Origin of the sequence: Streptomyces sp. NPDC127190 (genome assembly GCF_042672505.1) — a bacterium.
In the GTDB taxonomy this organism is placed as follows: Bacteria; Actinomycetota; Actinomycetes; order Streptomycetales; family Streptomycetaceae; genus Streptomyces.
Genome location: NZ_JBHXVE010000023.1, coordinates 7,207 through 57,807, shown reverse-complemented (window position 1 = coordinate 57,807; position 50,601 = coordinate 7,207). Strand labels below are relative to the sequence as shown.

Below are 50,601 nucleotides of genomic sequence, written 5' to 3'. Positions count from 1 at the left end.
TGACAACTTCCCTGGGGTTTGGGTGTTCTCTCCTCTTTTCCAAAACCCCCCCCCGGGGGGCGCTCACGTCCCCCCGGCGGGGGGTGGTTTTCGGGGCGCGGGACGCTTTGTTAGGAGGTCAACTACGGGGTGTTGACAAGGAGTTCGCGGAGTTCCTACCTTCGGCTCATGCGAACCGATTCGACACAGCGCCGTCGGGCCGGCGCCGTCGTCACCGCCCTGGCCGTGGCCCTGAGCGCTGCCGCCTGCTCCTCCGGTTCCGGCGGCAGCAGCAGCCGGAGCGCCGACAGCGGGACGTACACCGTCTGGGACCCGTACCCGCAGTTCGACAAGGCCTCGGACTGGGCGAAGCTGCTCGACCAGTGCGGCAGCAAGGCCGGAGTCACGGTCAAGCGGACCGCCTTCGACACCGGCGACCTGGGCAACAAGACCCTGTTGGCGGCGCAGCAGGGGAACTCCCCGGACGTCCTGATCGTCGACAACCCGGTGGTGTCGACCCTCGCCGAGGCGGGCGTGCTCACCACGACCCACGACACCGGGCTGGACACCTCGAAGGCCGACCCCAACCTGCTCGGGGCCGGCCGGTCCGGCGGCAAGACCTACGGCACGCCCATCGGCGCCAACACCCTCGCCCTCTACTACAACAAGAAGGTGCTCCACCAGGCCGGGGTCGACATCGCCTCGGTGAAGGACTGGACGTCGCTGACGGCGGCACTGGAGAAGGTCAAGAAGGCGGGGAAGAAGGGCATCACCTTCTCCGCGATCGGCACCGAGGAGGGCAGCTTCCAGTTCCTGCCCTGGTTCTGGGGCTCGGGTGCCAAGCTGACCGCGCTCGACTCCGCCCAGGGCGTGCAGACGCTGTCCCTGTGGAAGGGCTGGCTGAAGAACGGATACGCGCCCAACTCGGTGCTCAACAACACCCAGACCACCAGCTGGCAGGAGTTCGCCACCGGCGACTACGCGTTCGCCGAGAACGGCACCTGGCAGCTCGCGGGCGCCAAGAAGGCCGGCCTCGACTACGGAGTCCTGCCCATCCCCGGCGCCCGCGGAGGCAGCGCCGCCGCGCCGACCGGTGGCGAGTTCGTGACCGTCCCGGTCCAGCAGGACACCGCCCGCTACGCCACCACGCGCACCCTGGTGTCCTGCCTGACCAGCGCCGACCACCTCTACACCACCGACACCACCCTGTCCTACGTGGCACCCACCAGAGCGGTCCAGGACAAGCAGGTGGCCGCGAACGCCGCTCTGAAGCCGTGGGTCGACGCGGTCAGGACGGCCAAGGGCCGCACCAGCGACGACCTGGGCACCAAGTACCCCACCATCTCCGAACAGCTGTGGAAGGCCGTCCAGGCCGCCCTCAGCGGCTCCGAGTCGCCCCAGGACGCGCTCACCCATGCGCAGCAGGCCGCGGCCAGGTGACGTGAGCCCGATGAAGCAGCCGACACACCCGCCCGACCACCGGCCCCGCCACGTTCCGAGCGGGTGGGCCGCGTGGGGCTTCCTCGCCCCGGTGGCCGTCTATCTCGCCGTCTTCTACGCCTATCCGCTCTACCGCAACCTCGATCTCAGCCTGCGCGACTACACCGTCCGCTCCTTCGTCCAGGGCGACGCGCCGTTCACGGGCCTGGCGAACTACCGCAAGGTCTTCGCGGACCCGACCTTCGCCCCGGCCCTGCTGCACACCGCGGTCTTCACCGCCGTATGCCTGGTCTTCCAGTACGCCTTCGGGCTCGCGCTCGCGGTCTTCTTCAACCAGAACTTCCGGCTCTCCGCCACCCTGCGCGCCCTGTTCCTGGTGCCGTGGCTGCTGCCGCTGATCGTCTCGGCGTCCACCTGGTCGTGGATGCTGAACAGCGAGTCGGGCGTCGTCAACGCCGCCCTGCAGGCCGTCGGCATCGCTCCGGTGAACTGGCTGACCTCGCCGTCCTGGTCCCTGACCTCGGTGATCATCGCGAACATCTGGATCGGCGTCCCGTTCAACCTGGTCGTCCTGCACAGCGGCTTGCAGTCCATACCGGCGAGCCTGTACGAGGCCGCCGCCCTGGACGGGGCGAACGCCTGGCAGCGCTTCTGGCGCGTCACCTTCCCGCTGCTGCGGCCGGTGTCGGCGATCACCCTGCTGCTGGGGCTGATCTACACGCTCAAGGTCTTCGACATCATCTGGATCATGTCCAAGGGCGGCCCGGCGGACTCGTCCACCACCTTCGCCACCTGGTCCTACCGGCTCGGCTACGGCAACCTGCTGCCCGCCTTCGGCCCCGGCGCGGCCGTCGGCAACCTGCTCGTGGTCGTCGCCCTGGCCTTCGGGCTGGTCTACCTCCGGGTACAGAGAAAGCAGGCGCTGTCGTGAGCCGAATCCGCACACGCTCGTGGGGGAGGACCACGATCGGCGTCCTGCTGACCGGGGCCATGCTCTTCCCGGTCTACTGGATGCTCAACGTCTCCCTCACCCGGGACCAGGACATGCGCAAGAGCCCGCCGGACCTGCTGCCGCTGCACGGCACCCTGGCCGGCTACCGCACCGTCCTGGACGAGCAGCTGCCCTACCTGGGCACCAGCCTCTTCATCGGCCTGGGCACCGTCGTACTCACCGTCGTCGTGTCCGCACCGGCCGGCTACGCCCTGGCCAAGCTGCGCCCGCGCGGAGCCGGCATCCTGAACTTCGTGCTGCTGGCCGCCCAGATGATCCCCGGCATCATCATGGCGATGGGCTTCTACGCCATCTACCTCCAGCTCGGCCTGCTCCAGTCCGTCCCGGGCCTGATCGTCGCCGACTCCACCCTCGCCGTCCCCTTCGGCGTCCTCATCTTCACCGCGTTCATGTCCGGCATCCCCCGCGAACTGCTCCAGGCCGCCACGACCGACGGCGCCGGGCCGCTGCGCACCTTCTGGTCCGTCGTCCTGCCGGTCAGCCGCAACGCCGTGGTCACCGTGTCCCTGTTCGCGTTCCTGTGGTCCTGGTCCGACTTCGTCTTCGCCAGCACCCTCGTGAACGGCGGTGCCCACGAGCCGATCACCCTCGGCATCTACCACTACATCGGCAACAACAACCAGCAGTGGAACGCCATCATGGCCACCGCCGTGGTCGCCTCGCTGCCGGCCGCGGTCATCCTCGTCCTCGCCCAGCGCTACGTCGCGGCCGGCGTGACCGCCGGCGCCGTCAAGGACTGACCGCTACGCCCGACTCCCGTGTGCCGGCCGGATCGTGCGCCGGCCGACACCCCCTGCCCAGAAACGAGTCACACCACATGACCGCCCTCCGGCCCGGCCCGGCCTTCTCCGTCCACGACATCCCGTTCAGCATGTACGGATCCTGGTTCGACATCTCCCCGGTGGTGGCGGAGAAGACGTACGCCGAGGACCTGCACCTCGTCTCGCACCAGAACGGCATGCACGCCGTCCTGCGCCTGGTCCCGCTGGACCCGGGCACGGGCGGCCGCGCCGAGACCCGTGTCGAGGCGACCCCGGGCCTGCTCGGCTGGACCGGCGGGAGCGGGCGCGTCGACCTCGCGTACGAGTCGCCGGACACCGTACGGCTGCGGGGGAGCGGCCTCGGCCTCGGCGTCTTCGCCGCCGCACGGACCCTGACCCCGTTCAGCGGAACGTACTTCTTCCACGACCGGGCCACGGACGCGCATGTGTTCACGTCGTACGAGACCGGACGCCGCTACCGGGTCACCGTGCTGTCCGGCACCCTCGCCGAGACGGTCGGAGCACAGGCCCTGGGCAGCGCCGACCGCGGTCTCGCCATTGCCGCCGCGGCGGACGGGGGCTGGGAGATCGCGATCGAGGAACTCGACACCGCCCGCCCGCCGTACACGTCCTCGGCGGCCTTCGACGAGGTCGTGGCCGCCGCGCGGCGGGCCTTCGCCGGCTTCGCCGACGCGGTGGCCCCCTGGCGCTCGTCCGCCACGCCGGCCGCGGAACTGGCCGCGTACGTTCTCTGGTCGGCGACCGTGGCGCCGACGGGTCTGGTCACCCGGCCCGCCGTGCTGATGTCCAAGCACTGGATGGACAAGGTCTGGAGCTGGGACCACTGCTTCAACGCCCTGGCCCTCGCCCCCGGTTCGCCGGAGCTGGCCCTGGACCAGTTCCACCTGCCCTTCGACCACCAGGACGCCGCCGGGGCCCTGCCGGACTCGGTCACTCACTCCGAGGTCCTCCACAACTTCGTCAAGCCGCCCATCCACGGCTGGGCCTTCGGCCGTCTGCGCCGTCGGCTTCCGACGGCGCTCAGTCAGGAGGAACTGACCGCCGTATACGACCGGTTGACGCGCTGGACCGACTTCTGGCTCACCGCGCGGCGGGCGCCCGGCGCCGGACTCGCCCACTACCAGCACGGCAACGACAGCGGTTGGGACAACGCCACCGTCTTCGACCCCGAGCGGGTGGTCGTCACCGCCGACCTGGCCGCCTTCCTCGCCCTCCAGCTCCGTGAACTCGCCGACCTGGCCGCCGAGTTGAGCAGGCCGGACGAGGCGGCCCGGTGGACACGCACCGCCGAGGAGATGCAGAGCGCACTGCTCGACCAGCTCTGGACCGGCGACCGGTTCGTCGCCCGGGGGGCCGACACCGGGGACACCTGGAGCAGCGCCAGCCTCCTCGACCTGATGCCCATCGTGCTGGGCGAACACCTGCCCGACGAGATCAGCAGCGCGCTGGCCGACCGCATCAAGGCCCACCTGACGCCGTACGGCCTGGCCACCGAACTCACCACCTCACCGCACTACCTCGCCGACGGCTACTGGCGCGGCCCGATCTGGGCCCCGGCCACCGTTCTGGTCGAGGACGGCCTGCGCCGCACCGGCCACCACCGGCTGGCCGACGACATCAGCGCCCGCTTCCGCGCCCTGTGCGAGACCCACGGCTTCGCCGAGAACTTCGACGCCCTCACCGGAACCGGCCTGCGTGACCGCGCCTACACCTGGACCGCCAGCAGCTACCTCCTGCTGGCCGAAGCCCACGCACATCGGGACAGCCGCTGACCGGCCGTCCTCCGTGAGCCCCGGGGGCCGTTCAGTCCCCGGTCCGCCCCCCACCCCGTTAGGAGCCGCACAATGAAGTCGCTCTCCCAACCGACCGGACGCGCAGCGCGCACCAGACGCCGAGCCCTCTCGTCCGCGGCCGTCCTCCTGGCCACCCTGGCCGCGACCCTGGTGCCGACCGCTTCGTCACAGGCCGCCGACACCACCGTCGCCGTCGACTTCTCCGTCGCGAGTGGCGCCCCCACCTACCATGCCTCGGGCACCCTCTACGGGATGACCGAGGACGGTTCGCTGCCCCAGGACCACTTCTACAAGGACATCAAGTGGAAGCTGGAGCGGGCCGGCGGCGCCCAGTTGGACAGCCCCGGAGGCTGGGTCGCCGGCAAGTACGACCGCCGGTGGAACTCCACCCTCGCCCAGTACAGGCGCACCAAGGCGCTCGGCGGCACCTTCGTCATCCTGCCGCACGACCTCTGGGGTGCCGACGGCACCACCAAACCCACCTTCCCCGGTGACAACGGCGACTGGTCCGGCTTCGACGCCTTCTACAACCGTCTTCTCGGCGACGTGAAGGCCGCGGGCATGACCGACATCGAATGGGACATCTGGAACGAGCCCGACTGCCCCGGGTTCTGGGATCCCGGCATGCCCCAGTACCTGGAGATGTGGAAGCGCGCCTACCAGAAGATCCGGGCCGCCATACCCGGCGCGGTGATCGTCGGCGCGAGCACCTGCGGCCACCCCACGGTGGACAACGGCTGGTGGACGACGTACCTCGACTACGTGAAGGCGAACAAGGTCGAGCCGGACATCTACAGCTGGCACGACCTCCCCGGCGACCCGGTCGCCCACAGCAACTCCCTCAGGTCCCTGCTGGCGGCACGGTCGATGACGACCAGCCGCCCCTTCCAGGTCAACGAGTACGGCGCCAGCAACGAGCAGAACCCCGGCCGCGGCGGCTGGTACATCTCCCGTCTGGAGCGCGCCGGAGCCGACGGACTGCGCGCCAACTGGGCCTGGGGTGCCAACCTGCACGACTTCGAGGCGAACCTGCTGACCAAGACCGGCAGCCAGTATCTGCCCCTGGGCGAGTGGTTCCTGTACCGGTACTACGGCTCCCAGACCGGAAACATCGTGAACCTCACGCCCGGTACGAACACCGACGGGCTGGCGACGAAGGACAACTCCGCGCGGAACGCGAAGATCCTGCTCGGGAGCAACGGCAACACGGGCAACGTCACCGTCGGCCTCAACCGGCTCGACACCACCTCGGTCGTGGAGAACGGCCGGGTCCGTGCGATAGTCCAGCGCATACCGAACAACGGCGGCGCCGCGGTGAGGGGTCCGGTGACGGTCTCGGACCAGACCCTGACCGTGAGCGGGAACTCCGCTTCGGTGACCGTGCCGTGGACGGACGCCGCCGACGGCTACACGGTCACGCTGCTGCCGCCGTCGAACACGACCGTCTCCACCGTCGCGGTGGCCGAGCACAGTGGTCAGTGCCTGGACGACACCAACCTCTCCGCCGCCGACGGCACGCAGTACCAGCAGTACCACTGCGAGGGCGGCTACCAGCAGATGCTGGACTTCAAGCCGGTCGCCGGACGGGCGAACACCTACACGATCGTGGACGAGCACAGCGGCAAGTGCCTGGACGTCTCGGGTGCCTCCACGGCCGACGGTGCCGCCGTCATCCAGTGGACCTGTAGCGGCACCACGAACCAGATGTTCACCCTGAACCCGGTGACCGCGCTGGGCAACAGCAAGGACTACCAGCTGGTCGCGGTGCACAGCGGCAAGTGCGTCGACGTCAGCGGGGTCTCGACCACCCCCGGCGCGGTGATCCACCAGTGGACCTGTGACCCGGCGAGCGCGCTGAACAACAAGAGGAACCAGATCTGGCGCCTCCAGGGCATGCGCTGACCCGTCCCCGGGCGGGGGCTCCCCGCGTGAGAGGGAGACCCGCCCGGGCCGACCGGTGACGCGGCGGACGACCTTCGGCCCGCTGCCGGCCCTTTCCCGGTGACAACGGAAGGGCCGCCGACGACGGCCTGCGCGGAAACCGGGGGTCGGGCACCGCACTGCACGACCACGAGGCCAACCTGCTCACCAAGAACGCCACCGGCCAGTACCTGCCGGGCCGCGAGTGGTTCATGTACCGCTACTAGGCTCCCAGACAGGCGACGCCAACCTCCACGAAGAAGAACCAGATCTGGCGCCTGTCCGGCACGAGCTGACACCGATGGCCGCGCGCGGTTGGCCGTAAATCCCCGGTCCGGCACGAGCCGGAGGACCCAGGAGAACACGGCCACCGCGCCGCGTTTCCGCCATACGCGCCACCGAAAACGAGCCGTACCTCTCCTTGAATTCCCCTGATCCGAGCAGCCGTTCGGAATCAGCCATACTTGTATGACGCATGTTCAGCTGCCGTGACTCCGCGTTCTCATGGGTAGAGATCGACGCGCCGTCTCCCGTATGGGCCGCACGGCCTATTGAGACAGCAGCCGGGACGGTGGACAGTATGCGAAGGGGAAGGGAGAGCTCCGGTGGCGGCACGAGACCTCGACACATGGGTACAGGAACTCTATCGGGCCATGTCGAGGAACTCCGGTCTGGGAGTGACCGAGGCCGCCGATCTGGCCCGGATACCGACCGCGCGGCTCGGTGAGACCCAGCAGCGGCTGATCGAACTGGGCCTGCTGGAGCCCGTGCCGGCCACGGCCGGCGCGGTGGGGGAGACCCGCCCGGCGCGGCATGTGACGTCGACACCGGAGGTGTCCCTCGCCCGGCTGATGCAGCGCAGCGAGGACATCTGGACCCGTCTCCAGCGCGAGATGCAGACGACGTACGCGGCGATGTCCGTGGTCGCCTCCGAGTTCACCCGCACCCAGGCGGCGAAGATGCAGGTCATCCACGCGGACGTGCTCACCGACCGCGGCCGGATCGACCAACTGCTCCGGGACGCCGCCGAGTCGGCGACGGAGGAGATCGTCAGCATGCACGCCGGTGTCTCCTCCTCGGTGGAGGCGCTGGCGGCGGCCCGGGAGCGCGACCGCAGGGCGCTGGAGCGGGGGGTGCGGATGCGCGCCGTCCATCTGGCGTCCACGGCGCGCAGTCCGCACGGGTACGCCCACCTCAAGGCCCTCGACAAGGCCGGGGTCGAGGTGCGGCTGCTCCATCACGTACCTTTTTGCTTTCTCATAGTCGATGATTTATTCGCTGTTACCCCGAGGTTTCAGCAACCGGGGAATTCGGCGGTCACCGTGCTGCGCGGGCGGGAGATCACCCGGATGCTGGGAGAGGTATTCGAATTCTGCTGGCTCAACGCCAGTTCATTCGCTTCCGTGAACGAACCCGTCGTCCAGGAGGCGGAAAACGAGGCCGACGGCGGACAGCAGCCGACGGCCCAGCAGCGGGTCGTACTGCAAATGATGTCGGAGGGTATGAAGGATGAAAGCGTTTCCCGAAAACTGGGAATCTCGGTCCGCACGGTGGGCCGCGCGGTCAATTCCCTCATGGCCCAGCTGAACGTCCAGACCCGGTATCAACTGGGCGTGCGCGCGGCCCGGATGGGCTGGATCACCGGCACGGCACGGGACGCCGAGACATAGGACTCCCCGCCTGGCGGCGCTGCGCCGTCGTCGCCGCCCTCATGCTGGCCGCGTTCGCCTTCAACACCACCGAGAACCTGCCGATCGGCCTGCTGCGGCTCATCTCCGTGGACCTGCGGGTGTCCCTCCCGGCCGTGGGTCTGCTGGTCACGGGGTACGGCGTGACGGTGGCGGTGATGTCCCTGCCCGTCGCCCAGATGACCCGTGCACTGCCCCGCCGCCATCTGCTCACCGGTCTGCTGGCGGTGTTCGCCCTGTCGAGCTGGGCACCCGTGGCGTGCGGTCGCTCGTACCCGGCACTGCTGGCGGCCCGGCTGGCGACCGCGCTCGCCCAGGCGCTGTTCTGGGCGGTCTCGGGACCCGTGGCCGTGGGTCTGTTCCCGCCCGCACGGCGCGGCCGGATCATCGGCCTGGTGTCGGTGGGCGGTTCACTCGCCCAGGTGCTCGGGGTGCCGGCCGGCACCTGGCTGGGCGGCAGATACGGCTGGACGACACCCTTCGTGGTGCTCGGCGGGGCAGGCTGTGTCGCCCTTGCCGTGATCGCGCTGCTGCTGCCGACCACACCTCCGGACCGGGGGCACGCCGTGCGCGGCAGCGAGCCGGACGCCCGGCGCTTCACGGCCGTCCTGCTCACCACCGCCCTGTCGGCCGCCGGGGTGTTCACCGGTTTCACCTACCTGACGGCCTTCCTGAGTGACGTCGCACGGTTTCCCGGCGGTGCGGTGAGCATGCTGCTGTCCGTGTACGGCGGCGCCGGGTTCGCCGCCGTCGTCCTGGCCGGGCCCCTTCTCGACCGCTTCCCGCGCGCCCTGCCCGTGCTGCTGGTGGCCGGTCAGACGGCGGGGCTGTGCGGGCTGTACGCGGCCGGCGGGCACGGGCGGGGCGTGACCGTGGGCGCGCTGGTGCTGCTCGGGGTGTCCATGGGGCCGTTCTTCATGGCGACCCAGAACCTGGTCTTCCGCGCGGCGCCCGGCCGCACCGAGCTGGGCCTGGCCGGTAACTCCGCCGCGTTCAACGTGGGCGTGGCGGTGGGGGCCTCGACGGGCGGGGTGCTGCTGCCCGCCGTGGGCGTGCGGGGTGCCTTCCTCGTGGGCGGGCTGCTCACGGCCCTGGCACTGGCGGTTCTGGCAGGCCCCGGCCGGCCGCCGCGTCCGGCCGGCGACCGGGCCGCCGCGGTCCCGGCCGAATGAGGGCACCCCACGGACGCGGGCAGGCGCTATACCCGCTCTCTCGTCCGGGACTCCAGCCTGGCGAGCAGCACCAGGCTCAGCAGGCCGATGAGGACGAGGGCGAGGACACCCGCGCGGAAGGCGGGCACATAGGAGTGGTCGCCGAGAGCCGAGCTGTAGGCGGCGCCGACCGCGGCCACGCCGAGGGCGCCCGCGAACTGGGAGGTCATCAGGATGCCGCCGGAGGCCGCCCCCACGTCCGCGGTGTCCACGCCCCGCAGGGCCAGGGAGAGCAGGGACGGCAGGACGAGGCCCTGCCCCATGCCGCACAGGACGAGGCCGGGCTCCAGCCAGAGCGCCCGGACGAGCGTGCCGCCGCCCATGGCGGCGCCGACCGGCAGATAGACCAGTCCCAGCAGGATGACCACGGTGCCGCCCAGCAGGGCCCTGCGGCCGAACCGGGGCACGAGCCTGCGGGCGGCCAGTGAGGCCAGGGCGAAGGCCGTGCCGAGCGGTACGAACGCCAGTCCCGCGGCCGGCGGGGACAGCCGCAGGCCGTTCTGGAGGTGGAAGGCGAGCACGAGGTAGAAGCCGGAGTTACCGGTGTAGAAGGCGAGCGCGGTGGGGACGCCGTTGGCGAAGCCGGGCAGTCTGAACAGCCGCAGCGGCAGCAGGGCCGAGCCGCTGTCGGCGGGGAACCGCGCCTCCCACCGCAGGAACAGGGCGAACACGGCGAGCGCGGCGGCGAGCACCGGCCCCACCCACAGCGGCCAGCCGTACTGGGCGCCGAAGACCAGCGGGCAGAGCAGCAGCGGCACCGCCAGCGAGATCAGCAGCACACCCACCGGATCGAATCCGGGGCGCCTGCCGGATTCCTCCCGGCCCGGCAGGGCGCGGGCGCCGATCAGCACCGCGGCGAGGCAGAACGGGATGTTGACGAGGAAGATCAGCCGCCAGCCGAGGCCGGCCACATCCGACGTGATCAGCACCCCGCCCAGCACCTGACCGGTGACGGAGCCGCAGCTCAGCGTCGCCCCGTAGAGTCCGAGCACCCGGGAGTGCTCGGCGGGCGGGAAGAGCACCTGGATCAGCGACAGCACCTGAGGGAGCATCAGCGCGGCGCTCAGACCCTGGAGCAGGCGGGCGGCGATCAGCTGGCCGGCCGAGCCCGCCACCGCGCACAGCACGGAGGTGGCGCCGAAGCCGGCCATGCCGTACAGGAACATCCGGCCGCGGCCCCACAGGTCGCCCAGGCGTCCGCCGGTGATCAGGCCGACCGCGAAGGCCACGATGTAACCGCTGATGACGAGCTGCACCTCGGCGAAGGTGGCGTGCAGCTGCTTCTCGATCGAGGGCGCGGCGATGTTCACGATGAACGTGTCGAGCATCGCCATGAACGGCGCCACCAGCAGCACCAGCAGCGCCACCGTGCGGTGCCGCCCCTGCCGGGTGTGGTCCGGCGTGGTGCGGGTGCTCGTCGTTCCGCGGACGTCGCTCATCGGACCTCCGCCCCGGCGAGCCTGTCGGTGACCTCGGCGGCGATGCGGGCCAGGCCCGCCCCGGACCAGATCGAGTGGTGGTCGCCGGGCACGGTGACGACCTCGGCCCCGTCGAGCACGCCGTCCCAGGTACGGCCCACCGGGGGTGACTCGGCGGCCTGCACGCACAGGGTCCGGCCCCGGTGGCCGGGGCGGGCGCGGTGCGTGTACAGGGCGTGGACGTGGGCGCGGAAGACGTCGTAGCGGCGGCGCAGCAGGGCCGGGGAGAGGTCGGCGAGCAGCGAGTCACCGGCGGTCGCCGCGGCGAGGAAGCGCTCCGGGGAGGACTCCTCGGGCAGGGCCGCGACCGTGGCGCGGACCGTGTCGGCGGGCACCCCGGCCTCGCTCAGCAGGTCGTGCACGAACCGGCGCAGCAGTTCCGGCTCGGCGGGCACCGGTGCGGGCACCGGGCAGGTGGAGTCGACGAGGACCAGCAGGGCCACGTCCGTCCCGGCCCGGTCGAGCCGGAGCGCCGTCTCGTGGGCCACCACTCCGCCGAACGACCAGCCGAGCAGGGCCAGTTGGCCCTCCGGGTGGCGTGCGTGCAGCAGTGCCGCGTACCGCTCGGCGAGTTCCGGGACGTCGGTGACGGGCGCGCTGTCGTTGTCGAAGCCGGGGGCCTCGAGGGCGAAGACGGGCCGGCCGGCGCCTAGGGCCCGCCCCAGCGGGACGTACGGGAACGGTGAACCGGAGACGGCGTGCACGCAGTACAGCGGCGGCAGCGCGCCGGTCTCGGCGAGGGTCAGCAGCAGGGCGTCGTCAGACATCACTGGCGCCTTCCTTCCGTGGGGCGCCGAGGAGCCGGGCCACCTCCGCGGTGACGTCCTCGACCGTGGGGTGGGCGTACAGGGTCCTGGTGCTCAGCTCGGCGCCCAGCTGCTTGTGGATCCGGCCGACCACCCGCATGGCCTGGAAGGAGGTGCCGCCCAGGTCGAAGAAGCCCTGGCCGGGGCGTATCTCGGCGCCGTCGAGCACCTCCGAGAAGATCCCGGCGACCCGGCTCTCCAGCTCGCTGCCCCACTGCCCGCCCTCGGCCCGGGCGGTGTCCGGCTCCGGGCCCGGCTCGGGCAGCCGGCGCCGGTCGACCTTGCCCGAGGAGGTGAGCGGCAGCTCGCCGAGCAGCACCCACGCCGAAGGGATCATGTAGGCGGGCACCGCCTCGACGAGCAGGCGGCGCAGCCGGGCGGTGTCCAGGGCCGCGGGCTCCGGGGTGCCCACATAGCCGACCAGCCGTTTCGCGCCGTCGGCGGAGGTGTGCAGGACGACGGCCGCGGTGGTCACGGCGGGATGGCGCAGCAGGGCCGACTCGATCTCGCCGGGCTCGATCCGCAGCCCGTTCAGCTTGACCTGGTGGTCGCGTCGCCCGTGGAACTCCAGGGCGTGTTCGGCGTTCCAGCTCACCAGGTCGCCGGTGCGGTACACCCGCTCGCCCGGTCCCCACACGTCCGGCACGAACCTCTCGTCGGTCAGCTCCGGTGCGCCGAGGTAGCCGCGGGCCAGCCCGGCGGGTCCGCCGACCAGCAGCTCGCCCGGGACGCCGCGGGGCACGAGGTTGCCCCAGCGGTCGACGACGTAGAGCAGGCGGTTGTGCTGGGGTCTGCCGATGGGCGGCACGGTCGTCCAGGTGCGCCCGGCGCAGACGTGGTGGGCGCAGGCGACGGCGGCCTCGGTCGGGCCGTACATGTTGACCATGGTCCGGCCCGGCAGGTTCCACTTGTTGACCAGTTCGGCGGCCAGCACGTCGCCGCCGGCCATGAGATGGCGCAGCCGGGGATACGGTTCCGGTTCGAGCAGGGCGAGCAGGGCGGGCATCAGGCCGGCGTAGGTGACCTCGCTCTCCCGCATCAGCGCCGCCAGCTCGCCGGGGGAGCGGGCGGTGTCGGCGGGGACCAGGACCAGCGTGGCGCCGACGGTGAGGGCGGTGAAGATCTCACCCTGTGCCATGTCGAAGGTGAGCGCGGAGAATTGCAGCAGCCGGTCCTCGGGGCCGAACGGGAAGACCTTGCGGTAGCCCTCCACGAAGCAGGTCAGCGCCGCGTGTTCGACGACCACGCCCTTGGGCTTGCCGGTCGAACCGGAGGTGTACAGCACATAGGCGGCGGAGTGTTCCGTGGCCCACTCCGGGAGCGGTCCGTCGGCGTCGGACTCGTCGTCGGCGGCCGGGCGGGGATCGTCCACGAGCAGCGTGACGCGGTCCGGGTCGGGCGGTGCGGCGTCGCGCAGCCGGTCGCGGGTGATCAGCACCCGGGCCCCGGCGTCGGCCAGCAGCAGGCCCAACCGGGCCCGCGGCTGAGCGGGGTCCAGGACCGCGAAGGCGCCCCCGGCCTTCAGCACCGCCAGCTCGGCGACCAGGGCGTCCAGGTCCTTCTCCAGCAGTACGGCCACCACGTCGCCGGCTCGCAGGCCCGCCCCGCGCAGCCGGCGCGCCAGCCGGTCCGCCCGGCGGTCCAGCTCGGCGTAGCCGATCTGCTCGTCCCCGCACACGGCGGCGACGGCATCGCCGCGCCGGGCCGCCGTCCTGGCGATCCGCACGTGCAACGGCTCGGCGGGCAGCGGGAGTTCGTCGCCCGTGCCGGCCCGCAGCAGTTCCTCCCGCTCGGCGCCGGTCAGCAGCGGTACGGCGGACCGCCGCAGCCCGGGGTCCTCGGCCACCGCCTCCAGCACGGCCGTCAGATGGCGGGCCAGCGCCTCGATCCGCCAGCCGTCGAAGAGCTCGGTCGAGTACTCCAGATCCAGGGTGATCCGGTCGCCGGCCTCGAAGAAGTTGACGGCGAGGTCGAACCTGGACTGCGGGATCCTCGGGGTGACGATCTCGATGTCCGCGTCCGGCAGCCCCGGCCCGGCCTGGGCGGCGGGGTCGGCCACCAGCTGGACGGAGACCTGGAACAGCGGGTTGCGGCCGGGCTCGCGCACCGGGCGCAGCCGCTCCACCACCCGCTCGAAGGGGACCCAGCCGAAGTCGTGCAGGTCGATGGTCTGGTCGAGCACCCGGTCCAGAAGTTCCCCGAAGCTGGGGTCGTCGGACAGGTCGGTCCGGAACACGACCATGTTGACGAAGTGCCCGACGACGCCCTCGGCTTCCGGGTCGCCCCGCTCGCCGAGCGGCACGCCCAGCGGGATGTCGTCCTCGCCGGTGTAGCGGCTGACCAGCACGTTGACGGCGGCGGCGAGGACGACGAACAGCGAGACGCGGCGGCTGCGGGCGAGCTGCCGCAGCCGGGAGACGAGTGCGGGCGGCAGCACCTGGCGGACGTGGTCGCCGCTGGTGGAGGGGGCGGAGCCGCGCAGCCGGTCGGCGGGCAGTTCGGGCACGGGCAGCGCGGCGAGCCGGTTCTCCCAGAAGTCGAGCCCCGCGGCGAGTTCGCCGGCCTCGTCGACCTCCTCGCGGCGCCGGCGCACCCAGGCGCTCCAGGACGGAGCCGGCTCCTCGGCGGCGGAGCCGTCACGGTAGAAGGCCAGCAGATCGGAGACGACGAGGCCCAGGGAGGTGCCGTCCACGACGATGTGGTGGAAGACCAGGGACAGCACATGGTCGTGCGGGCCGAGCCGCAGCAGCAGGAAGCGGTGCAGGGGGCCCGCGCGCAGCGAGAAGGGCCGGGCGGCCTCCGCCGCGAGCAAGTGGTCCAGCTCGCCGGCGCCGGCGTCCTTCTCCTCCCAGTGCGCGGGTGCGGGCGGGGCGAGGAGCTGGACGGGGCCGCCGTCGGTCTCCGGGAAGGAGACGCGCAGCGCCTCGTGCCGTGCGACGACCCGGTCGGCCGCGGCCCGCAGCCGGGCGGGGTCCAGCGGGCCGCGCACCCGCAGGGCCAACGGGACGTTGTAGACGGGCTGGTGGGGGTGGAGCCGGTCGAGGAACCAGAGCTGTTCCTGACCGTGGGTGAGCGGAAGCCGCTGCACCTGGGCATTACCGACGTCGTTCGGCGTCTTCATCGTCCCCTGTTCTCGCTCTCGCTCTCGTTCACGGTCTCGGTGCCGCTCCGGCTCAGGTCGACGGTGTCATGTCGCCCGCGAACATGAAATCCACCATCAGGCCGACCTGGGCGGCCAGCATCCGGCCGCCGTCGACGGTGGCGCAGCCCGCCGCGGCGGCCGCCGCGAGCAGCGCCGTCGGCCGGGGCGCGATGACCGCGTCGGCGACGACCTCGGCCCCGGTGAGCACGCCGGGCGCCACCGGCGGGCCGTCCTCGGGCCGCATGCCGACGGCGCTGGCGTTGACGACGAGGGCGTAACCGTCGCCCGGTGCCGTCACCGCGGTGACGCGGACGCCCGGGACGGCGGCCGCGACCCGGTCGGCGAGGGCGTCGGCCCGGGCCGCGGTCCGGTTGGTGATGTCCAGCTCCGCCACGCCGTGGTCGGCCAGGGCGAGGGCGATCCCGGAGGCCGCCCCGCCGGCCCCCACGAGGAGCACGCGGGCGTCCTTGACGGTGCCGCCCGCGTCCTGGATCGCTCGCACCATGGCCTCGCCGTCGAGCATGTCGCCGGTGAGGGAGCCGTCCTCCTCGCGCCGGATCACGTTGCAGGCGGCGGTGCGGGCCACCCGCTCGCCGGCCGTCGTCAGCAGGGGGACGACGGCGTGCTTGTGCGGCATGGTGACCACGGCGCCGCGGAACGTGTCGGTGACGCGCAGCGCGGCGGCGACCGTGGCGAGGTCGTCGGCGGCCACCCGCAGGGGCATCAGACGGGCCTCCAGGCCCCGCCGTTCCAGCTCCGCGTTGACCAGCTCCGGGGAGCGGGCCTGGACGACCGGGTCGCCCAGCAGCAGGGTCAGCGCGGTGCGCCCGGTGATCGGGGGGAAGCCGGCCGGCATCACGCACCCGCCAGGGCCGTGGCCGGCACGGTGTCCACCGCACCGGCCGGGAGCAGCCGGGTGAGGTTGCCGGAGAGGATCAGCTGCTGTTCGCGCCGTTTGACGCCCGCGAACACGGTGGGCCCGTGCACGATCTTCTCCACCAGCCGGGTCAGGCCGTTGGTCATGCGGTTCAGCGGCCAGTCCGTACCGAAGACGATCTTGTGGTTGATGCCCAGCCGGAACAGATGGTTCAGATGTGCCTCCCAGCCGTGCGGGAAGGCCGTGCCCGCGAAGCCGCCGATGTCCAGGTAGACGTTGCGGCGGTACGACGCGAGGTACCCGGTGACGTCCAGGTGCACCAGCCCGCCGTGGCCGAGGATGAAGTTGACGCCCGGGAAGGAGCGGGCCGCGCGGTCGATCTGGAGCGGGTGCGCCGGCTCGTAGGCGAAGCTGCCCGCGGTGGGGCCGGTGTGCACGAAGACCGGCAGGCCGCGCTCGGCACAGATCTCGTAGTACGGGAAGAGCCGTTCGTCGGACGGCGAGTAGCCGCACGGCGGATAGAGCTTGATGCCCTCGAACCCGTACTCGCTCACATGCCGTTCGAAGTCCCGCAGCCCCTCCTCTCCGCGCCGGGGGTCCACGCCGATGAACACCCAGAAGCGTCCGGGGTGCCGCTGCCGGATCTCGTGGTGGCGGGCGGCCATCTCGTCGAGGGACAGCCGCATCGGGTGCAGCAGCCCGAAGTCCGGCACCAGCAGGACCGTGCGGGCGACACCCGCACGGTCCATCTCCTGGACCAGCTCGTCCGCCATGTCGTCCCGGTGCTGGGCCTGAAGGGCCGTCAGCGCCCGTCCGGCGCGGGCCGGAATGCCCTCGGCGGTGTGCCGTCGCTCGATGTTGGCCGCGACGTCGGCCACGAAGCGTTCCGGGATGAAGTCCGCGGACGCCACATGGCAGTGCGCGTCGAAGATGACGGGCAGGTCGGTCGAACTGGTCACGGTTCTCCACTTCCGTTCGTTCGGACTCAGGCGTCGGTGGCGGCCGCCGTGGGGAAGCAGTAGGCCAGCAGGCCCCGGAGCGAGAACGCGCCGGCCTCCTCCGCGTGCTCGTAGTCGAACTCGATGTCCGTCTCGTCCTCCAGGTAGGCGATCAGCCCGGTGAAGCCCATCGAGTCCAGGACGCCCGCGGCGAACAGGTCGGTCTCCGCGTCGAGTTCGCCCTCGTACTCGCCCTCGTTCCACTCGACGACCCAGTCGAGCAGCTTCTGCTCCAGGGCCGCAAGGTCGACCGCCATCACTGTGCTCCCATCCGCCCGGCCGGCAGCCGGTCTCCTGTCAGGAGGCGCTCGATGGTGCCCCCCATGATCATCTTTCGCTGTGAACGCTTGATGCCCGCGAACACCGTGGAGCCTTCCCGGAACTCGCCGACCACCTGGGCCAGCGTCGCGGAGAGCCGGAAGGCCGGCCAGCTGGAACCGAACACGATCTTGTGGTTCAGGCCCAGCTTGAACACCCGGTTGAGGTGGTGCTGCCAGCCGTCCGGATCCAGTACCGACACGAAGCCGCTGACGTCCACGTACATGTTCGGCCGGTAGCCGCACAGGTACATGGCCTCCTCGACGTGCGTCACCGCTCCGTGCCCCATGATGAAGTTGACGCCCGGGAAGTCCCGGGAGGCCTGGTCCAGCAGCAGGGGCTGGCCGTAGGTGAAGTCCAGGGCCTGCCAGCCGGGCCCGGTGTGGCTGAGCACCGGCAGCCCGCGCGCCGCACAGATCTCGTAGTACGGGTACAGCCGCCGGTCGCTGGGCGAGTAGCCGGCCAGCGGATACAGCTTCATCCCCTGGAAGCCCAGTTCGTCCACGCAGCGCTCGAAGAGGGCCACCCCCTCGTCGCCGGCGCGCGGGTCGACACCCCACAGGACCCGGAACCGGCCGGGGTGCCGGCGCAGGATGCCGGCGTGCAGCTCGGCCAGCTCGACCGGGGTCAGCTTGGCGTCGGCGACATGGGTGAAGTCCGGGACGATCAGCACCGACTCGTCGACTCCGGCGGCGTCCATCTCCTTCACCAGCCGGTCGGCGTCATGGTCCTGGTACTGGGCGTGGACCCGCTCGTAGATCCGGTCGCGCTTGACCGGCTGGCCCATCGTGGAGAGCCGGTGGTAGGCGTTCTCCGCCTGCTCCTTGATGTACTCGGGCGGGATCGCGAGGTCGCTGCCCAGGTTGACATGGGCGTCGATGATACGGATCCGCTCCGGGCCGGCTGCGCTGGTCACGCGCGTTCCCCCTTGTTCTCGCGACGGGCCGACAACTCGGCGAAGTACTCCTCGACGGCTGCCCGGCGCAGCTTCATGTTCTTGGTCTGGAACCGCGGGTCGGAGTGCAGCGGGTGGTCGACGAAGACCAGGCTGCCCAGCCGGCGGTGCTGCTCGATGGTGCCGTTGACCTTCTCGATCGCGGCGCGGGCCGCGGCCTCGGTCTCGGCCGTGACCGGGCCGGCCAGGCTCACCACCGCGCCCAGCCGGCCGGAGGTGCCGGAGGAGACCACGACGAGTTCCGCGACCCCCTCGGCACCGGCGAACAGGGCCTCGATCTCCGCGGGGTTGACCTTGCGTCCGCTGCCGAGCGTGATGACGTCCTTGCGGCGGCCGCGCAGCGTGAGGAAGCCGTCCTCGTCCAGCGTGCCGAAGTCGCCGGTGAGGATGGATCCGTCGGGCAGGAAGGTCGGTTCGGCCGCGGGGTCCACCTGGAAGTAGCCGAGGCTGAGCGGGGCCGGCCGGGTGATGACCAGCTCCCCGTCCTCGGTGAAGGTGACGGCGCTCGGGTCGATCAGTTTGCCGACGGTGCCGGCGCGGCGGGCCTTCTCGGTGTTCCAGGCGATCATGCCGCACTCGGTCATGCCGTACGCCTCCAGCAGGCTCAGCCCGGCCGCCGCGTAGGCGTCCAGGGTCGAGGTGCGGATCGGCGCCATCCCGGTGATCATGAAGCGGATCCGGCCGCCGAGGAAGGCGTCCAGGGACTGGCCCTTGCCCGCCTTGCGGTGCAGCTGGAGCGTGGAGTCGTAGAACACCGGGGGCGCGATCAGGAAGGTCGGCCGCTCGCTCTGCAAGGCGGCGAAGACCCGTTGGAACGGCGCCAGGGCCACGTCGGCACCGGCCCACAGACAGCAGTAGACGGACAGGCGCTGCTGGTAGTTGGAGAGCGGCAGGAAGATCAGATGCCGGTCCTCGGCGCTGACGCCGAAGGCCTCCAGGAAGCGGTTGATCACATACTCGGTGCCGCTGCGGGAGATCCTGAGCCCCTTCAGGGATCCGGAGGTACCCGAGGAGAACACCAGGCTGTGCAGGTTCGGCAGGTCCTGGACGGGGGCGTCCAGCGGCAGCCGGCGCCCGGCGAGACGGTCGCCGGGGGAGAGCACCGGGCCGTCCGCCGACGGCTCCTGCCCGTCGTGCTCGGCGACCAGCGCGACCAGCCCGGCCTCGGCCAGGAACGCCTCGACGTCGTCGGGCGGCGGTGTGCCGTCGGGCAGCGCGTACAGATGCGCGCCGACTTCCAGCGTCGCCAGGTCCCAGACCAGCCATTCGAGGCTGTTGCGGGCATTGATGCCGATCAGCTGGCCGGACCTGACCCCGGCCGTCCGCAGGTCGTCGATCCGCTCCCGCACCAGCTCGGCCAGCCGTGCGTGGCTGATCTCCCGGCGGGTGCCGCTGATGGATATGTCCACCACCGTCGCCGTGTCGTTGCCCGTGTAGTGGTCGAGCAGACCCTGCAACCGCATCTCTTCGCTCACTGGTGCCTTCCTCTCGGTGGGCCTCACTCGGCCAGGTGCTTTCGGATCTCGTCGGCGAGCTGTTCGACCCTGGTCGCGACGAACCAGCTGATGCCTCCGGCGAGCAGGGCCTCGTAGCCCCCGGTGCCGGCGTCCCACTCGATGTCGATGTCGACGCGGCAGGCGGTCCCGCCCGACGGCACGACGGTGAAGCCGCGGCGCAGGGAGGTCCACATCCAGCAGTCGCCCGCGCTCAGGACCGGCCCGTCGGGGCCCGCCGCGTAGTGGTCCTCCCAGACCACGGGGTCCTCGCCGAGGGTGCCGGCGAACTCCGGTTCCACCGGCGGGCAGTCCTCCTGCTCGGGGTGGAGGCTGAACGGGTCCAGCGACCTGGGCCGCCGGCCGAGCAGTTCGCGCACCGCCGGTGCGGGGTAGGGCAGCTCCACGCTCAGCCGTTGCGGCGACATGGCGTCCACGCCCGTGGCGCCGCCGCCGGCCTGGTACGCCTCGACCTCCGCGAGCACCTCCTCCAGCACGTCCAGGCCCCGGTCGAGTTCGGCCTCGCCGATCACCATCGGCGGCTGCACCCGCAGCACGCTGTTGTTGTACAGCGAGTACGTCGAGGTCACCTGGTGCCTGATCAGCAGCCGGAGCACCAGGCCGCCGAGCGCCTCGTCGTGGAACTCCAGGCCGTGCATCATGCCGAGGCCCCGGTGGGCGCGCACCAGCTTGGGGAAACGGGCGGGAAGCTCCGTCAGCCGCCGCTGGATCTGCTCCGCACGGGCGTTCACCCGGGCCAGGAACTCCGGTTCCGAGGCGAGCTCGACGGCCGCGAGACCGACCGAGCAGGACAGCGGGTTGCCGCCCAGGCTGGAGCCGAAGGTGGACGGGGTGCGCTTCAGCGAGGTCCAGACCTCCGCGGTGCCCAGCACGGCCGAGATCGGCAGCAGGCCGCCGCCGAAGGCCTTGCCGATGCACACCAGGTCGGGGAGGACGCCGAACTGCTGGTGGGCGAAGAAGGTGCCGCAGCGCCCGAAGGCCGTCTGCATCTCGTCCAGGATCAGCAGCGCGCCGCGCTCGGTGCAGATGCGGCGCACCTCGCGCAGATAGTCCTCGGAGGGCACGATGACACCGCCCTCCGCCTGCACCGGCTCCAGCAGCACGGCGGCGGTGTTCTCGTCCACGGCCGCCTCCATCGCGGCGATGTCACCGAACGGCACCTGACGGAACTCGCTCATCAGCGGCCGGTAGACCGCCTCGTGCTCGGGCCGGCGGGAGGCGCTCAGGGTGGCGATCGTCTTGCCGTGGAAGCAGTCGACGGCGGTGACGAAGTACGGCCTGCCGGTGGCCGCGCGGGCCAGCTTCAGGGCGTTGTCGATGCTTTCGCCGCCGCCGTTGGCCAGGTAGGAGTAGCGCAGATGCCCGTCGGAGAGCCGCGCGAGGCGCTCCGAGAGACGGATCTGCACCTCCTCGAAGAGGATCTTCGTGCTGTTGAGGTTGGCGGTGTCCAGACGGTCCCGCAGGGCCTGCACCAGCCGTTCGTGCGAGTAGCCGAAGGACTGGTTGCCGTACTGGTCGAACAGGGCCAGGAAGGGCCGGCCGGTCTCGTCGTAGACATGGCATCCCTCCCCACGGCCCTGCACGCCGCAGCCCATGGTGAAGGCCATCTTGGCGTAGGTGGGGTGGTTGTACGCCGCTTTCGTCTCGGCCAGGGTCTGGCGTTGTGTACGCACGTCCGCTGCCTTCTCGTCAGTGGGAGCCGGAGGCCAGGACCGGGTCCTCCGTCTGTGCCGCGTGGGCTCGGCGCTGCTCGGCGTAGTCGCCGAAGAAGTACTCCAGCAACTGGCGTTCCTTGCCGTCGCTGTGGGCGATCCGTTCCGCGGCGCCGGCGAAGTCGAGGCCGCCGACCAGGCTGAGCGGTGCGCCGGCGAACCGCTCGTCGGGGTAGGGCTCGCACAGCGCGACGAAGCCGAGGGACTGGTAGAAGCCGCGCAGCGCGCCGGTGTCGTCCACGAAGAAGTCGCCGACCAGCCGGGTGGCGCCGCACCGGATGCCGTGCAGCAGGCCCGCGCGCATCAGGCCCATGCCGAGCATCCGGTGCCGGACGTCGGGCCGGGTCATCAGATGGCCCAGCTCCACCACCGTGTGCCCGTCCTTGAACTCGGTCAGGTCCGCCACGTCCTCGCAGGGCAGCCCCAGCTCCGAGTCGCGTACGACCTTGATGCAGCCGACCGCTTCGCCGTCCAGCCGGGCGAGGATGTAGTCGGCGTACGCGTCGAACCGGTCGAAGGTCCCGGCCATGTCGCCCGCGTCGTCGAGCCGGCCCTGGTCCTGGACGTACACCTGGTCCCGCAGCCGCATCACGGCTTCCTTGTCCGCGGTGCTCGTCGCGAGCGCGTAGGTGGTCTCGTCGGTCATCGCTCGGCCTTCCCTTCGCCGCGGACCAGCCAGCGGAAGAAGTCCCGGTAGCTGCGGTGGTGGTAGCGGGCCTGGGGGACTACGTCCCGGTGCATCTCGGACAGCTTGTGGAAGGGCAGGGTGGGCAGCAGGTGGTGCTCGACGTGGAAGTTGTTGGTGTTGGTCAGCCACGCCATGAAGCGGTTGGAGGTGATGGTGCGGGTGTTCTGGAACACGTCCGGGGTGTCGGTGTCGCAGCGGAAGTGCTCGGGCAGTTCGATCAGCGCGTGCGCCGGCAGCCCGACCAGCGCCATCGGCAGCAGCCAGGCCCAGACCACGGCCCAGGAGTGGGTGAGCGCGCACACCGCGACCGACGCCGCCAGCGTGCCGAGGATGATCAGGTGGTCGCGCCGGATGCGGCGCTGGGTCAGCGGGCTCTCCTCGCCGATGTCGCGGCCGGTCAGGACCCGTCCGCTGGTCAGCAGGAACTGCTTGTAGTGGGCGATCATCGACAGGCGGTACAGCCACAGCCCGGTCGTGCGCACGAGGGTGCTCTTCTCGCTGCCGTACTGGTCCCCGTAGTCGAAGAACTCCTGGTTCTCCGGGGTTCCGAGGTCGCGGTGGTGCCGCAGATGCGAGACCTGGTAGGCGGCGAAGGACACCAGCGTCGGCAGGCCCAGGATCACACCGGCGATGACGTTGAGGCGCCGGCCGCGGAAGGCGATGCTGTGCAGGGTCTCGTGCTGGAGTTCCAGCATGTGCGCGAACATGAGCCCGACGACGACCGTGCCGAGCGCCCGGGCCCACAGGGCCGGGGTCAGGGTGAGCCAGATGCCGCCGGCCAGCAGGACGGCGACCAGGGCGAGCTTGGCCGCGAAGATCCGGCCGTCTATCTCCCGGCGCAGGTGTTTGTACTTGGCGAGTAACTCCGGTGTTTCCCGATACTGTTCCGTGCTTTCGAGCATGCCTTCTCCCAAGGGGGCGGCGTGGTTGCCGGCCCCTGTGTCAGCGATTGCGGGCGCAGGTCAGGGGGTGGAGACCCGGCGGGCGAGGCCGGCCACGGTCGGGGCGTCGAACAGTTCACGCATGGTGGGCCTGACGCCGAACGCGGCGCGTACCCTGCCGAGCAGGCGCGCGGCGGACAGCGAGTCGCCGCCGAGCTCGAAGAAGTCGGCGTCGGCGTCCGGCGCGGGCACGCCCAGGACGTCGGCGAACAGGTCGGCGACACGCTGTTCGGCGGAGGTCAGCGGGGCACCCGAGCTTGTGGCACGGGCCACCGCCGGTGCGGGCAGGGCGGCGCGGTCGATCTTTCCGCTCGGGGTGAGCGGCAGCGTGTCGACCACGGTGACGAGCGGCACCAGATGGCCCGGCACCTGCTCGGCGAGGCGGGCGCGCAGCGCGGCGGGGTCGAGGGTGGCGCCGTCGGCCGGCACCACGTATCCGGCCAGCCGGCGCTCGCCCGGCCGGTCCTCCCGGACCATCGCGGCCGCCCGGGCGACGCCCGGCAGCCGCAGCAGAAGCGTTTCCACCTCGCCCAGCTCGATCCGGAAGCCGCGCACCTTGACCTGGTCGTCGTTGCGGTTGAGGAACACCAGGTTGCCGTCCGGGGTCCAGCGGACCAGGTCCCCGGTTCGGTACATACGGCTGCCGGGCGGACCGAAGGGGTCCGGTACGAACCGGTCGGCGGTCAGCTCCGGGCGGCCGAGATAGCCGAGGGCCAGTCCGACGCCCGCGATGTACAGCTCACCGGGCACGCCGGCCGGGACCAGGCGCCGTCCCGCGTCCAGCACATAGACCCGGAAGCCCGGTACCGGCCTGCCGATCGGCGGTGCCGGCGCGTCCGCCAGGGTGAGTTCGTCGCTGACGGTCGCGTAGACGCTCGCCTCGGTCGGTCCGTAGGCGTCGATGAGTCGGCGCTCGCCGGTCCAGTCCTGCACCACCTGGGGTGTACAGGCCTCGCCGGCCACCACGAACGTCACCGATGCGGGGACCTGCGCGGGGTCGAGCACCTGGAGCACCGAGGGCGGCAGCATCACATGGGTCACGGCGGACTCGGTGAGCAGCCGCTCCAGTTCGGGGCCGGGTTGCAGGCGCGGCTTGTCGGCCACCACCAGCGTCCCGCCCGTCAGCAGGGTCATCCACACGTCGGCGACCGACATGTCGAAGCTCGGTGACACGAACTGGAGCAGCCGGGTGTCCGCTCCCAGGCCGAAGCACTCGGTGGCCAGGTTGCGCAGGTTCGCGGCGCCGCGCTGCGGGACGACCACACCCTTGGGCGAACCCGTCGAGCCGGAGGTGTAGATGACGTACGCGGGGTCCTCCGGGTCGAGCGGTCGGATGCGGTCCGCCTGGCCGAGGGGCGCGTCGGACAGCCGGGCGAGCCGGCCCTGCACGCTCGGGTCGTCCAGGTTCACCCGGATCGCGTCCAGCGCCTCCATCGCCTGGTGGGTGCTCGCGTCGACCAGCAGCAGTACCGGGCGGGCGTCGGCGGCCATGTAGGCCAGCCGCGGTGCCGGATAGCCCGGGTCGAGCGGCAGGTAGGCGGCGCCCGCCTTGAGGACCGCCGCCATGGCGGCCACCAGCCGGATCGAGCGGGGCAGTCCGAGGGCCACCACATCGCCGGGTCCGACCCCGCGGGCGGCCAGCAGCCGGGCGATCCGGTTGGTCTGCGCGTCGAGTTCGGCGTACGTCACGGACGTGGTGCCGTCCTCGACCGCGACGGCGTGGGGGGTCGCGGCGGCCTGCACGTGGAAGAGGTCGGGGACCAGGTGGTGCGGGCCGCCGGCATCCGCCGCGGTGCCCCAGTCGAGCAGCAGCGCCCGTTCCTTGGCGCCGACCAGGTCCGGCCGGGACACCGGGGTGTCCGGTCCGATCTCCAGGATCTGGTCCAGGAAGTCGAGCAGGCGCCTGAGGTGGTCCTGTGCCTCCTGCTCGGTGTAGAGCCGCGGATTGGCGTCGACGATCAGCTCCACCTCGTCGGCGGACGACTGCCGGAAGGTGACACTGATGTCGTCCACGCCCACACCCTGCACGCTGCGCCGCAGGGCCGTGCAGGGCCCGAACGCGAGGTCCGACTCGAAGCCCAGCACGTTCACCACCGGCCCGGAGATCTGCCGGCCCCGCCCGACCAGGCCGAGGTCGCGCAGCAGCTCCTCCGCGCGGTACCGCCCGTGCAGCGTGATCTGCCGGATCTCGGAGCGCACCCGCCGGGCCAGCTCCGACCAGCTGTCCGCGGGGTCACACGTCACCCGCAGCGGAAGGATGTTGGCGGTCATGCCGGGCACGGTGCGGCCCGCCTTGCTGGTGCGGCCCGAGATCGGCATGCCGAGGGTCACATCGGTGCGGTCGGTGAGCCGGGCGACGTACACCGTCGTGGCGGTGATGGCCAGCTCCGACCAGGCCACGCCGAGGCGTTCGGCGGTGGCGAGGAGCCCTGCCACGCGCGCCGGGCCGAGGTCGGTCTTCACGCGCTGTGTCCCGCGCGGGCCGGGTGACGGCCGCGGGGAGAGCGTCGGCGGCTCCGGCGCCCCGGCGAGCCGGGCGAGCCAGAAGTCGCGGTCGCGGTCACGGCGCGTGGAGGAGCGGTAGGCGCTGTCCTCCTGCTGGAGGATCTCCATCGGGGCGAGCGGCGCGGACCGGGACTGCGGGACGCCGCCGGCGAGTTCGGTGTAGATCTCGGCAAGCCGGCGGCCCACGAGGTCCAGGCTCCAGCCGTCCAGCACGATGTGGTGGCCGCGGCGGTAGTAGAGCAGGTGGTCGTCGGCGAGCAGGAACAGGGCGGCGGAGAACAGCGGGCCGGCCACCAGGTCCGTCCGCCGCCCCATGTCGGCTTCCATCCAGGCGAGCGCGGCGGCGCGGGAGTCGGAGCGGTCCCGCAGGTCGACTCGTGTCAACGGCCAGCATGGTTCGTCGCCGAGGAGCTGCACGGGGCCGTCCTCGCCCTCGGCGAAGGTCACCCGGCAGGCCTCGACCTCCGCGCTGAGCCGGTGGTGCGCGAGCGTCAGCGTCTCGGCGCTCACCGGGCCCTTGATCTCGAGGTAGTCACCGACATTGAAGGTGGATCCGTCCGGGTCTGCTGCTTCTCCGGCGAACCAGACCCCGAGCTGGGCTGCGGTGAGGGGTCGGCTCGGTTTTTCGCCGGACTGGCGCATCACAGTGGGCCTCCAAGGAATTCCGGGCATTCCGACGGAGCCCTAGGGCCGCGGCAATGAGGCCTGTGGGCGGTGTGCAGGTGAAATGGCTGAGACGGCCAGAAATCTCTCAGCGAGCGGCGTTGCGACTCTGGTCCGGTGAGTCCGACCCCCTGGCTTCATCTTCACCGCAGGTCTCCCCGTGTCGCAACGATCTTGGGTGACCTGAACACGACATGACTGGAACCGGACAGCCATGCATTCCGGTCGCGTGACAGAACGCGGTTTTCTGCCACGTGCACAAGAGAGCCCGTTCCACCTGGCCGGACGCCGGCCGCGGGCGGGGGCCAGGCCGACCGGCCTGCGCCGCGCGGCCGCCTCGGGTCGTTCCTGGCCATGTACGATCAGTCCGCGCGGGCCCGCCCGACCACCCCAACACCCCGACGTGGCCGCCTACTTCATCGGCTCCGACGGGCTCGGCCCGGAACCTCATGCCCCCGGTAGCCCTGACCGTCCCACCCGGAGAATCACATGCGCACCCAAGCGGCTGTCTCGCACGGACCCGACACCGGTTTCACCATCGAGGACGTCGAGATCTCCGACCCCCGCCCCGACGAGATCCTCGTCCGCCTCACCGCGGTGGGCATCTGCCACACCGACCTGGCCATAAAGGCCCGGATGCCCGCAGGCGTTCCCGCGGTGTACGGCCATGAAGGCGCCGGCGTGGTGGAGGCGACCGGTGCCGATGTCACCGGTGTGAGAGCCGGAGACCACGTCGTCCTGAGCTACAACAGCTGCGGCGCCTGCGCCCGGTGCGCCGCCGGACGGCGCGCGTACTGCGAGCGGTTCATCGCCCTGAACAACGCCGGGCGCCGCGAGGACGGCAGCTCGGTCCTCAGCCGTCCGGGCGGCGACGTCTGGTCCTCGTTCTTCGGTCAGTCGAGCTTCGCCCGGCACGCGCTCGCCACGCGCGAGAACGTCGTCGTCGTTCCGCGGGACACCGACCTCGTGACTGCGGCGCCCATGGGGTGCGGCTTCCTGACCGGCGCGGGCTCGGTGGTCAACCTGCTGCGGCCCACTCCCGGCTCCAGCCTGGTGGTGTACGGCGTCGGCGGGGTGGGACTCGCGGCGGTCATGGCCGCCGCGGCCCTGGGCGCCGGCACCGTCATCGCCGTCGACCTCTCCAAGGAGCGGCGGACCCTCGCGACGGAAGTCGGTGCCACCCACGCCCTCGACGGCGCGAGCGAGGACCTTGTCGAGCAGATCATGGAGATTACCGCGGGAGGCGCGACCCACGGCCTCGACACCACCGCCGTCCCGGGTGTGATCCGCAACGCGGCTCTGGCCCTGGCCCCGCTGGGATCCCTGGTCGTCGTCGGCCTCGGGGCGGGGGACATCGGCCTCGACGTGATGGACCTCATCAGAGGAGGCAAGACGGTACGGGGCAGCATCGAGGGCGACGCGAACCCGCACGAGCTGGTGCCCCTCCTGCTCGACTGGCACGCGCAGGGCCGTTTCCCCGCCGACCGGGTCATCTCCACGTTCGCCTTTCAGGACATCGACGAGGCGGTCGCCCGCATGCGGACGGACGTCGTCAAACCCGTCCTCACGTTCTGACACGGACTATGCGTCGTGCCCCGGCGCAGGCTTCATAAACAAGGCAGCCTCGGGGAATGCGGGCCACATTGCAGGGCACACGGGCGGCAGGAGGTTGATACATATGGTTCCCCTGCTGCTGGTTCTTCTTCTCGCGCTGGTCCTTTTCGGTGCCGGCTTCGCCATCAAGGTTCTCTGGTGGGTCGCCGTCGCCGTCCTGGTGCTGTGGCTCCTCGGCTTCGTCATGCGCTCCACCAGCGCCGGCGGCGGCCGCGGCCGCTGGTACCGATGGTGATCCGACCACCCTGGACAGCGCGTTCGCAGGGCCCGGCCGCTTGGACGGCCGGGCCCTGCGCGCATGCCTGGTGACCCGCGTCGCGGCTATGCCACGCGGATACCGACGACACAGGTGTCGTCGTCCGTGTCCGACCTGCTGTAGGTCAGCAGCCGGTCGAGCTGCTGGTCGAGGCTCTTCGGCGCGGTACGGGCCGTGGTCAGCAGGTGGGTCAGGGACTCCTCCACGGACCGGTCCCGGCGCTCGATGAGCCCGTCGGTGTACATCAGCAGCATGTCCTCCGGCTCGACCGGCAGCTCGGCTTCCTCGTAGTCGGCTTCGGGCACCGCGCCGAGCAGCAGGCCCTGGACCAGTGGCAGCGGGGCCGCCTCCCGGCCGCGGACCAGCACGGGCGGGAGGTGGCCCGCCCGCGCCCAGCGCAGCACGCGCCGGTCCGGGTCGTACAGGGCACACACCGCGGTGGCGGTGACCCCTCCGGTCAAGTGGTGCGCCACGATGTTCAGCCAGGACAGCAGCTGACCCGGCCCGGCACCCGTCACGGCGAGGCCACGCAACGCGTTGCGCAGCACGACCATGCTGGTGGCGGCCTCGATGCCGTGGCCCGCGACATCACCCACGCACAGCAGCACCAGCCCGGACGGCAGCATCACGGCGTCGTACCAGTCGCCGCCCACCAGATGCTCGGTCTCCGCCGGCCGGTAGCGCACCGCGACCTCCAGACCGGGCACCGTCAGGGGCGCCTGCGCGGGAGGCATGATGGCGTGCTGCAACTGAAGGGTCAGACGGTTGCGTTCCGTCGCCTGCTGCTCGGTGTGGGCGAGCTGGTCCCGGGTCGCGGCGAGCGCCACCTCCGTCCAGTGCTGGGCGGAGATGTCCTGGTAGGCGCCCCGCACGACGGACAGCCGGCCGTCGGTGTCCAGGGCCGGCTCGGCGACCACCCGGATGTGCCGGGTCACACCGTCGGGGCGCTGGAGCCGGAAGGCCGCGGAGGCCGGCCGGCGCCGGTGCAGCAGCGTGCGCAGGAACCGGCCGAGGGCCACCGCGTCGTCCGGGTGCGCGTGCGCGGGCAGCTCCTCCAGCGGTACGGGCTTGCTCGCCGGGGACCGGCCGTAGAGGTGGAACAGCTGGTCGTTCCAGGTGATCTCGCCGGTGAGCAGGTTCTCCTCGAAGCCCCCGATACGGCCCAGGCGTTGGGCGTGCTGGAGCAGGCTCGCCAGCCGCGCCGTCTCGTCCTCGATACGCCAGATCAGCAGCACGCTGCTGCCGTGGCGGCTGATGCTGAGGTCCGCGACCACCGACAGCGGCACCTGGTCGACGAGCGCGGTCAGATGCATCCGGCGGCCGCGGAACGGCTCCCCGGTGGCGTAGACCCGCTCGACCCGCTGGAACAGCTCGCTCTTCCCGGCGGCCATGGGGAACGCCTCCAGCAACAGCGCTCCGCTGACCACCGCGCGCGGCCGGCCGGCCGGGTCCAGGAAACGGCTGTTGACGTGCTGGATGCGGAAGTCCACCAGCTGGCCGGAGTCGTCGAGGTGCGGCACCAGCACCAGAGCGGGGTCGTGGAGCCCGTCGGCCAGGTCCATGAGCTCGACGGCGTCCGGCAGGAGCCGTGGTTCCTGGCCGACGCCCTCGCGCAGTATGGATGTCTCCAACGTGTGCGCGCACAGCTCGGCCAGGGCTTCCACCTGCCGGACGATCTGCGGCGGCTGCGGCTCCAGCGGCCCCGGCCAGGCGATCTCCAGGACACCGTGGATGCGGCCCCCCGTGCCGGCGGGCACCGCGACCCGGCCGCCGTCCGGATACATGTGCCGGCCGATGGTGGGCAGCCCGATGCCGGCGAGCGACTCGAACCACTGACCGGTGCGCTCGGTCAGTCCCCGGCGCGCCACGGTCGCCACCTCCGGAGGAACGTAACGCCACCGGAGGGCCTCGGCGGGGGAGAAGCCGGCGCTTCCGCCGAGGGTGAGCGAGCCGTCCGCGCCCGCGCTCCACACGGCGACGGCGACCGCGCCGAGCGGGCGCAGGGCATGCTCCAGCAGAGCGTTGGCTACGTCCTGAGTGTCGTCCGCGGCCAGCGCGCCGCTCTCCGCCGCCCGCAGCCGCAGGGCGGTGTCCTGGCGCGCGGGCGTCTCGGCGGCCGTGCTCAGAAAGGCGTCCGCGATCTCCGACACCCGGTCGCGGGCGGCCTGGTTGATGACGTCCACCGCGAACTCCAGCGGCGTCACCTTGGCCTGCTCGGTCAGCTCCGCGAGCTGCCGGGCGGCCTGCGCCGGACCGCAGCCCAGCCGCTCGACCAGGATGCCCTTGGCCAGCTCGATCAGCGCCCGGCCCTCGGCCTCCGCATGCGCGGTACGGACCTCGTGGCGCAGCCGTTCCACCGTGGCGGCCAGCCTGCCGACGGGGGAGGTGGGGGAGACGCCCGTGAGGTCCGGCGGGTCGGCGCGCAGCTCGATGCCGTCCGACTCACGTTGCTGCTCGGGCGTGTTCACGATGTGCATGCTCCTCGGCTGAACGACGCCCGGTCGCGGCTCCCGCCGCGCCGGGCGGTGCCCGACCTGCGGGCGGGTGGCACCGGCGCGCTCACGTGGACAGCCAGCGTCGGACGCAGGCGATGAGGTCGCGGGTGTCGACGGGCTTGGTGACGTAGTCGCTGGCGCCGGAGGCCAGGGACTTCTCCCGGTCGCCGGGCATCGCCTTGGCGGTGACGGCGATGATCGGCAGCTCGGCGTACTGCGGCAGCTTGCGGATCTCGGCCGTGGCCGTGTAGCCGTCCATCTCCGGCATCATCACGTCCATCAGCACGAGCGCGATCTCGGGGTGGGCGAGCAGCGTGTCGATGCCCTTGCGGCCGTTCTCCGCGTGCAGCACCCGGAAGCCGTACATCTCCAGGATCCCGCTGAGTGCGAACAGGTTGCGTGCGTCGTCGTCGACGACCAGGACCGTACTGCCCTGGAAGCTGTCGTCCACCGGGGGTGCGAGGTCCTGCGGGTCCTCGATCCGGACCAGGGAGAGCACCTCCCCGGGTGCCTCGGCGGCCAGGTGCAGGGCGATGCGTTCGCGCAGCTCGTCCAGGCTGGACAGGAACTCCAGGGACCCGTCGTCGCGGTGGGAGCGCAGCGCTTCGGCCCGTGCCGCCTCCGGCCGGTGGCTGCTGTGCACGAGCACCGGCACGTTCGCCAGCCCCGAGTCGCCTTCCAGGGCCTGGAGGAACCGGCTCGCCTCGCCGTCGGGCATGTCCAGGTCCAGTACGACACAGTGGCAGGAGTCGGTGGCCAGTGCGCCCGCCGCCTCCTGCGCTCCGACGGCGGTGATGACGTCCACCGCCGGCAGCGGGGAGCCGTCGTCCGGGGCGTGCCGGGCCACGTCCGCGACCACGCTCTCGGCGACCAGGGTGAGCAGCCCGCGCGACCGCTCCTCCACCACCAGGAGTCGGCGCGGCGGCTGCTGGGCGACGCCAGGCCGCGGCCCGGCGGTGGTGCGGCCCGCGGTGGCGGCCGCCGCGAGCTCGGCCGGTTCCTTCGGGGCGGGCCGGCCGGCGCCGAGCAGCTCTTCGAAGTCCGGCCGGGCCACCGGCAGGTACAGCGTGAAGGTGCTGCCCCGGCCGGGCGCGCTGTCCACCGCCACGGCACCGCCGAGCAGATGCGCGATCTCCCGGGTGATGGACAGTCCGAGGCCGGTTCCGCCGTACTTGCGGCTCGTGGTGCCGTCCGCCTGCTGGAACGCCCCGAAGATCGACTCAAGGTGCTGCTCCGGGATGCCGATGCCGGTGTCCCGCACCCGGAACGCCACGACGGCACCGCCGCGCACGACGCCCTGCGGCACCTCGTCGTCCGTGGCGGGCTCGATGGCCAGCTCGACGCCGCCCTGCTCGGTGAACTTCACCGCGTTGGACAGCAGGTTGCGCAGCACCTGCCGCAGCCGGGAGTCGTCGGTGAGCAGGTCGGCGGGGGCGCCCGCCGCGGTGGTGACCGCGAACTCCAGCCCCTTCTGGGCCGTCATCGGGCGGAAGGTGGCCTCGACGTACTCGATGAGCCGGCGCAGCGGCACCCGCTCCGGGGTGACGTCCATCTTGCCCGCCTCGACCTTCGACAGGTCCAGGATGTCGTTGATCAGCTGGAGCAGGTCGCTGCCCGCGGAGTGGATGATCCCCGCGTACTCGACCTGCTTCGGGGTGAGGTTGCGCGAGGGGTTCTGGGCGAGCAGCTGGGCGAGGATGAGCAGGCTGTTGAGCGGGGTGCGCAGCTCGTGGCTCATGTTGGCCAGGAACTCCGACTTGTACTTCGAGGCCAGCGACAACTGCTGGGCGCGGGCCTCGAGTTCCTGCCGGGCCTGCTCGATCTGGAGGTTCTTCGCCTCGATGTCGCGGTTCTGCGCCGCCAGCAGGGAGGCCTTGTCCTCCAGTTCGGCGTTGGAGCGCTGCAACTCCTCCTGCTGGGACTGCAACTCGGCCGAGCGCGCCTGGAGTTCGGCGGTCAGCCGCTGCGACTCCTCCAGCAGCTCGTCGGTGCGGGCGTTGGCCACGATCGTGTTGACGTTGACGCCGAGCGTCTCGCGGAGCTGTTCCAGGAAGTCCCGGTGGATGGGGGTGAAGGAGGTGACCGACGCCAGCTCGATGACGCCGAGGACCTGGTCCTCGAAGAGGATCGGCAGCAGGATCAGCGCGGTCGGCACCGCCTGGCCGAGCCCGGAGGAGATGGTCACGTAGCCGTGCGGCAGCTCGTCGACGGTGATGGTACGGCGGCTGCGCGCGGCCTGGCCGACCAGCGAGTGGCCGAAGGAGAACCGGGTGGGCCGCTCGTCGTCGTCGGGCCTGCCGTAGGAGCCGACGAGGCGCAGCTGCGGGCCGTGCTCACCGTCCTCGGCGAGGTAGAAGGCCCCGTACTGGGCCGACACCAGCGGCGTCAGCTCGTCCATGATCAGCTCGGCGACCACGGGCAGGTCCCGGTGGCCCTGCATGAGGCCGGCGATGCGCGCCAGGTTGGTCTTGAGCCAGTCCTGCTCCTGGTTGGCCCGGGTGGTCTCGCGCAGCGACTCCACCATGGAGTTGATGTTGTCCTTGAGCTCGGCGACCTCGCCGGAGGCCTCCACCGTGATCGAGCGGGTCAGGTCGCCCTCGGCCACCGCGCTGGCCACGGCGCCGATCGCCCGGACCTGGCGGGTCAGGTTGCCGGCCAGCTCGTTGACGTTCTCCGTGAGCCGCTTCCAGGTGCCCGAGACGCCCTCCACCTCGGCCTGGCCGCCGAGGCGTCCTTCGGTGCCGACCTCGCGGGCGACGCGGGTGACCTCGTCGGCGAAGGCGGAGAGCTGGTCCACCATCGTGTTGATGGTCGTCTTCAGCTCCAGGATCTCGCCGCGGGCGTCCACGTCGATCTTCTTCGACAGGTCGCCCCGGGCCACGGCGGTCGTCACCAGAGCGATGTTGCGCACCTGACCGGTCAGGTTGTTCGCCATGGAGTTGACGTTGTCGGTGAGGTCCTTCCAGGTGCCGGCCACGTTCGGCACATGCGCCTGGCCGCCGAGGCGTCCTTCGGTGCCGACTTCACGCGCGACGCGGGTGACCTCGTCGGCGAACGCGGACAGGGTGTCGACCATCGTGTTGATCACATCGGCCAGTGCGGCGACCTCGCCCTCGGCCGCGACCGTGATCTTGCGGGACAGGTCGCCCCGCGCGACGGCCGTGGCGACCTGGGCGATGGAACGCACCTGGCCGGTCAGGTTCGACGCCATCACGTTCACGTTGTCGGTGAGGGCCTTCCATGTGCCCGACACGCCCTTGACGTCGGCCTGGCCGCCGAGGCGTCCTTCGGTGCCGACTTCACGCGCGACGCGGGTGACCTCGTCGGCGAAGGCGGAGAGCTGGTCGACCATCGTGTTGATGGTGTTCTTGAGTTCGAGGATCTCGCCGCGGGCGTCGACGGTGATCTTCTGCGACAGGTCGCCCTTCGCCACCGCCGTGGTCACCTGGGCGACATTGCGGACCTGGTTGGTCAGGTTGCCCGCCATGAAGTTGACCGAGTCGGTGAGGTCCCGCCACACCCCCGCGACCCCGGGTACCTTGGCCTGGCCGCCGAGGCGTCCTTCGGTACCGACCTCGCGGGCGACGCGGGTGACCTCGTCGGCGAAGGCGGACAGCTGGTCCACCATCGTGTTGACGGTTTCCTTCAGCTGGAGGATCTCGCCGCGTGCGGGCACGTCGATCTTCTGCGACAGGTCGCCCTTGGCCACGGCCGTGGCGACCTGGGCGATGTCCCGGACCTGGGTGGTCAGGTTCCCGGCCATGGCGTTGACCGAGTCGGTCAGGTCGGCCCAGGTCCCGGAGACCCCGGGCACCTCGGCCTGTCCGCCGAGGGTCCCCTCGGTGCCGACCTCCCGGGCTACGCGCGTCACCTCGGAGGTGAACACGGACAGCTGGTCGACCATGCCGTTGAACACGGTCGCGATATCGCCCATGAGGCCGTCGGCGTCCTCCGGCAGACGTGTGCCGAAGTCACCGTCCCGTACGGCAGTCAGCCCCGCCAGGAGCTGTCTGAGCTCCTCGTCACCCGGCCCGGCGTCGATGAGCTCGGTCCTGTCGCTGGTCATGCGCACCCTCGTCCCACTCCCCTGGAGCCCTCAGCGCTGAAGACTCGAACACCGCGGCGGCCCGCGGTGGGTCCGAAAACGCTCTGCATTTCCTCACCTCAACGGCCTGGGGCGAGGAGAAAAGACGTCGCAGGCTAACCCACTCGGCACCCGCCGAACAAAGCGTCCCCTCGCCGCCCACCTGGGAAGGGATCCGCCATGAAGAGCCATGCATGACATCGGAATCACGGGGTACGTGATCTGGTTTCCCCTCTCGATGTCCGCCAGGATCGCGGGGCTGGGGTGAGGGCGTCGGATCAAGCCCGCGAGGTACGGCGGAGCCGGCTGTTCGAATACAAGCGCCGCTGTCCCGAGGCCGACGGAGCGGCAACGGTCAGCGGCCGATGTAGAAGCGGATCGTGGTGCCCGCCTCGCCGGTGTGGATACGCACGAGGTCGGCGACGTGGTTGACGAGGAGCAGGCCCCGGCCGCCGGGCCGTTCGGGTGCCGCGGGACGCCGGCCGGCCAATGGGTCGGTGAGCCGGCCCGCGTCCTGAACCTCGCAGACGACCTGCTCGTCCTCCGCCCAGATCCGCAGCGTGCCGCCGCCCGCGCCGTGCACGACGCTGTTGGTGGTCAGCTCCGCCACCGCCAGCTGGAAATCCTGCAACCGTGTCCCGTCGAGCCCCAGCCGCTCGCCCTGCCGTACGGCGAACTCACGCACCACCGGCAGGTGGCCACTGCCCTCGAAGCGCGTCGCCCGGGCGGCGGGCGGCACGGGCAGAGCCTGGTTGTACCGGGCGACGACCGCCTCGGGACTGTACGCGGCGGAGGCCGTCTCACTCCCCTCGGCGACCACCACCGGGTGGGTGGCCCACGCGTCCTCCAGCACCTCCTGGTCGAGCCCGTCGACGTCGTACGGACACAGGATCGTGACGGCGCGCCCGGTGAACGCCTCGTTGATCAGCGCCTCGTGCTGCACACACGCGGGATACTCCACCGCGCTGCGACCGGGCCAGATCGGCTCACCGATGATGCGGACCCGTCCACCGGTATGGGCATCGGCGAACCGGCGCAGCACGCCGGGGATGATCCGCCCCGGGTTCCGGCCCGCCTGCGTCATGTCCACGAAGTGAACCCGACTGGCCTGGTCACCGAGCTGGTCCCTGATCAGCTTGAGCCGGTCCGGCGGCGCGGCGACCGCAACCGGCTCCTCCCTGCCCAGCCCCTCGAGAACGAAGGGGACCGTACCTGCCACATACTGCTGCTCCCCGCTGTAGAACAGCGCCGGATGCACGAAGTCCCGGGGGCTGGGGGCGGTGCCGGTCATGCGGTCACCTCGATCCCGCTCAGGCCGGACCAGAACAGGTCGAGAATGCGCGGTACCTGGGGCGGTGGTTGCTCGAGGACGAACAGACGGTCCCCGCTCAGCGACCGTGCGGCCAACGCCAGATCCGTCACCCCGGCCACGTCGATGAACGTCAGCTGGGACATCTCGACGTACAGGCAGCTCTCGCTCCGCCGTGACAGCCGGCCGAGGGCCTCCTGCCACACCGCCCGGGTACTCACGCCGACCTCGCCTTTCGCACACACGCCTGGGCGTTCCGACAGCGGACGCACTTCCAGCCAGGCACCGCCGTTCGACGGCGTGGCCCAGTGTCCCTCCGAATCGAGTGGGACATCCACGCTCTTCCCCTCACTCTGCCGGAATCGCCCCTCGACGGTGGTGTACCCGGCTCAGTACCACCGCTGTCCATCTATCAGGGTGCGACGCGAACCGGCAATCCGGCGGGCTGTGTCCTGCCCCGACCACGGATGCGGGTACCCCGAGCGGGCGAGTTCACCGTAACCCGCCGGGCCCAGTGGTGATGGGCCACCGCTCCGGCATACATCCCATGTAATGGCTTCGAAGCGGCGGCGTTCGTCGGCCAAATCCCGGGCCGTGGCAGGAATCTTTGCCGCACGTCTCGACAATCGCTGCATGCGCGCCCCTTAATTCATCCGATGTCTCGGGAGGGAACGACGGAGCAGGAGGAACCCCCGTTGCCGCACTCCATGTCACGCAGATCGGTCCTCGCCGCCCTGGCGGTCACGACGGCGGCCGCCGCGGCCGGTTCCGTCCCGGCGGCACCCGCGTACGCCGCGACGGACGCGCCGCTGCCCCTGCCACCGCTGCGGATCCCGCAGACCGACCTGGGCATCGAGCAGCAGCCGGACGCCGCGATCCAGTGGCTCCAGGACGCCAAGCTGGGCATGTTCGTCCACTGGGGCGTGTACGCGGGACCGGCCAAGGGCGAGTGGTGGATGCACGCCGCCCCGGTCACACCGGCGGACTACCGGAAGTACCTCACGGACGCCACCGACGAGCAGTTCACCGCGGACGCCTACGACCCGGCGGCCTGGGCGCAACTGGCCAAGGACTTCGGCGCGCGGTACGTGACCCTGACCACCCGCCACCACGACGGTTTCGCGCTGTGGCCGCTGAACCATCCCAACAGCTGGAACTCCGGTCAGGCGCCGCTGCACCGCGACTTCGTCAAGGACTACGTCGCGGCGGTACGGGCGGCCGGACTGAAGGTGGGCCTCTACTACTCGCCGATCAACTGGCGCTATCCCGGCTACTACGACGTCCACGGCACGAACTGCGCGCCGAACCCCTGGCACTACACCACCGATCCTGCGCACAAGGAGAACGCGCGGGTCCTGAAGACCGAGGTGTACCAGTCGGTCAAGGAGCTGGTCACCCGCTACGGCCCCATCGACGACCTGTGGTGGGACGGCGGCTGGCTGGCGGAGCAAGGCAGTGACGCGGACGCCGCCTTCTTCTGGGAGCCCGGCCGCTTCCGCGACCCCGCCAACGAGTGGCCGGTGGACGCCGCCTACGGCGAGACCGACGGCGACGGCAGGCCTCTGGGGCTGATGGGCATGGTGCGCAGGCACCAGCCCCATATCGTGGCCACCTCGCGGTCCGGCTGGATGGGCGACTACGCCAGCGACGAGGGGCCTTCGGTCCCCAGCGGGGCGATCCGCACCGGCCGGCTCGTCGAGAAGGTGTTCACCGTCGACGGCAGCTGGGGTTACAACGCCGACGCCACCGTCATGCGGTACGACACCGCCATGGACATCCTGGTCAACTGCTGGGTGCGGAACATGACCGCGATGGTCAACGTCGGCCCGGACCGGCACGGCACGGTGTCCGAGGCGCAGGCCGGCCTGCTGCGGCGGATCGGCGCCTTCATGGCGTCCTGCGGCCAGGCGGTCTACGGGACCCGCGGCGGCCCGTGGAACCCGGTCGACGGCCAGTACGGCTTCACCTACCGTGACGACACCTTCTACGTACACTTGCTGCCCGGCTACGACGGCACGTCCTTCACCACACCGGCGGTGGGCGATGCCAGGGTCGTGCGGGTCTTCGATGTGCGCTCCGGTGCCGACCTCGCCCACTCGGTCGACGGCGCCCGGGTCACGATCACCGGCATCGACCGCACCGGCCACCCCGAGGACAGCGTCGTCGGGGTCACCCTGGACCGGTCCGTGGAGCCGGCCGACATCGCCCTCGGCCGGACCGCGACGGCCGACAGCGAGGAGTCCTCGAAGGGCAACACCGCGGCACGGGCGATCGACGGGTCCACCTCGACCCGGTGGTGCGCGAACGACGGCCGCACCGGCCACTGGCTCACGGTGGACCTCGGCTCGCCCCGCCCGCTCACCGGCAGCCGCATCGCCTGGGAACGCGACGGGACGGACTACCGGTACCGGATCGAGGGCTCCGTCGACGGCCGGACGTGGACGACGCTGGTCGACAACACGGCTGGCACCGGCACCGCTCAGGTCCACGTGGCCATGTTCCGGGCCCGGGCACGGTACGTACGCGTCACGGTCACCGGGCTGCCCGCCGGGGCATGGGCGTCCATCCGCACACTGGAGGTCTACGACCGGCCCTTCTCCGCGGCCCCGGGGAACCCCGGCGGGTGACGGCGCGGCATGGTCACCGACCGGTTTTCACACTCGGGCGGTGGGTGAAGGCGCTCCGGTAGGCGGCCGGGGTCATGCCGATCTGGCGGCTCAGATGCTGGCGGAGTGACTCGCCGGAGCCGAGGCCGCTGCGGCGGGCGACATGGTCGACGGTGAGATCGGTGGTCTCCAGCAGCTCGCGGGCCCGCAGCAGCCGCTGCTGGAGCAGCCATTGGAACGGGGTCACACCGGTCTCGGCGGTGAACCGGCGGGTCAGGGTTCGCACACTGACCTTGGCCTGACCGGCCAGCTCGTGCAGAGAGATCGGCCGGTCGAGGTGCTGGAGCGCCCAGGCGCGAGCCGCGTCCAAGGAGGAGTCCGTCTCGGCCGGCAGCGGAGTCTGTACGAACTGCGCCTGCCCGCCGTGGCGGACCGGGGTGACGACGGCGGCACGAGCCGCCGCGTTGGCCGTGGCCGCGCCGTAGTCGCGGTTGATCAGATGCAGACACAGGTCGATCCCGGCGGCCGAGCCCGCTCCGGTGACGACCTGCCCGTCCTCGGCGAACAGCCGGTCGGCGTCCACGCGCACGGCAGGGAAGGCGCGTTGCAGTTCCTGGGCGAGAGCCCAGTGGGTGGTGGCGACGCGGCCGTCGAGGAGCCCGGCCTGGGCGAGGACGAAGGCGCCGCTGCAGATCGAGGCGACGCGCTTGCCCGCGGCGGCCGCCTCCCGCAGGGCGTCCAGCGCGGCCGGTTCGGCGTCGTGCCGGCTGGCGGTCGAGGGAACGATCACCGTGTCCGCCGCCGCTACCGCCTCGAGCCCGTGCCGGATCACCACATCGATACCACCGGAAGCGGTGACCGTACCCGGCACAGCGGTGCACACCGTCACCTCATAGCAGGGGTGTCCGCCCAGCGTGGCGGCGCCCAGCAGCGTCGACGGCATGGACAGGTCGAAGGGCTTGACCGCCGGGACGGCCAGGACGGCGACACGATGCATGGCTGGATCCTTGGACCTCGTGGCTATCAGGCCACTCACCCTACCCCGCGGCCGCACGACAGAGTGGGGCGTGCGGACGGGCCCTCCGCGAACCACGAACCAGGTTCCCCGCTTCGGGGAACGTTCCGCTTTTGAAGGTGAACGGAGACAAGATCATGGGTGGATCAGTCGTCATCGGGGCAGGCGCGACCGGCGTCGCGACCGCCAGGCAACTGGCCGACAGCGGCAGGCGGGTCCGCCTCATCACCCGCAGCGGCAGTGGTCCCGACCACCCCGGCATCGAACGGATCGCCCTGGACGCGGGCCGCACGGACGAGCTGGCCGAGGCCATGGCCGGAGCGACCACGGTCTTCAACGCCGCCATGACCGCCTACCAGACCTGGCCGGAGACCATGCCGCCGTTGTTCGCCTCGATTCTCGCCGCGACCGAGCGGGCCGGGGCCGACTACGTGATGCTCGGCAACCACTACGGCTATCAGCGGACCACCGGGCCGGTCACCGAGCGCACCCCGATGGTCCCGAACACCCGGAAGGGCCGGGTGAGGGCCGAGCTGTGGCGGCAGGCCAAGGACGCCCACGACGCAGGGCGGCTGCGGGTCACTGAAGTGCGAGCCGGCCAGTACCTGGGCCCGGGCGCGGTCTCGGCGTTCACGCTGCTGGTGGCGCCCCGGGTCCGTGAAGGTGAACTGGCTCTCGTCCATGGCAACCCCGATGCGGCGCATTCGTTTTCGTACACCGAGGACGTCGCCGCGGCGCTGGTGGCGGTCAGCGGTGACGACCGCTCCTGGGGACGGCCCTGGCACGCCCCGGTCATCACCACGACCCTGCGTCGGGCTGCGACCCACCTCGCCGAACTCCACGGAGCACCCGAGCCGCGGTTGGAGCCGCTCACCGAACGGGACTTGGCGCTGCTGTCCTTCACCGACCCGCTGTGGCGGGAGTTCGCCGAGATGAGCTACATGTCCGAGCGTCCGTTCGTCGTCGACGACAGCGATGTCCGCGACACGTTCGGGCTCAAGCCCTCCAGCCTCCGCGAAGCACTGGCGGCCTGATGCCATGGCGGGCGGGCCGGGGCTCCCGGCCCGGTCCCGCCCTCTGTCCCTCGGCTACGGGTGCCGGTGTCGATTCACGGCGTACGGCGTCCATCATGCTGCCGTGGCCCGGGAAGTCAGGACAGCCCCGAGGCCCGGAGCACCGCCTGCACCGTTTCGTCGTCGATACGGTGCCCCAGCCGCTCCAGGACATCCGCTCCGTGGCGCAGCGTGCCGCGTTCCAGGGAGCGACGGACGCCGGTGTCGAGTTCGTGCCACAGGAGCGGATTCGCGGAGAGGACGCGGGGGTCGAGTTCCAGGCGGTGGCCCTGGACGTCTCGCAGGACCAGGTGCGAGGAGACGCCGTCGTACTGCCGTACGGTCGTCAGCGCGTCCGTGCGGACCAGGTGCCGGCCCCAGGGGGTGCGGACCGCGAGCCAGCCGGGTCCCGCGCTCACCCGCGGGGGGAACAGGACGGCGCCCACCGCGGCCGACAGAGTGACCCAGAGCAGGGCGCGCGGCGGCGTCAGGCTTCCCGCGTCCCAGTCGACCAGGAGGCTCAGGGCGCAGAACAGCAGGGCGCAGCCCACCGCGAGCCGGGCGCTGCCACGCCAGTGGCGGTCGCCGGCCGTGCCTGCTGGCGGTCCGCTCTGTCGCATGAGGCTGACGCTAGGCGGCCCTACGGCCTTCGGCGACCGGTGCTTACGCGATCCTGGCGCCGTACGCGCGAATCCTGACGCCGTCCTGACGCCCCCGGGCGGAGCCGGTCCTCAGCCGGTGTGGACGCGAGGGCGCCTGTCGCGGTCCGGTTCGGCCTCGCGCAGGACCTCGCGGGTGACCGGGGCGACCTCGCCCTGGCCGAAGAGGAAGAAGCGCAGGAAGTTGGTGAAGGGGTTGCCCTCGGTCCACTCGAAGTACATGTGCGGGGTGCAGCCCGTCATGTCCCGGACGTGCAGGAGGAGCGCGGCGAGGGCGTTGGGGATGGAGGAGGACTCCACCGTCAGCACACGGTAGCGGCCGTGCAGGACCTCGCCCCGTACGGTCAGGCCGGCCTCGAACTCGGACGGGTCGGTGACCGTGACCTCGACGAAGACGAAGTCCTCCTGTTCGGGCATGTCGTTGTCGGCACGGATCTGCTCGACCTTGTCGCGGTACTCGGCCTTGTCCCGCGCACCGGGCTCGTTGGCGATGAACCGGATCTTGCGACTGGACATGTCGCGGATGAATCGTTCCGCCATGTCGTCCAGCTCCACGTGCGTGACACGCAGCTCGAAGGCGCGGGCCAGCCGGGACGCCAGGGAGATGAGGATGATGCCGACGATGAAGCAGGCACCGATCTTCACACCGTCCGGGCGCTCGACGACGTTCGCCACGGTGACGTAGAGCAGGACGGCCGAGACGACGGCGAAGCCGATGGTCCAGCCGCGCTGGCCGGCCCTGCGGGCGGCGATGGTCACCGCGATCGCGGCGGAGGACATCAGGACCAGCACGCCGGTGGCGTAGGCGCCGCCCTGCGCGTCGACGTCGGCGTCGAAGATCCAGGTCACCAGGAAGGCGACCAGGGTGAAGACGATCACCATCGGGCGCACGGCGCGGGCCCAGTGCGGGGCCATGCCGTAGCGGGGCAGGTAGCGCGGCATGAGGTTGAGCAGGCCGGCCATCGCGGACGCGCCGGCGAACCACAGGATGGCGATCGTGGAGAGGTCGTAGACCGTGCCGAAGGCGTTGCCCAGGTACTCGTGGGCGAGGTAGGCGAGGGCGCGGCCGTTGGCCTGGCCGCCCGTCTTGAACTCGTTCGCCGGGATCAGCACCGTGGTGATGAAGCTGGTGGTGATCAGGAAGACGCTCATGATCAGCGCGGCGGCCGTGAGCAGCTTCTTGGTGTCCCGGATCCGTCCGGTCGGCTTGTCCTCGGTGTCGTCCGGGTCGCCCTGGACGTGGGGCATGACGGCGACGCCGGTCTCGAAGCCGGACAGGCCCAGGGCGAGCTTGGGGAAGACCAGCAGCGACACGCCGATCATGGCGAAGACGTTGCCGTGCTGGGCGGTCAGGGCGCTGGTCCAGTCGGTGACCAGGTGTCCGGCGGTCAGGACGTGCCAGAAGCCGACGACCACGACGACGGCGTTCAGACCGAGATAGACCACCACCAGGGCGACGGCGACGCCGATCGCCTCCAGGAAGCCCTTGAGGAACACCGCCCCCAGCAGAGCCACCAGCAGCAGGGTGATCACCATCTGCCGGCCGTGCAGCACATGGGTCAGGTGCGGGTTCTCGATGAGGTGGGTGGAGGCGTCGGCCGCCGAAAGAGTGATGGTGATCAGGAAGTCGGTGGCGGCGAAGCCCAGCAGCGCCAGGACGAAGAGCTTGCCCTGCCAGAAGGACAGCAGCCGCTCCAGCATGGCGATGGAGCCCTCGCCGTGCGGACTCTCCTCGGCCACCCTGCGGTACACGGGGAGAGCGCCCGCGAGGGTGACGACGACGAGGACAAGGGTGGCTATGGGGGAGAGCAGCCCGGCCGCCAGGGCGGCGATGCCGGGCTGGTAGCCGAGGGTGGAGAAGTAGTCGACACCGGTCAGACACATCACCCGGTACCAGCGCTGGCCCTGGTGCGGGGGCTCGGGCTCGGCGTGCGGGCCGGTGTGGCCCCCCGCCTTGCCCATGTCGGACAGCCCCTCCAGCATCCAGGTCCGCAGGCGGGTCGTACTGGGAGGGTGTTCGGTGGTGGCCATGGACGTGCTCTCCTGATGTGCGGCTCAGCGTGGGGTTCCGGCCATCACGCGGACGGCGGCACCAGCCTAAGCACGGAGTGACGTGGGGGCCCACCTGTATGTGCGCTTGACGCATCAAGACCGCGTTAAGGCCGAGCCTGTCGTGTGCTGCGCCTCCTGAGCGTCAAAGTCCCGTCAAGATCGCGCCGATTGGCGCGAAGAAGCCGCAATGAAGCGTCGAAGCCTGTCGGAAACGGTCAGAACCTGAGGGCACCGCGCACATCTCGACGTAGCTGCGCGGTTTTCACCGAAGGAGTACCGCACCCATGACCGTCCTGACCACCGAGCCGGATGCCGTTCCCGCCGGCGAGGAGCCCCCGGATACCGGGGAGCGCCACCGGCTCACCGCCGTCACCGGGCTTGCCGCGCTGTCACTGGACGCGCTGGCGTCCGTGGCCTACGGCCCGGAGGCCATCGTGCTGGTGCTCGCCGCCGCGGGCGGGCACGGACTCGGCTTCACGCTGCCGGTGACGCTGGCCGTCGCCGCCCTGCTGGCGGTGCTGGTGGCGTCGTACCGGCAGGTGATCGCGGCCTTCCCGGACGGCGGTGGTTCCTATGCGGTCGCGAAGACGCATCTGGGGCCGCGGACCAGCCTGGTGGCGGCGGCCTCGCTGATCCTGGACTACGTCCTCAATGTCGCCGTGGCGGTCACGGCGGGGGTGGCCGCGCTGACGTCCGCCTTCCCGGCGCTGTACGGCGACCGGCTGTGGCTGTGCCTGGCCGTGCTCGGGCTGATCACGCTGGTGAACCTGCGGGGTGTCGCGGAGTCGGCGAAGGCGTTCATCGTGCCGACGATCGTCTTCGTGGGTGCGGTCTTCGTGCTGATCGGCGTCGGTCTGTTCCGCTCCGAGCCGGTCAGTACGGCGGAAACGGCCGGACACGCCCCGGCCGTTGCCGACCACGCGACCGGTGTCGGCGTCCTGCTCCTGCTGAAGGCGTTCGCCTCCGGGTGCTCCGCCCTCACCGGAGTCGAGGCGATCGCCAACGCCGTCCCCTCCTTCCGCCGCCCGCGCGTCCGGCGGGCCCAGCGGGCGGAGATCGCGCTCGGTGCCGCACTCGGTCTGATGCTGATCGGTCTGGCGGTGCTGATCGGCCGCTTCCACCTCCAGCCGGTCGAGGGCGTGACGGTCCTCGCCCAGCTGGCGGACGCCGCGCTCGGCCACAACTGGGCCTTCTACGTCATCCAGTTCGCGACGATGACCCTGCTGGCCCTGTCCGCCAACACCTCCTTCGGCGGGCTGCCGGTGCTGCTGAAGCTGCTGGCCCGGGACAACTACGTGCCGCACGTCTTCGCCCTGAAGGCCGACCGCCAGGTGCACCGGCACGGTGTGCTGGCCCTCGCCGTCGTCTCCGCCGTGCTGCTGGTCTTCTCCGGCGGGGACACCAACACCCTGGTGCCGATGTTCGCCATCGGTGTCTTCGTCGGCTTCACCATCGCCCAGACGGGCATGGTCCGGCACTGGCGGCTCGAACAGGGCCCCGGCCGGCGAGGCAAGGCCCTGCTCAACGGCTTGGGCGCGCTGCTCACCGCGGTCTCGGCGGTCGTCGTCACGGCGAGCAAGTTCACCGACGGCTCCTGGCTGGTCGTGGTGGCGCTGCCGCTGCTGATCGCCGCCTTCGTGGCCGTCCACCGCGCCTACGACCGCATCGGCGAGCGACTCGGCCTGGGCCGCGTCCCCGAGCCCCCGCACCGCGAGCGTTCGCTGGTGATCGTGCCGGTGTCCTCGCTGTCCCGACTCACCTCCGAGGCGCTGACCGCTGCCACCTCCCTCGGCGACGAGGTCCGTGCCGTCACGGTCGGCCACCCGGACCCCGAGGACCGCGCCCGGCTGCACGCGCTGGAGCGCGCCTGGACGGCGTGGGGCCCGGGCGTCCCCCTGGTACGGCTGTCCTCCGAACGGCACAGCGTGGGCCGCCCCATCGCCGCGTACGTCCGTGAGGTGGCCGCCGCCGAGCCCGGCACCCGGGTCACCGTGCTGATCCCGGAGACCGAGCCGCGGCGACTGTGGCAGCGGCTGCTCCAGAACCAGCGTGGCGCGGTCGTGGCGCACGCGGTGCGGCGGGAGACGGACGCGGTGATCTGCCGGCTGCGCTTCCGGCTGCTCTGAGGAGAAAAGCTCCGCCACCGGCCGGTTCGGATCGGCGGCCGTAAGGGTCCCGTCAATGCCAGGGGCGAGGCCGTAAGAGGGCCGTCAACGAGCGATCGGATCCGGTCAGGAGGAGGTTTCCTCTGATTGTCCTTGTTCCACCCCCGAACCTCTTCAGGAGTTCACGATGGCCGATCTGGCCTTCGTCGTCACCGTGCTCGCGGGCTTCGCGCTGGTGGCTCTCGTCGCCCGGGGGGTGACGAAGCTGTGACCGCCGAAAACGTCGTCGGCCTGGTCGTGGCCGTCGCCCTGCTGGGCTATCTCGTCCTCGCCCTGGTCTTCCCGGAGAGGTTCTGAAGCCAGACATGAGTCCAGAAGTCGCAGGCTTCCTCCAACTGCTCGCCCTCATGGGCGCGCTGGCGCTCGCCTACATCCCCCTTGGCACCTACATGGCCAAGGTCTACTCCTCGGAGAAGCACCTGCGGGTGGAGAGGTGGATCTACCGGGCCATCGGCGCCAACCCCGACGCCGAGATGGCCTGGCCCGCCTACCTGCGCGGGGTCCTGGCCTTCTCCGCCGCCGGCGTCCTCTTCCTGTACCTGCTCCAGCGGCTCCAGGGCGTGCTGCCCGGCTCGATGGGCTTCTCCTCGGTCGACCCGGCCCAGTCGTTCAACACGGCTGTCTCGTTCGTGACCAACACCAACTGGCAGTCGTACTACGGCGAGCAGACGATGGGGCACGTCGTGCAGACCGCCGGTCTGGCGGTGCAGAACTTCGTCTCGGCGGCCGTCGGCATCGCCGTCGCCGTGGCGCTCGTGCGTGGTTTCGCGCGCTCCCGCACCGGTGAACTGGGCAACTTCTGGAGCGACCTGGTCCGTGGCACGTTGCGCATCCTGCTGCCGGGTGCCGCGATCGCGGCCGTCGTGCTGGTGGCGTGCGGTGCCATCCAGAACTTCTCCGGCATCCACGAGGTCGGCCAGTTCATGGGCGGCTCACAGCAGTGGAACGGCGGCGCGGTCGCCTCGTAGGAGGCCATCAAGGAGCTGGGCACCAACGGCGGTGGCTACTTCAACGCCAACTCGGCCCACCCCTTCGAGAACCCGACCCCCTTCACGAACCTGTTCGAGATCTTCCTGATCCTGGTGATCCCGTTCTCGCTGACCCGCACCTTCGGCGTGCTGGTCGGCGACGTGAAGCAGGGGTACGCGATCCTCGCCACCATGGTCACCATCTGGCTGGGCTTCACCGTCCTGATGATGTGGACCGAGTTCGCCCACCACGGCGCCGCGCTCCAGGCGGCGGGCGGTGCGATGGAGGGCAAGGAGACACGCTTCGGTGTCGGCTCGTCGTCGATCTTCGCGACCTCGACCACGCTCACCTCGACCGGTGCGGTGGACTCCTTCCACTCGTCCTTCACCGGCCTGGGCGGCGGAATCGCGATGCTCGGCATGATGCTGGGCGAGATCGCGCCCGGCGGCACCGGCTCCGGCCTGTACGGCATGCTGATCATGGCGATCATCGCGGTGTTCATCGCCGGTCTGATGGTGGGTCGTACGCCGGAGTACCTGGGCAAGAAGATCGGCGCCCGTGAGATGAAGCTGGCCGCCGCCTACATCCTGGTCACCCCGGCGCTGGTGCTGGTCTTCACGGCGGCCTCGATGGCGCTGCCGACGCCGCCGCACTCGATGCTCAACTCCGGTGCGCACGGCTTCTCCGAGGTGCTGTACGCCTTCACCTCGGCGTCGAACAACAACGGTTCGGCCTTCGCCGGGCTGAACGCCAACACCGACTGGTTCAACACCACGACCGGGCTCGCGATGCTGCTGGGCCGCTTCCTGCCGATGGTGTTCGTGCTGGCACTGGCCGGCTCCCTCGCCGGGCAGCAGCCCGTCCCGGTCACCGCAGGCACCCTGCGCACCGAGAAGCCGCTGTTCACCGGGCTGTTGGTGGGCGCGATCCTGATCATCACCGGTCTCACGTACTTCCCGGCCCTCGCGCTGGGCCCGCTCGCGGAAGGGCTCGCGTGATGACCACCCGTACAGAGAAGACAGAGGACCCAGAGGACTCCATGTCCACAGCCACTCCCACCAGGGCGCCGCACAGCGACGTCCCCACCGGGCACAAGCCGGCCGAGGGCCGTGTCGGTTCCGGCCTGTTCGATCCCAAGGCGCTGATCACGTCGCTGCCGGACGCGTTGCGCAAGCTCGACCCGCGGGTGATGGCCAAGTCCCCCGTGATGTTCGTGGTGTGGATCGGGTCGGTCCTGACCACCGTCTTCTCCTTCCAGCACCCGGCCGACTGGTTCGGCTGGACGATCAGCGCCTGGCTGTGGCTGACGGTGGTCTTCGCCAACCTCGCGGAGGCGGTCGCCGAGGGCCGGGGCAAGGCGCAGGCGGACACGCTGCGCAAGGCCAAGACGGACACCGTGGCCCGCCGGCTGCTGCGGGACGGCTCCGAGGAGCGGGTTCCCGGTACCGCGCTGACCATCGGTGACCTGGTGGTCTGCGAGGCCGGCGACATCATCCCCGGCGACGGTGACGTCGTCGAGGGCGTCGCCTCGGTGGACGAGTCGGCCATCACCGGTGAGTCCGCCCCGGTGATCCGCGAGTCCGGCGGCGACCGGTCCGCGGTCACGGGCGGTACGCGGGTCCTGTCCGACCGGATCGTCATCAGGATCACGACGAAGCCCGGTGAGACGTTCATCGACCGGATGATCAACCTGGTCGAGGGCGCGGCCCGGCAGAAGACGCCGAACGAGATCGCCCTCAACATCCTGCTGGCCTCGCTGACCATCGTGTTCCTGCTGGCGGTGGCCACCCTGCCGCCGTTCGCCGGCTTCGCGCACGCCGAGCTGAGCATGGTCGTGCTGGTGGCCCTGCTGGTCTGTCTGATCCCGACCACGATCGGCGCCCTGCTCTCCGCGATCGGCATCGCGGGCATGGACCGGCTGGTGCAGCGCAATGTGCTGGCCATGTCCGGGCGTGCGGTCGAGGCCGCCGGTGATGTCTCGACCCTGCTGCTGGACAAGACCGGCACGATCACCCTCGGCAACCGGCAGGCGGCGGAGTTCGTGCCGGTGCGCGGGACGACGGAGGCGGAGGTGGCCGACGCCGCCCAGCTGTCCTCCCTCTCGGACGAGACCCCCGAGGGCCGTTCCGTCGTCGTCCTGGCCAAGGAGAAGTACGGGCTGCGCGAGCGCCACCAAGGCGAACTGGCCGGCGCCGAGTGGATCGAGTTCACCGCCCAGACCCGTATGTCCGGTGTGGACGTCGACGGCCGCAGGATCCGCAAGGGCGCCACGGCCTCGGTCATCGCCTGGGTCGAGGAGCAGGGCGGCACGGTCGCCGAGGACGCCCAGGCGCTGACCGACCGGATCTCCGAGGCCGGCGGCACCCCGCTGCTGGTCGCCGTCCAGGACGGCAAGGGCACCCGGGTCCTGGGTGTCATCCACCTGAAGGACGTGGTCAAGGAGGGCATGCGGGTGCGGTTCGATGAGCTGCGCCGCATGGGCATCAGGACGGTCATGATCACGGGGGACAACCCGCTGACCGCGAAGGCGATCGCCGAGGAGGCGGGCGTCGACGACTTCCTCGCGGAGGCCACCCCCGAGGACAAGATGGCCCTGATCAGGCGGGAGCAGGCCGGCGGCAAGCTGGTCGCGATGACCGGTGACGGCACCAACGACGCCCCGGCGCTCGCGCAGGCGGACGTCGGCGTGGCCATGAACACCGGCACGTCGGCCGCCAAGGAGGCCGGCAACATGGTCGACCTCGACTCCGACCCCACCAAGCTGATCGAGATCGTCGAGATCGGCAAGCAACTCCTCATCACCCGGGGTGCGTTGACGACGTTCTCCATCGCCAACGACGTCGCGAAGTACTTCGCGATCATCCCGGCGCTGTTCGCGGCGGTCTACCCGGGCCTGGACAAGCTGAACATCATGCAGCTGTCCAGCCCGAACTCCGCGATCCTGTCCGCCGTCATCTTCAACGCGCTGATCATCATCGCCCTGGTGCCGCTGTCCCTGAAGGGCGTGCGCTACCGGCCGATGAGCGCGGACAGGATGCTCCGCCGCAACCTGGGGATCTACGGCATCGGCGGCCTGATCGCCCCCTTCATCGGCATCAAGCTCATCGACCTGCTCATCTCTCTGATCCCCGGAATCGGGTGAAGGACATGAACAACTCCTTTGTGAACACAGCCCGGTTGCTGGGCGCGGGTCTGCGTGCGCTGCTGGTGCTGACCCTCGTCACCGGCGTCGTCTACCCGCTGGTCGTCACCGGCATCGCCCAGGCGGCGTTCCCCGGCAAGGCGAACGGCTCCGAGATCACGGCGCACGGCAAGGTCGTCGGCTCGTCCCTGATCGGGCAACAGGGCTACGGCCTCAGGTACTTCCAGCCCCGCCCGGCGAACGGCCTCGGCACGAACAGTGTCAACACGCGGTACAAGCTGATCCTCTCCGGTGCCACCAACCTGTCCGCGGACAGCAAGGTGCTCCGCAAGCAGATCGACGACGCCAAGGCCAAGGTGGTCAAGGACAACTCCGTCCCCGGCTACACGGTCAAGCCGTCGGAGGTACCCGCGGACGCGGTGACCTCCTCCGGCTCCGGCCTGGACCCGGACATCTCCCCGGCCTACGCCGAACTCCAGGTCCACCGCGTCGCCGCGAAGAACGACCTGCCGCTCGCGCAGGTGGAGAAGCTGGTCGAGGACCACACCGAGGGCCGGACCCTGGGCTTCATGGGGGAGCCCCGGGTGAACGTCCTGGAGCTGAACATCGCGCTCAAGGACCTTGTGGCGAAGAAGTGACCGCCTTACGCGATCCGCGACGGGAGTCGGCACCCCCCGGTGCGCCCGCACCCCGGCCAGTAACGAGCAGCACACACCCACAACCCCGCGGGGCCGGGGGGTGGGCGACCCCCCCCAACTAAC

Annotated in this window: 34 protein-coding genes and 1 pseudogene; 16 read left to right on the top strand and 19 right to left on the bottom strand. The window is 71.0% G+C overall.

The window, feature by feature from the left end; genetic code table 11:
• Positions 1-168: 168 nt before the first annotated feature.
• From ACFVIU_RS29360 to ACFVIU_RS29330, 7 genes are all read left to right on the top strand, one after another.
• On the top strand, positions 169-1,419 hold the full coding sequence (locus ACFVIU_RS29360) for an extracellular solute-binding protein (RefSeq protein ID WP_385846189.1): 1,251 nt from the start codon (positions 169-171) through the stop codon (positions 1,417-1,419).
• A gap of 10 nt (positions 1,420-1,429) precedes the next feature.
• On the top strand, positions 1,430-2,350 hold the full coding sequence (locus ACFVIU_RS29355) for a carbohydrate ABC transporter permease (protein ID WP_385846188.1): 921 nt from the start codon (positions 1,430-1,432) through the stop codon (positions 2,348-2,350).
• A gap of 59 nt (positions 2,351-2,409) precedes the next feature.
• The gene (locus ACFVIU_RS29350; protein WP_385846237.1) at positions 2,410-3,171 is read left to right on the top strand and encodes a carbohydrate ABC transporter permease; all 762 of its coding nucleotides are present in this window, start codon (positions 2,410-2,412) and stop codon (positions 3,169-3,171) included.
• A gap of 77 nt (positions 3,172-3,248) precedes the next feature.
• On the top strand, positions 3,249-4,985 hold the full coding sequence (locus ACFVIU_RS29345; RefSeq protein ID WP_385846186.1) for an amylo-alpha-1,6-glucosidase: 1,737 nt from the start codon (positions 3,249-3,251) through the stop codon (positions 4,983-4,985).
• 72 nt (positions 4,986-5,057) lie between these two features.
• The gene (locus ACFVIU_RS29340) at positions 5,058-6,908 is read left to right on the top strand and encodes an RICIN domain-containing protein (protein WP_385846185.1); all 1,851 of its coding nucleotides are present in this window, start codon (positions 5,058-5,060) and stop codon (positions 6,906-6,908) included.
• A gap of 671 nt (positions 6,909-7,579) precedes the next feature.
• A complete protein-coding gene (locus ACFVIU_RS29335) occupies positions 7,580-8,596 on the top strand; it encodes a LuxR C-terminal-related transcriptional regulator (RefSeq protein WP_385846184.1) in 1,017 nt (338 codons plus the stop codon).
• Positions 8,597-8,637: 41 nt separating this feature from the next.
• Positions 8,638-9,786, top strand: a complete 1,149-nt coding sequence (locus ACFVIU_RS29330) for an MFS transporter (protein WP_385846183.1) — start codon at positions 8,638-8,640, stop codon at positions 9,784-9,786.
• A 26-nt stretch (positions 9,787-9,812) separates the two neighbouring features.
• On the opposite strand, the gene ACFVIU_RS29325 is transcribed toward ACFVIU_RS29330, so the two are convergent.
• Genes ACFVIU_RS29325 through ACFVIU_RS29270 form a run of 12 tightly spaced genes read right to left on the bottom strand, consistent with a single transcriptional unit; the run spans position 9,813 to position 26,401 of the window.
• Complete coding sequence (locus ACFVIU_RS29325) at positions 9,813-11,264, bottom strand: MFS transporter (protein WP_385846181.1); 1,452 nt, start codon at positions 11,262-11,264, stop codon at positions 9,813-9,815.
• Positions 11,261-12,070 carry an alpha/beta fold hydrolase gene (locus ACFVIU_RS29320; protein WP_385846180.1) on the bottom strand — a complete coding sequence of 270 codons (810 nt, stop codon included), beginning with the start codon at positions 12,068-12,070 and terminating at the stop codon, positions 11,261-11,263. The genes ACFVIU_RS29325 and ACFVIU_RS29320 overlap by 4 nt, the downstream gene beginning before the upstream one ends.
• Positions 12,063-15,230: an amino acid adenylation domain-containing protein gene (locus tag ACFVIU_RS29315; RefSeq protein WP_385846178.1), complete on the bottom strand. Its 3,168-nt coding sequence runs from the start codon at positions 15,228-15,230 to the stop codon at positions 12,063-12,065. The genes ACFVIU_RS29320 and ACFVIU_RS29315 overlap by 8 nt, the downstream gene beginning before the upstream one ends.
• 52 nt (positions 15,231-15,282) lie before the next feature.
• A complete protein-coding gene (locus ACFVIU_RS29310) occupies positions 15,283-16,107 on the bottom strand; it encodes a shikimate dehydrogenase family protein (protein ID WP_385846177.1) in 825 nt (274 codons plus the stop codon).
• Positions 16,107-17,087, bottom strand: coding sequence for an amidohydrolase family protein (locus ACFVIU_RS29305; RefSeq protein WP_385846176.1), 981 nt, complete (start codon positions 17,085-17,087; stop codon positions 16,107-16,109). Before ACFVIU_RS29305 ends, ACFVIU_RS29310 begins: the two co-directional genes overlap by 1 nt.
• A 26-nt stretch (positions 17,088-17,113) precedes the next feature.
• Entirely contained in the window at positions 17,114-17,383 is a 270-nt protein-coding gene (locus ACFVIU_RS29300; protein WP_385846175.1) for a phosphopantetheine-binding protein, read from the bottom strand.
• Positions 17,383-18,360 (bottom strand): amidohydrolase family protein, encoded by a 978-nt coding sequence (locus ACFVIU_RS29295; protein ID WP_385846174.1) that lies wholly within the window; start codon positions 18,358-18,360, stop codon positions 17,383-17,385. The genes ACFVIU_RS29300 and ACFVIU_RS29295 overlap by 1 nt, the downstream gene beginning before the upstream one ends.
• The gene (locus tag ACFVIU_RS29290; protein WP_385846172.1) at positions 18,357-19,874 is read right to left on the bottom strand and encodes an AMP-binding protein; all 1,518 of its coding nucleotides are present in this window, start codon (positions 19,872-19,874) and stop codon (positions 18,357-18,359) included. The genes ACFVIU_RS29295 and ACFVIU_RS29290 overlap by 4 nt, the downstream gene beginning before the upstream one ends.
• Positions 19,875-19,897: 23 nt before the next feature.
• Complete coding sequence (locus ACFVIU_RS29285; protein WP_385846171.1) at positions 19,898-21,586, bottom strand: aspartate aminotransferase family protein; 1,689 nt, start codon at positions 21,584-21,586, stop codon at positions 19,898-19,900.
• Positions 21,587-21,602: 16 nt separating this feature from the next.
• Entirely contained in the window at positions 21,603-22,271 is a 669-nt protein-coding gene (locus tag ACFVIU_RS29280) for a GNAT family N-acetyltransferase (protein WP_385846170.1), read from the bottom strand.
• Complete coding sequence (locus tag ACFVIU_RS29275; RefSeq protein WP_385846169.1) at positions 22,268-23,215, bottom strand: fatty acid desaturase family protein; 948 nt, start codon at positions 23,213-23,215, stop codon at positions 22,268-22,270. The genes ACFVIU_RS29280 and ACFVIU_RS29275 overlap by 4 nt, the downstream gene beginning before the upstream one ends.
• 60 nt (positions 23,216-23,275) lie before the next feature.
• The gene (locus tag ACFVIU_RS29270) at positions 23,276-26,401 is read right to left on the bottom strand and encodes an amino acid adenylation domain-containing protein (RefSeq protein WP_385846168.1); all 3,126 of its coding nucleotides are present in this window, start codon (positions 26,399-26,401) and stop codon (positions 23,276-23,278) included.
• Between the two features lie 510 nt (positions 26,402-26,911).
• Here ACFVIU_RS29270 and ACFVIU_RS29265 point away from each other — a divergent pair.
• On the top strand, positions 26,912-27,997 hold the full coding sequence (locus tag ACFVIU_RS29265) for an NAD(P)-dependent alcohol dehydrogenase (RefSeq protein WP_385846167.1): 1,086 nt from the start codon (positions 26,912-26,914) through the stop codon (positions 27,995-27,997).
• Between the two features lie 103 nt (positions 27,998-28,100).
• The gene (locus ACFVIU_RS29260; RefSeq protein WP_385846166.1) at positions 28,101-28,271 is read left to right on the top strand and encodes a hydrophobic protein; all 171 of its coding nucleotides are present in this window, start codon (positions 28,101-28,103) and stop codon (positions 28,269-28,271) included.
• An 86-nt stretch (positions 28,272-28,357) separates the two neighbouring features.
• Here the strand turns inward: ACFVIU_RS29260 and ACFVIU_RS29255 are convergent, their stop codons facing one another.
• From ACFVIU_RS29255 to ACFVIU_RS29240, 4 genes are all read right to left on the bottom strand, one after another.
• Positions 28,358-30,769 carry a SpoIIE family protein phosphatase gene (locus ACFVIU_RS29255; RefSeq protein ID WP_385846165.1) on the bottom strand — a complete coding sequence of 804 codons (2,412 nt, stop codon included), beginning with the start codon at positions 30,767-30,769 and terminating at the stop codon, positions 28,358-28,360.
• A gap of 82 nt (positions 30,770-30,851) precedes the next feature.
• Entirely contained in the window at positions 30,852-34,853 is a 4,002-nt protein-coding gene (locus ACFVIU_RS29250) for a HAMP domain-containing protein (RefSeq protein ID WP_385846164.1), read from the bottom strand.
• Positions 34,854-35,226: 373 nt separating this feature from the next.
• Complete coding sequence (locus ACFVIU_RS29245; protein ID WP_385846163.1) at positions 35,227-36,162, bottom strand: anti-sigma factor RsbA family regulatory protein; 936 nt, start codon at positions 36,160-36,162, stop codon at positions 35,227-35,229.
• Positions 36,159-36,401: a hypothetical protein gene (locus ACFVIU_RS29240; protein ID WP_385846162.1), complete on the bottom strand. Its 243-nt coding sequence runs from the start codon at positions 36,399-36,401 to the stop codon at positions 36,159-36,161. Before ACFVIU_RS29240 ends, ACFVIU_RS29245 begins: the two co-directional genes overlap by 4 nt.
• Positions 36,402-36,887: 486 nt before the next feature.
• On the opposite strand from ACFVIU_RS29240, the gene ACFVIU_RS29235 reads away from it, so the two are divergent.
• Positions 36,888-38,807: an alpha-L-fucosidase gene (locus tag ACFVIU_RS29235; RefSeq protein ID WP_385846161.1), complete on the top strand. Its 1,920-nt coding sequence runs from the start codon at positions 36,888-36,890 to the stop codon at positions 38,805-38,807.
• A gap of 13 nt (positions 38,808-38,820) precedes the next feature.
• On the opposite strand, the gene ACFVIU_RS29230 is transcribed toward ACFVIU_RS29235, so the two are convergent.
• Positions 38,821-39,783 carry a GlxA family transcriptional regulator gene (locus ACFVIU_RS29230; protein ID WP_385846159.1) on the bottom strand — a complete coding sequence of 321 codons (963 nt, stop codon included), beginning with the start codon at positions 39,781-39,783 and terminating at the stop codon, positions 38,821-38,823.
• A 155-nt stretch (positions 39,784-39,938) separates the two neighbouring features.
• Here ACFVIU_RS29230 and ACFVIU_RS29225 point away from each other — a divergent pair, with 155 nt between their 5' ends.
• On the top strand, positions 39,939-40,835 hold the full coding sequence (locus ACFVIU_RS29225) for an NAD-dependent epimerase/dehydratase family protein (RefSeq protein WP_385846158.1): 897 nt from the start codon (positions 39,939-39,941) through the stop codon (positions 40,833-40,835).
• A 116-nt stretch (positions 40,836-40,951) separates the two neighbouring features.
• Here ACFVIU_RS29225 and ACFVIU_RS29220 read toward each other — a convergent pair whose 3' ends face one another.
• Entirely contained in the window at positions 40,952-41,473 is a 522-nt protein-coding gene (locus tag ACFVIU_RS29220) for a hypothetical protein (RefSeq protein ID WP_385846156.1), read from the bottom strand.
• A gap of 111 nt (positions 41,474-41,584) precedes the next feature.
• On the bottom strand, positions 41,585-43,543 hold the full coding sequence (locus ACFVIU_RS29215; protein ID WP_385846155.1) for an amino acid transporter: 1,959 nt from the start codon (positions 43,541-43,543) through the stop codon (positions 41,585-41,587).
• 305 nt (positions 43,544-43,848) lie between these two features.
• On the opposite strand from ACFVIU_RS29215, the gene ACFVIU_RS29210 reads away from it, so the two are divergent.
• The 5 genes and pseudogenes from ACFVIU_RS29210 (at position 43,849) to ACFVIU_RS29190 (ending at position 50,478) form a co-directional block, all read left to right on the top strand.
• The gene (locus tag ACFVIU_RS29210; protein ID WP_385846154.1) at positions 43,849-45,690 is read left to right on the top strand and encodes an APC family permease; all 1,842 of its coding nucleotides are present in this window, start codon (positions 43,849-43,851) and stop codon (positions 45,688-45,690) included.
• Between the two features lie 246 nt (positions 45,691-45,936).
• Positions 45,937-46,026 carry a K(+)-transporting ATPase subunit F gene (kdpF, locus tag ACFVIU_RS29205; protein ID WP_037802756.1) on the top strand — a complete coding sequence of 30 codons (90 nt, stop codon included), beginning with the start codon at positions 45,937-45,939 and terminating at the stop codon, positions 46,024-46,026.
• A gap of 8 nt (positions 46,027-46,034) precedes the next feature.
• Positions 46,035-47,696, top strand: a pseudogene (gene kdpA, locus ACFVIU_RS29200) (potassium-transporting ATPase subunit KdpA).
• A 41-nt stretch (positions 47,697-47,737) separates the two neighbouring features.
• The gene (gene kdpB / locus ACFVIU_RS29195) at positions 47,738-49,840 is read left to right on the top strand and encodes a potassium-transporting ATPase subunit KdpB (RefSeq protein WP_385846152.1); all 2,103 of its coding nucleotides are present in this window, start codon (positions 47,738-47,740) and stop codon (positions 49,838-49,840) included.
• A 5-nt stretch (positions 49,841-49,845) separates the two neighbouring features.
• The gene (locus tag ACFVIU_RS29190) at positions 49,846-50,478 is read left to right on the top strand and encodes a potassium-transporting ATPase subunit C (protein ID WP_385846151.1); all 633 of its coding nucleotides are present in this window, start codon (positions 49,846-49,848) and stop codon (positions 50,476-50,478) included.
• Positions 50,479-50,601 lie beyond the last annotated feature (123 nt).

Coding starts and splice junctions, on each gene's coding strand:
- ACFVIU_RS29360 (WP_385846189.1), top strand. CDS start 169: ATGCGAACCGATTCGACACAGCGCCGTCGGGCCGGCGCCGTCGTCACC.
- ACFVIU_RS29355 (WP_385846188.1), top strand. CDS start 1,430: ATGAAGCAGCCGACACACCCGCCCGACCACCGGCCCCGCCACGTTCCG.
- ACFVIU_RS29350 (WP_385846237.1), top strand. CDS start 2,410: ATGCTCTTCCCGGTCTACTGGATGCTCAACGTCTCCCTCACCCGGGAC.
- ACFVIU_RS29345 (WP_385846186.1), top strand. CDS start 3,249: ATGACCGCCCTCCGGCCCGGCCCGGCCTTCTCCGTCCACGACATCCCG.
- ACFVIU_RS29340 (WP_385846185.1), top strand. CDS start 5,058: ATGAAGTCGCTCTCCCAACCGACCGGACGCGCAGCGCGCACCAGACGC.
- ACFVIU_RS29335 (WP_385846184.1), top strand. CDS start 7,580: ATGTCGAGGAACTCCGGTCTGGGAGTGACCGAGGCCGCCGATCTGGCC.
- ACFVIU_RS29330 (WP_385846183.1), top strand. CDS start 8,638: ATGCTGGCCGCGTTCGCCTTCAACACCACCGAGAACCTGCCGATCGGC.
- ACFVIU_RS29325 (WP_385846181.1), bottom strand. CDS start 11,264: ATGAGCGACGTCCGCGGAACGACGAGCACCCGCACCACGCCGGACCAC.
- ACFVIU_RS29320 (WP_385846180.1), bottom strand. CDS start 12,070: ATGTCTGACGACGCCCTGCTGCTGACCCTCGCCGAGACCGGCGCGCTG.
- ACFVIU_RS29315 (WP_385846178.1), bottom strand. CDS start 15,230: ATGAAGACGCCGAACGACGTCGGTAATGCCCAGGTGCAGCGGCTTCCG.
- ACFVIU_RS29310 (WP_385846177.1), bottom strand. CDS start 16,107: ATGCCGGCCGGCTTCCCCCCGATCACCGGGCGCACCGCGCTGACCCTG.
- ACFVIU_RS29300 (WP_385846175.1), bottom strand. CDS start 17,383: ATGGCGGTCGACCTTGCGGCCCTGGAGCAGAAGCTGCTCGACTGGGTC.
- ACFVIU_RS29280 (WP_385846170.1), bottom strand. CDS start 22,271: ATGACCGACGAGACCACCTACGCGCTCGCGACGAGCACCGCGGACAAG.
- ACFVIU_RS29275 (WP_385846169.1), bottom strand. CDS start 23,215: ATGCTCGAAAGCACGGAACAGTATCGGGAAACACCGGAGTTACTCGCC.
- ACFVIU_RS29270 (WP_385846168.1), bottom strand. CDS start 26,401: ATGCGCCAGTCCGGCGAAAAACCGAGCCGACCCCTCACCGCAGCCCAG.
- ACFVIU_RS29265 (WP_385846167.1), top strand. CDS start 26,912: ATGCGCACCCAAGCGGCTGTCTCGCACGGACCCGACACCGGTTTCACC.
- ACFVIU_RS29260 (WP_385846166.1), top strand. CDS start 28,101: ATGGTTCCCCTGCTGCTGGTTCTTCTTCTCGCGCTGGTCCTTTTCGGT.
- ACFVIU_RS29255 (WP_385846165.1), bottom strand. CDS start 30,769: ATGCACATCGTGAACACGCCCGAGCAGCAACGTGAGTCGGACGGCATC.
- ACFVIU_RS29250 (WP_385846164.1), bottom strand. CDS start 34,853: ATGACCAGCGACAGGACCGAGCTCATCGACGCCGGGCCGGGTGACGAG.
- ACFVIU_RS29245 (WP_385846163.1), bottom strand. CDS start 36,162: ATGACCGGCACCGCCCCCAGCCCCCGGGACTTCGTGCATCCGGCGCTG.
- ACFVIU_RS29235 (WP_385846161.1), top strand. CDS start 36,888: ATGTCACGCAGATCGGTCCTCGCCGCCCTGGCGGTCACGACGGCGGCC.
- ACFVIU_RS29230 (WP_385846159.1), bottom strand. CDS start 39,783: ATGCATCGTGTCGCCGTCCTGGCCGTCCCGGCGGTCAAGCCCTTCGAC.
- ACFVIU_RS29225 (WP_385846158.1), top strand. CDS start 39,939: ATGGGTGGATCAGTCGTCATCGGGGCAGGCGCGACCGGCGTCGCGACC.
- ACFVIU_RS29220 (WP_385846156.1), bottom strand. CDS start 41,473: ATGCGACAGAGCGGACCGCCAGCAGGCACGGCCGGCGACCGCCACTGG.
- ACFVIU_RS29215 (WP_385846155.1), bottom strand. CDS start 43,543: ATGGCCACCACCGAACACCCTCCCAGTACGACCCGCCTGCGGACCTGG.
- ACFVIU_RS29210 (WP_385846154.1), top strand. CDS start 43,849: ATGACCGTCCTGACCACCGAGCCGGATGCCGTTCCCGCCGGCGAGGAG.
- kdpB (WP_385846152.1), top strand. CDS start 47,738: ATGTCCACAGCCACTCCCACCAGGGCGCCGCACAGCGACGTCCCCACC.
- ACFVIU_RS29190 (WP_385846151.1), top strand. CDS start 49,846: ATGAACAACTCCTTTGTGAACACAGCCCGGTTGCTGGGCGCGGGTCTG.